This window comes from Candidatus Nitrospira nitrosa (assembly GCF_001458735.1).
Classification (GTDB): Bacteria; Nitrospirota; Nitrospiria; order Nitrospirales; family Nitrospiraceae; genus Nitrospira_D; species Nitrospira_D nitrosa.
On the sequence record NZ_CZQA01000009.1, the window covers coordinates 173,014 to 230,684 of the forward strand.

At 54.2% G+C, this 57,671-nt stretch carries 56 protein-coding genes (2 of these 56 only partly in view); 28 read left to right on the forward strand and 28 right to left on the reverse strand.

Features of this window, described 5'->3' with window-relative positions; all coding sequences use genetic code 11:
- The 9 genes from rplM to alr all read left to right on the forward strand — a co-directional run.
- On the forward strand, positions 1-115 hold the final stretch of the coding sequence (gene rplM, locus COMA1_RS12975; RefSeq protein ID WP_090749195.1) for a 50S ribosomal protein L13. The gene continues 317 nt to the left of window position 1, outside the view; only the last 115 of its 432 coding nucleotides appear in the window; the start codon falls outside the window, past its left edge; it ends in the stop codon at positions 113-115.
- Positions 116-151: 36 nt separating this feature from the next.
- On the forward strand, positions 152-544 hold the full coding sequence (gene rpsI / locus COMA1_RS12980) for a 30S ribosomal protein S9 (RefSeq protein WP_090749197.1): 393 nt from the start codon (positions 152-154) through the stop codon (positions 542-544).
- 115 nt (positions 545-659) lie between these two features.
- Positions 660-1,709 (forward strand): N-acetyl-gamma-glutamyl-phosphate reductase, encoded by a 1,050-nt coding sequence (argC, locus tag COMA1_RS12985; RefSeq protein ID WP_090749199.1) that lies wholly within the window; start codon positions 660-662, stop codon positions 1,707-1,709.
- Positions 1,710-1,766: 57 nt separating this feature from the next.
- Complete coding sequence (gene argJ, locus COMA1_RS12990) at positions 1,767-2,972, forward strand: bifunctional glutamate N-acetyltransferase/amino-acid acetyltransferase ArgJ (protein ID WP_090749201.1); 1,206 nt, start codon at positions 1,767-1,769, stop codon at positions 2,970-2,972.
- Between the two features lie 210 nt (positions 2,973-3,182).
- The gene (rpsB, locus tag COMA1_RS12995) at positions 3,183-3,959 is read left to right on the forward strand and encodes a 30S ribosomal protein S2 (RefSeq protein ID WP_090749203.1); all 777 of its coding nucleotides are present in this window, start codon (positions 3,183-3,185) and stop codon (positions 3,957-3,959) included.
- A 64-nt stretch (positions 3,960-4,023) separates the two neighbouring features.
- The gene (gene tsf / locus COMA1_RS13000) at positions 4,024-4,620 is read left to right on the forward strand and encodes a translation elongation factor Ts (protein ID WP_090749205.1); all 597 of its coding nucleotides are present in this window, start codon (positions 4,024-4,026) and stop codon (positions 4,618-4,620) included.
- Positions 4,617-5,342, forward strand: coding sequence for a UMP kinase (pyrH, locus tag COMA1_RS13005; RefSeq protein WP_090749207.1), 726 nt, complete (start codon positions 4,617-4,619; stop codon positions 5,340-5,342). Before tsf ends, pyrH begins: the two co-directional genes overlap by 4 nt.
- Before the next feature lie 19 nt (positions 5,343-5,361).
- Positions 5,362-5,925: a ribosome recycling factor gene (gene frr / locus COMA1_RS13010; protein ID WP_090749209.1), complete on the forward strand. Its 564-nt coding sequence runs from the start codon at positions 5,362-5,364 to the stop codon at positions 5,923-5,925.
- Positions 5,926-5,956: 31 nt separating this feature from the next.
- Complete coding sequence (gene alr, locus COMA1_RS13015; RefSeq protein ID WP_090749211.1) at positions 5,957-7,093, forward strand: alanine racemase; 1,137 nt, start codon at positions 5,957-5,959, stop codon at positions 7,091-7,093.
- Between the two features lie 76 nt (positions 7,094-7,169).
- On the opposite strand, the gene COMA1_RS13020 is transcribed toward alr, so the two are convergent.
- From COMA1_RS13020 to COMA1_RS13040, 5 genes are all read right to left on the reverse strand, one after another.
- Positions 7,170-8,534: an OmpP1/FadL family transporter gene (locus COMA1_RS13020; protein WP_090749213.1), complete on the reverse strand. Its 1,365-nt coding sequence runs from the start codon at positions 8,532-8,534 to the stop codon at positions 7,170-7,172.
- An 86-nt stretch (positions 8,535-8,620) separates the two neighbouring features.
- Complete coding sequence (locus COMA1_RS13025) at positions 8,621-11,482, reverse strand: hybrid sensor histidine kinase/response regulator (protein WP_090749215.1); 2,862 nt, start codon at positions 11,480-11,482, stop codon at positions 8,621-8,623.
- Between the two features lie 440 nt (positions 11,483-11,922).
- Positions 11,923-12,231, reverse strand: a complete 309-nt coding sequence (locus COMA1_RS13030) for an MTH1187 family thiamine-binding protein (RefSeq protein WP_090749217.1) — start codon at positions 12,229-12,231, stop codon at positions 11,923-11,925.
- 9 nt (positions 12,232-12,240) lie between these two features.
- The gene (locus COMA1_RS13035; RefSeq protein WP_090749219.1) at positions 12,241-12,909 is read right to left on the reverse strand and encodes a precorrin-2 dehydrogenase/sirohydrochlorin ferrochelatase family protein; all 669 of its coding nucleotides are present in this window, start codon (positions 12,907-12,909) and stop codon (positions 12,241-12,243) included.
- A 221-nt stretch (positions 12,910-13,130) separates the two neighbouring features.
- Positions 13,131-13,676: an HNH endonuclease gene (locus tag COMA1_RS13040; RefSeq protein ID WP_090749221.1), complete on the reverse strand. Its 546-nt coding sequence runs from the start codon at positions 13,674-13,676 to the stop codon at positions 13,131-13,133.
- Positions 13,677-13,834: 158 nt separating this feature from the next.
- Between COMA1_RS13040 and COMA1_RS13045 the strand changes: the two genes are divergently transcribed.
- Both COMA1_RS13045 and COMA1_RS13050 read left to right on the forward strand, forming a co-directional pair.
- A complete protein-coding gene (locus tag COMA1_RS13045; RefSeq protein ID WP_090749223.1) occupies positions 13,835-14,170 on the forward strand; it encodes a Rieske (2Fe-2S) protein in 336 nt (111 codons plus the stop codon).
- 409 nt (positions 14,171-14,579) lie between these two features.
- Positions 14,580-16,511, forward strand: a complete 1,932-nt coding sequence (locus tag COMA1_RS13050; RefSeq protein ID WP_090749225.1) for a cytochrome c/FTR1 family iron permease — start codon at positions 14,580-14,582, stop codon at positions 16,509-16,511.
- A gap of 199 nt (positions 16,512-16,710) precedes the next feature.
- On the opposite strand, the gene COMA1_RS13055 is transcribed toward COMA1_RS13050, so the two are convergent.
- Entirely contained in the window at positions 16,711-17,187 is a 477-nt protein-coding gene (locus COMA1_RS13055; protein WP_090749227.1) for a hypothetical protein, read from the reverse strand.
- 178 nt (positions 17,188-17,365) lie between these two features.
- Between COMA1_RS13055 and COMA1_RS13060 the strand changes: the two genes are divergently transcribed.
- From COMA1_RS13060 to COMA1_RS13070, 3 genes are read left to right on the forward strand one after another with little or no spacing between them, the layout of a single operon-like run.
- A complete protein-coding gene (locus COMA1_RS13060; protein WP_090749229.1) occupies positions 17,366-17,809 on the forward strand; it encodes a gamma-glutamylcyclotransferase family protein in 444 nt (147 codons plus the stop codon).
- Between the two features lie 58 nt (positions 17,810-17,867).
- Positions 17,868-18,194: a (2Fe-2S) ferredoxin domain-containing protein gene (locus COMA1_RS13065; protein ID WP_090749231.1), complete on the forward strand. Its 327-nt coding sequence runs from the start codon at positions 17,868-17,870 to the stop codon at positions 18,192-18,194.
- 60 nt (positions 18,195-18,254) lie between these two features.
- On the forward strand, positions 18,255-18,767 hold the full coding sequence (locus COMA1_RS13070) for a MogA/MoaB family molybdenum cofactor biosynthesis protein (protein WP_090749233.1): 513 nt from the start codon (positions 18,255-18,257) through the stop codon (positions 18,765-18,767).
- 72 nt (positions 18,768-18,839) lie between these two features.
- Here the strand turns inward: COMA1_RS13070 and COMA1_RS13075 are convergent, their stop codons facing one another.
- Together COMA1_RS13075 and COMA1_RS13080 are read right to left on the reverse strand one after the other, a co-directional pair.
- A complete protein-coding gene (locus tag COMA1_RS13075) occupies positions 18,840-19,274 on the reverse strand; it encodes a CBS domain-containing protein (RefSeq protein WP_090749235.1) in 435 nt (144 codons plus the stop codon).
- A 253-nt stretch (positions 19,275-19,527) separates the two neighbouring features.
- Entirely contained in the window at positions 19,528-20,457 is a 930-nt protein-coding gene (locus tag COMA1_RS13080; protein WP_090749237.1) for a PhzF family phenazine biosynthesis protein, read from the reverse strand.
- A gap of 65 nt (positions 20,458-20,522) precedes the next feature.
- Here COMA1_RS13080 and COMA1_RS13085 point away from each other — a divergent pair, with 65 nt between their 5' ends.
- Positions 20,523-20,819: a hypothetical protein gene (locus tag COMA1_RS13085; protein ID WP_245631077.1), complete on the forward strand. Its 297-nt coding sequence runs from the start codon at positions 20,523-20,525 to the stop codon at positions 20,817-20,819.
- 61 nt (positions 20,820-20,880) lie between these two features.
- Here the strand turns inward: COMA1_RS13085 and COMA1_RS13090 are convergent, their stop codons facing one another.
- The 4 genes from COMA1_RS13090 to COMA1_RS13105 form a co-directional block, all read right to left on the reverse strand.
- The gene (locus tag COMA1_RS13090; protein ID WP_090749240.1) at positions 20,881-22,833 is read right to left on the reverse strand and encodes a B12-binding domain-containing radical SAM protein; all 1,953 of its coding nucleotides are present in this window, start codon (positions 22,831-22,833) and stop codon (positions 20,881-20,883) included.
- A gap of 35 nt (positions 22,834-22,868) precedes the next feature.
- The gene (locus COMA1_RS13095) at positions 22,869-24,767 is read right to left on the reverse strand and encodes a B12-binding domain-containing radical SAM protein (RefSeq protein WP_090749242.1); all 1,899 of its coding nucleotides are present in this window, start codon (positions 24,765-24,767) and stop codon (positions 22,869-22,871) included.
- A 132-nt stretch (positions 24,768-24,899) separates the two neighbouring features.
- Complete coding sequence (locus tag COMA1_RS22030) at positions 24,900-25,079, reverse strand: type II toxin-antitoxin system HicA family toxin (RefSeq protein WP_090749244.1); 180 nt, start codon at positions 25,077-25,079, stop codon at positions 24,900-24,902.
- On the reverse strand, positions 25,076-25,267 hold the full coding sequence (locus COMA1_RS13105) for a hypothetical protein (RefSeq protein ID WP_090749247.1): 192 nt from the start codon (positions 25,265-25,267) through the stop codon (positions 25,076-25,078). The genes COMA1_RS22030 and COMA1_RS13105 overlap by 4 nt, the downstream gene beginning before the upstream one ends.
- A 138-nt stretch (positions 25,268-25,405) precedes the next feature.
- Here COMA1_RS13105 and COMA1_RS13110 point away from each other — a divergent pair, with 138 nt between their 5' ends.
- Positions 25,406-25,642 (forward strand): HigA family addiction module antitoxin, encoded by a 237-nt coding sequence (locus tag COMA1_RS13110; protein WP_090749249.1) that lies wholly within the window; start codon positions 25,406-25,408, stop codon positions 25,640-25,642.
- A gap of 558 nt (positions 25,643-26,200) precedes the next feature.
- Here the strand turns inward: COMA1_RS13110 and COMA1_RS13115 are convergent.
- From COMA1_RS13115 to COMA1_RS13125, 3 genes are all read right to left on the reverse strand, one after another.
- Positions 26,201-26,809 (reverse strand): GIY-YIG nuclease family protein, encoded by a 609-nt coding sequence (locus tag COMA1_RS13115; RefSeq protein WP_090749251.1) that lies wholly within the window; start codon positions 26,807-26,809, stop codon positions 26,201-26,203.
- 498 nt (positions 26,810-27,307) lie between these two features.
- A complete protein-coding gene (locus COMA1_RS13120; RefSeq protein WP_090749772.1) occupies positions 27,308-27,784 on the reverse strand; it encodes a glutathione peroxidase in 477 nt (158 codons plus the stop codon).
- Between the two features lie 27 nt (positions 27,785-27,811).
- Positions 27,812-28,810: a methyltransferase domain-containing protein gene (locus tag COMA1_RS13125; protein ID WP_090749253.1), complete on the reverse strand. Its 999-nt coding sequence runs from the start codon at positions 28,808-28,810 to the stop codon at positions 27,812-27,814.
- Positions 28,811-29,080: 270 nt separating this feature from the next.
- Between COMA1_RS13125 and COMA1_RS13130 the strand changes: the two genes are divergently transcribed.
- The 10 genes from COMA1_RS13130 to COMA1_RS22210 all read left to right on the forward strand — a co-directional run bounded on the left by COMA1_RS13130 (position 29,081) and on the right by COMA1_RS22210 (position 36,242).
- On the forward strand, positions 29,081-30,073 hold the full coding sequence (locus tag COMA1_RS13130; protein WP_090749254.1) for a PilZ domain-containing protein: 993 nt from the start codon (positions 29,081-29,083) through the stop codon (positions 30,071-30,073).
- 336 nt (positions 30,074-30,409) lie between these two features.
- The gene (locus tag COMA1_RS13135; protein WP_090749256.1) at positions 30,410-30,622 is read left to right on the forward strand and encodes a hypothetical protein; all 213 of its coding nucleotides are present in this window, start codon (positions 30,410-30,412) and stop codon (positions 30,620-30,622) included.
- A gap of 92 nt (positions 30,623-30,714) precedes the next feature.
- Entirely contained in the window at positions 30,715-31,215 is a 501-nt protein-coding gene (locus COMA1_RS13140) for a surface-adhesin E family protein (protein ID WP_141654340.1), read from the forward strand.
- A gap of 488 nt (positions 31,216-31,703) precedes the next feature.
- Positions 31,704-31,949: a hypothetical protein gene (locus COMA1_RS13145; protein ID WP_090749260.1), complete on the forward strand. Its 246-nt coding sequence runs from the start codon at positions 31,704-31,706 to the stop codon at positions 31,947-31,949.
- A 289-nt stretch (positions 31,950-32,238) separates the two neighbouring features.
- Positions 32,239-32,700, forward strand: a complete 462-nt coding sequence (locus COMA1_RS13150) for a tetratricopeptide repeat protein (protein ID WP_218055381.1) — start codon at positions 32,239-32,241, stop codon at positions 32,698-32,700.
- 171 nt (positions 32,701-32,871) lie between these two features.
- Positions 32,872-33,339 (forward strand): CreA family protein, encoded by a 468-nt coding sequence (locus COMA1_RS13155; RefSeq protein ID WP_141654341.1) that lies wholly within the window; start codon positions 32,872-32,874, stop codon positions 33,337-33,339.
- A 497-nt stretch (positions 33,340-33,836) separates the two neighbouring features.
- Entirely contained in the window at positions 33,837-34,250 is a 414-nt protein-coding gene (locus tag COMA1_RS13160) for a hypothetical protein (RefSeq protein WP_090749264.1), read from the forward strand.
- Positions 34,251-34,325: 75 nt separating this feature from the next.
- On the forward strand, positions 34,326-34,934 hold the full coding sequence (locus COMA1_RS13165) for a hypothetical protein (protein WP_090749266.1): 609 nt from the start codon (positions 34,326-34,328) through the stop codon (positions 34,932-34,934).
- A gap of 190 nt (positions 34,935-35,124) precedes the next feature.
- On the forward strand, positions 35,125-35,649 hold the full coding sequence (locus COMA1_RS13170; RefSeq protein ID WP_090749268.1) for a hypothetical protein: 525 nt from the start codon (positions 35,125-35,127) through the stop codon (positions 35,647-35,649).
- Between the two features lie 194 nt (positions 35,650-35,843).
- Complete coding sequence (locus tag COMA1_RS22210) at positions 35,844-36,242, forward strand: PilZ domain-containing protein (RefSeq protein ID WP_090749269.1); 399 nt, start codon at positions 35,844-35,846, stop codon at positions 36,240-36,242.
- 1,109 nt (positions 36,243-37,351) lie between these two features.
- Here COMA1_RS22210 and COMA1_RS13185 read toward each other — a convergent pair.
- Complete coding sequence (locus COMA1_RS13185; protein ID WP_141654342.1) at positions 37,352-38,416, reverse strand: sigma-54 interaction domain-containing protein; 1,065 nt, start codon at positions 38,414-38,416, stop codon at positions 37,352-37,354.
- A gap of 942 nt (positions 38,417-39,358) precedes the next feature.
- On the opposite strand from COMA1_RS13185, the gene COMA1_RS13190 reads away from it, so the two are divergent.
- The gene (locus tag COMA1_RS13190) at positions 39,359-40,132 is read left to right on the forward strand and encodes a TerC family protein (protein WP_090749275.1); all 774 of its coding nucleotides are present in this window, start codon (positions 39,359-39,361) and stop codon (positions 40,130-40,132) included.
- Between the two features lie 24 nt (positions 40,133-40,156).
- Here the strand turns inward: COMA1_RS13190 and COMA1_RS13195 are convergent, their stop codons facing one another.
- From COMA1_RS13195 to COMA1_RS13205, 3 genes are read right to left on the reverse strand one after another with little or no spacing between them, the layout of a single operon-like run.
- On the reverse strand, positions 40,157-41,602 hold the full coding sequence (locus COMA1_RS13195; protein ID WP_090749277.1) for an MFS transporter: 1,446 nt from the start codon (positions 41,600-41,602) through the stop codon (positions 40,157-40,159).
- Between the two features lie 46 nt (positions 41,603-41,648).
- A complete protein-coding gene (gene zwf, locus COMA1_RS13200) occupies positions 41,649-43,115 on the reverse strand; it encodes a glucose-6-phosphate dehydrogenase (RefSeq protein ID WP_090749279.1) in 1,467 nt (488 codons plus the stop codon).
- Positions 43,116-43,153: 38 nt separating this feature from the next.
- The gene (locus tag COMA1_RS13205; protein ID WP_090749281.1) at positions 43,154-43,351 is read right to left on the reverse strand and encodes a hypothetical protein; all 198 of its coding nucleotides are present in this window, start codon (positions 43,349-43,351) and stop codon (positions 43,154-43,156) included.
- 93 nt (positions 43,352-43,444) lie between these two features.
- Here COMA1_RS13205 and hrpB point away from each other — a divergent pair, with 93 nt between their 5' ends.
- Positions 43,445-45,973 (forward strand): ATP-dependent helicase HrpB, encoded by a 2,529-nt coding sequence (gene hrpB, locus COMA1_RS13210; protein WP_090749283.1) that lies wholly within the window; start codon positions 43,445-43,447, stop codon positions 45,971-45,973.
- Here hrpB and COMA1_RS13215 read toward each other — a convergent pair.
- The 9 genes from COMA1_RS13215 to COMA1_RS13255 form a co-directional block, all read right to left on the reverse strand.
- Positions 45,970-46,275, reverse strand: coding sequence for a YkvA family protein (locus tag COMA1_RS13215; protein ID WP_090749285.1), 306 nt, complete (start codon positions 46,273-46,275; stop codon positions 45,970-45,972). The genes hrpB and COMA1_RS13215 overlap by 4 nt on opposite strands.
- A gap of 410 nt (positions 46,276-46,685) precedes the next feature.
- Positions 46,686-48,677, reverse strand: coding sequence for an OPT family oligopeptide transporter (locus tag COMA1_RS13220; RefSeq protein ID WP_090749287.1), 1,992 nt, complete (start codon positions 48,675-48,677; stop codon positions 46,686-46,688).
- Between the two features lie 214 nt (positions 48,678-48,891).
- The gene (locus COMA1_RS13225) at positions 48,892-50,637 is read right to left on the reverse strand and encodes a DEAD/DEAH box helicase (protein WP_090749777.1); all 1,746 of its coding nucleotides are present in this window, start codon (positions 50,635-50,637) and stop codon (positions 48,892-48,894) included.
- Between the two features lie 378 nt (positions 50,638-51,015).
- A complete protein-coding gene (locus COMA1_RS13230; RefSeq protein ID WP_090749289.1) occupies positions 51,016-51,336 on the reverse strand; it encodes a hypothetical protein in 321 nt (106 codons plus the stop codon).
- A gap of 209 nt (positions 51,337-51,545) precedes the next feature.
- Entirely contained in the window at positions 51,546-51,878 is a 333-nt protein-coding gene (locus COMA1_RS13235; RefSeq protein WP_090749291.1) for a hypothetical protein, read from the reverse strand.
- Positions 51,879-52,032: 154 nt separating this feature from the next.
- Complete coding sequence (locus tag COMA1_RS13240) at positions 52,033-52,419, reverse strand: STAS domain-containing protein (RefSeq protein ID WP_090749292.1); 387 nt, start codon at positions 52,417-52,419, stop codon at positions 52,033-52,035.
- Between the two features lie 136 nt (positions 52,420-52,555).
- The gene (locus tag COMA1_RS13245; protein WP_090749294.1) at positions 52,556-55,336 is read right to left on the reverse strand and encodes an anti-sigma factor antagonist; all 2,781 of its coding nucleotides are present in this window, start codon (positions 55,334-55,336) and stop codon (positions 52,556-52,558) included.
- Positions 55,337-55,408: 72 nt separating this feature from the next.
- On the reverse strand, positions 55,409-56,428 hold the full coding sequence (gene lepB / locus COMA1_RS13250) for a signal peptidase I (protein WP_176698043.1): 1,020 nt from the start codon (positions 56,426-56,428) through the stop codon (positions 55,409-55,411).
- Between the two features lie 106 nt (positions 56,429-56,534).
- Positions 56,535-57,671, reverse strand: the 3' portion of a protein-coding gene (locus tag COMA1_RS13255) for a geranylgeranyl reductase family protein (protein ID WP_090749297.1). It continues 27 nt past the right edge of the window; the window shows 1,137 of its 1,164 coding nt (coding positions 28-1,164); the start codon falls outside the window, past its right edge — the gene reads right to left on this strand; the stop codon is at positions 56,535-56,537.

Here is a 57,671-nt window from a genome sequence, read left to right on the forward strand (position 1 = left end):
TGAAGGGATGCTCCCGAAGACACCGCTCGGCAACGGTATGGCCAAGAAACTTCGTGTTTACGCGGGGCCGAACCACCCTCATCAGGCGCAACAACCGCAACCGATTTCGCTCTAACGAGCGCATGACCCCAACGAGAAGGAGATCAGTCGCATGGCAGCAGTGACACAGTACGCAACGGGACGAAGAAAGTGTGCGGTGGCGCGAGCCTGGGTCACAGGGACCGCAGGTGAGATTACCGTGAACGAGAAGCCGTTGGAACAAGCGTTTCCGCGGTTAACCCTTCGGCAGATCATTCAGCTCCCGCTCGAAATGGCAGGGCTGATGGGAAAATATTCGATCAGCGCAACCGTCTACGGCGGTGGCCCAACGGGACAAGCAGGCGCGCTGCGCCATGCGATCGCACGGGCACTCGTAGCTATGACACCGTCAACCCGTACTCCCTTGAAAAAGGAAGGGCTGCTCACCCGTGACTCACGAGTGAAGGAACGAAAGAAGTACGGACAAAAGGGCGCACGCAAGCGATTCCAGTACTCCAAGCGCTAAACGCAGGAGGCACCGATACACGAAAGGGAAGGCCTCGGCCTTCCCTTTTTTATGTCGTTGAGCTGGGTTCTCCATCCGAGGAATCAAGGCTGATGATCAGCGTAGAGGTTGGATGATGGGAAAGAATGTACGAGTCGCTATTGCGGGAGCAAGTGGGTATGCCGGTGCGGAATTGGTGCGTCTGGCTTCGGCTCACCCCTATTTCACGATTACCGCGGTGACCTCTGAAAAGTCTGCGGGGCAATCGGTGGCGTCCGTGTTCCCCAGTCTCAAAGGGATCGTGGAGCATCGGTTCGAAGCGCTGGCACCGGAAGCGTTGGCGGACCGCGCAGATGCGATTTTTCTCGCTCTTCCGCATACCAAGTCACAGGATCCGGTCGCCATTTGCATCAAGGCCGGCAAGTTGGTCGTGGACCTCAGTGCTGATTATCGTCTGAAGGATGTGGGCGCGTATGAACGATGGTATCAGACCACGCATGCCTACCCACAGCTCCTCAAGGACGCGGTCTACGGGCTACCTGAACTCCACAGGCGCGACATTGCACAAGCAAAACTCGTCGCATCACCGGGATGTTATCCTACTGCTGCGATTCTTCAACTGGCGCCGCTTTTCGCCAAGGGATTGGTGCAGCCGGAGACGATCGTCATCGACGCCAAGTCCGGGGTGTCGGGAGCAGGACGAAGTCCGGCCCTCCCCTATCATTTCCCTGAGGCGCACGAATCGCTCGAACCCTATAAGATTGGGCAACATCGTCATACACCTGAAATCGAGCAGGAACTCTCGGGTTTGCAGCAAGTCGGCCCGGTGACCGTGACATTCACCCCACACCTTGTCCCGATGAATCGGGGGATTTTGAGCACGGCCTATTGCAGACTGACTCACGCGATGCCCCTAGCGGAGCTCCGAGACTTGTACCGAGAGTTCTACAAAGGTGAACGATTCGTTCGATTGTACGAGGATATCGTGCCGAACCCACGCTACATCAAGGGAACAAACTACTGTGATATCGCGGTGCACGCGGATGCACGGGCGGGATGGGTCGTGACTGTGGCAGCCGTCGACAATCTTGTCAAAGGAGCCGCGGGGCAAGCCATTCAAGCGATGAATCTCATGCTGGGTCTTCCGGAAGAGACCGGCCTGACTGCCCCCGGTAGCTATCCGTAAGCCTCTCATTGCTGACAATCCCAGTCTCGACTGGTCACCCTCACGGAGCCTCGCTCTATGAAAGCAAAACAGACCGGCATTACCGCCCCGCAAGGATTTCAAGCCGCGGGTATTCATTGTGGGATTAAGAAACCCGGACTCCTCGATCTGGCGCTGTGCGTTTCTGATGTGAGCGGACCGATCGCCGGAGTCTTCACGAAGAATCGTGTGGCTGCCGCTCCAGTGCTGCTCGATCGTCGCCATCTGCGTCAGCATTGCGGGCGCGCGATCGTCGTGAACAGCGGGAACGCCAACGCCTGCACGGGAGCCCAAGGATTGGTCTCAGCCACATCGATGGCGAGGACGGTTGCTCAACAGCTCTCGATCCCTCTTCATCAAGTCTTTGTCGGATCGACCGGCGTGATCGGACGCACACTCCCTATTGACCGTATCACGACAGCGATCCCCACATTGTGTTCGCGTCTCAGTGTAACGGGTGGTGGTCAAGCCGCTCGGGCCATCATGACGACCGACTTACGGCCCAAGACCGTCTCGGTTCAAGCAAGGATCGGTGGTCGCGTGATCACGATCGGCGGGATGGCCAAAGGGTCAGGCATGATCCATCCCGATATGGCCACGATGCTCGCATATTTCACGACCGATGCAGATATCACCCCCCCTGCGCTGCAACAGGCCTTGAAGGCCGCAGTCGACCAGTCATTCAACTGCATCACCGTGGATGGGGACACCAGTACGAACGATACCGTCCTGTGTTTGGCAAACGGCCTTGCAAGGAATCGGGTCATCGAACCACAGAGCCGTGCCTCTCGCGATTTTGAGCGCCTCCTGACCGAGGCGGCACAGACCTTGGCCTTACTCATCTGCCGTGATGGAGAAGGGGTGACCAAGATCGTCAAGGTACTGGTTGAAGGGGCCAAGACGCGCGCTGCCGCGAAACGCGTTGCGGCAACCGTGGCCACGTCCAATCTGGTGAAAACCGCTCTCTTTGGAGAGGATGCCAATTGGGGAAGAGTCATGGCGGCCATCGGACGATCAGGCGTTCCGATCAATCCGGCTAAAGTGACCGTCAGGTTCGACGACATACGGATGGTCACACAGGGTATCGGAATGGGGCTCGAGGCCGAGCGCAAGATCGCACAGGTCTTCAAGCGGAAAGAGTTTACCATTGCGGTCCATCTTGGCCTCGGTACGGCATGTGCCCATATGTGGACCACGGATCTGTCGTACGATTATGTCCGCATCAATGCGAGCTATCGATCTTAGCCTGTGAAGACCGTTTGTCGCTTGAAACCTCGCTGTGACTATGGTAGCGTCGCCGATCGATATCTGACAGGGGTCGCGTTCACAGAAAGAGAACCGGCCGATTATTCAACTCAATAACAGCGCGTTGTTCGCTGTATGGCTTGAGAATAAGGGAAGCGATTCCCTCGCCCGTTTAGCGGGCGCTCTGCAAGCCTGGAGGAAGGTGAAGGCATGGGGGTAGTGGCAATCAAGGAATTGTTGGAAGCCGGTGTGCACTTCGGACATCAAACCAATCGCTGGAATCCCAAGATGAAGAAATTTCTCTTTGGTGAACGCAGCGGTATTTATATCATCGACTTACAGCAGACCCTCACGCGAATGGAACAAGCCTATGCCTTCGTTCGAGATCTCGTTGCAGGCGGCGATTCCATCCTCTTCGTCGGGACCAAACGGCAAGCTGCAGAAATCCTTGAAGAAGAAGCAAAACGAGCCAACATGTATTTCGTCAACCAACGGTGGTTGGGGGGGATGTTGACCAATTTCCAGACCATTCGCCGTAGTATCGATAAAATGAAGAAAATGGAAACGACCTTGCTCAACCCAAGCGAGCATGGCCTGAAAAAGAAAGAAATCCTTCTTATGCAGAAGGATATCGCCAAACTCCAAAAGTATTTGTCCGGCATTAAGAACATGCGCAGCCTTCCGGGAGCCGTCTTCGTCCTCGATACGAGGATCGAAAAGATCGCGGTTCAAGAAGCGACGCGTCTTGATATTCCGGTCATTGCGATTTTGGACAGTAACTGCGACCCGGATCACATCACCTATCCCATCCCTGGAAATGACGATGCGATCCGTTCCATCAAGCTGATCACGTCAAAAATTGCCGATGCCTGCATCGAAGGCGCCCATGTGAAAGCACAACGCGAAGAGGCTGAGTTCCAAGCAACGCCAGCCTCTTCCGGAGAGAAGAAACCGGTTGTGCGTTCTGAAGGCGTCGCAATATCCTAAGCCTCGTGCAGAGCAGTTCATCAATGCGTTTATTTCAAACTTTCGTGTGAAGGAAGAATGAATCATGGCAGGATCCAGTCAGTTAGTGAAAGAACTTCGTGAAAAAACAGGGGCCGGCATTCTTGATTGTCAGAAAGCTCTTACCGAAAACGATAATGATGTTGAGAAAGCCATTGACTATTTGCGGCAGAAAGGCTTGGCCGCCGCCGCGAAGAAAGCAGGGCGAGAGACGAATCAAGGTCTCATTCATTCGTATATCCATATGGGGGGAAAGATCGGCGTCTTGATCGAAGTGAACTGCGAAACGGATTTTGTGGCTCGCAATGAAGAGTTCAAGGCCTTTGTCAATGATCTGGCCCTGCAGATTGCCGCGGCAAAACCCACCTTTGTGAAGCGCGAGGATGTTCCCGCCGACATGGCTGAGAAAGAAAAAGTGATCTACGAAGGCCAGGCAAAGGAAATGGGCAAGCCACCGGCCGCGTGGCCCAAGATTGTTGAAGGAAAATTGGAAAAGTTCTATCAGGAGAATTGCCTGATGGAGCAGTCCTTCATCAAGGATCCGGCTGTGACCGTCAAGGATTTACTTGCCCAAAAGATTTCGAAGATCGGTGAAAACATGAACATACGCCGATTCACCCGTTATCAGTTGGGCGAGGTATGAGCTCTGCCAAATACCGCCGCCTCCTTCTGAAAGTCAGTGGGGAGATGTTGGCCGGTGAGCAGGGTTACGGCATCCAACCCTCCATTCTGGAAACTCTTGCCGCAGAGATCGCCTCGGTCGTGGCCCTTGATGTTCAGGTGGCCCTTGTCATAGGAGGCGGCAATATCTTTCGAGGGATCGCCGCGAGTGCAACGGGTATGGAACGGGCGTCAGCTGATTATATGGGGATGCTGGCGACCGTACTCAACGCCTTGGCGCTTCAAAATGCATTGGAACGCATCGGAGTTATTACCCGAGTTCAATCTGCTATCGAAATGCGCCAACTAGCGGAAGGTTACATACGGCGGCGGGCCATTCGCCACCTCGAAAAAAACCGGGTGGTTATTTTTGCCGGTGGTACCGGAAATCCTTACTTCTCAACGGATACGGCGGCTGTTCTCCGAGCCATGGAAATCAGTGCGCAGGTCATTATGAAGGGCACAAAGGTCGACGGGATTTATGATGCAGATCCGGTCAGCCACCCCACGGCAAAGAAGTATGACGAGATTTCCTTTCTCTCTATTTTGAATCAGAGTCTCAAAGTGATGGACTCGACGGCCATCAGTTTGTGTATGGATAATAAGCTGCCGCTCGTTGTCTTCAATCTCAAGGTTCCCGGTAACTTCAAACGAGTGGCTTTGGGTGAGCCGATCGGGACCTCTGTCACGATCGGTACTCGCTGATCCCATTACGAGGTGTGTCATGTCCAACGCTGCCCCGGTTCGTCAGGCCTTCGTCTCACATATGGATCAATCACTCGAGCATTTACGGAAGGATCTCTCCGGTCTGCGAACTGGGCGAGCGTCCGTCGCGCTGCTCGATGGGATTCGTGTCGATTACTATGGCACCATGACCCCGCTCAAACAGATTGCCAGTGTCTCGACCCCGGAAGCTCGATTGATTACCATCCAGCCTTGGGAGCCCCAACTGATCAAAGAGATTGAGAAAGGCATCGCGAATGCCGGCCTAGGTGTGACGCCATCCAATGACGGCAAGATCATTCGAGTTCCGCTTCCTCCGTTGACCGAAGAGCGGCGCAAAGAATTGACGAAGATCTGCAAGAAACATGGTGAAGACGCGAAAGTGCAGCTCCGTGGATTCCGAAGAGAAGCGAACGAAGAGTTGAAGAAACTCCAGAAAGATGCGAAGCTCACCGAGGATGAATTACGAAAGGCTGAACAAGAGACCCAGAAACTCATCGAACAGTATGGACAAAAAGTCGATGATATCATCAAGAAAAAGGAACAGGAAATCATGGAAGTGTAGGGTGGCTTCCTCCTGACCCTCCTTTCCTTCCATGTCGAGCACCTCGAATTTTCACCCAACCTTCGCGACGGTTGACCTAGCAGCCCTCAGCCATAATCTCTCACAGATACGAAAGTGTCTTCCTCCTGGCTGTACCGTCATGCCTGTGATTAAGGCCAATGCCTATGGGCATGGCGCCATCGAGACCGCACAGGCGCTTATTCGGCAGAACCTGGATCATCTTGCTGTCTTTTCAATCGATGAGGCGATTGCACTGCGTCAGGCTGGAATCGCGGTGTCGATCGTTGTGCTTGGACCATTCGTCCCTCAGCAGATTGAGGACATCATTGTCCATCGGCTTACTCCGGTTGTGAGCGATCGGTCTCTACTTGAGGCGATGGCCGACGTGACTCATGCGCGACCAACTCCCTACCCGATTCATCTGAAAGTCGAGACCGGTATGAATCGGCTCGGTCTGACGCAGGATGATCTTGAGACTTTATTCAAAAAGCACATGTTTCCTCCTTCGTTGCATCTCGAAGGACTCATGTCACACCTGGCCGATAGTGACGGTGATGCGCAAGATATCACTGAGGCACAAATCGCCCGATTCAACCAGGCCCTGAACGTTGCCCGTGGCGAAGGATATGAGGTTCCTCTGGTTCACTTGTCGAATAGCGCGAGTATCATCCGATTTCCCTCGGCTCACTATACGATGGTCCGTCCCGGTATCATGCTGTACGGCTACCACACGCTTCCACGTACGATACTGGTGCCTGATTTGTGGCCTGTGCTCTCGCTCACGACCTGTATCGCGCAACTCCGTCTTATTCGGCCCGGTGACCGTGTGAGTTATAACGGAACCTTCATTGCACAAAAATCCACACGCATTGCCGTGCTTCCGATCGGGTATGCTGATGGGTTAAGCCGGCGTCTCTCGAATCGAGGGGTTGTCCTCATTCGAGGACAGCGCGTTCCGATCGTTGGACTGGTATGTATGGATATGGTGATGGTAGACATCACCAACGTTCCTGATGCGGCGGTTGGTGATGAGGTCGTTGTTATCGGGCAGCAAGGAGGAGAGACGATTACAGCCAAGGATATTGCCGAGTGGACGGAAACGATCCCGTACGAAGTCCTCTGCGCGATCCATCCAAGAGTTCCAAGACGCTATCGGCACTCTTCATGAGCAGGGACCGCTCTCAAGAGAGCGATGGTTCGTTGTCAGAAGAAACGGATCATCGGATCCAACCATGCCCCGATGTTTAAAAACTCACCCGGATAGACAGACCTCCAGCGTGCAGAATGGTATCGTAGCGCCCATTGACCGGCGCACGAACTCCTGAAACCCCTGAAATGGTCCGTGGCTCGTAGAGAAAGGCTTGATAGAACAGATCCAATCCGACAAGTTTTGGCTTGACCGGTCCTACTCCAAGGCCTCCGCATGGTATGAGGCCTAGAAATGAGCCGTTCTCCCGACAGATCAATCCAATCCCGCTTGAAATGACATGCAGGTCGGCAGATGGGACCCCAGGATTGAAGGTGAGATCCGGCACTTGCGTTTGCTGATTGGTATACCCACCTCGCACTGAAACTTCCCATCCTGGCAGCCGCTCAAGTTGGAGCCATCTGTACTCCGTTCCAACCAAAATGGTGTATGTGCTTTTCCAATTTTGCGGCTGTGGAATCGTGAATCCATTTGCGAGATGGATATCGAGACTTCTGACGGATTTCCAGCCGACATAGTCCACGTTCAACTCCACTTTCCACTCGCGTTCTGGATTCCGGATCGGCCATAGCGCAATACCACCCGTGATGACCTGGGGTAACACCAAGGTGGTCGTTGCGTCTTGGATCTTGGCGCCATTGGCTGAAAAAGCCCCATCCAAGTGGAGGGTGGCCTGGCTTCTGTAGACCACGGCAAGATTTGCGATGGGCTGTCCTGCGCCGTTCCGAATCGCGGTATACAGTCCCCCGACATTGAATCCGGGTGCTGTGCCCTTGCCGTTGAACTCAAGCTTGCCTCCGGCCGGCACCAACCCACCGGGAGAAATCGACTGCAGTTCAGCATGTCCCTCTCCGAAAAAACCAGCGAAGGTATAGATGTCGGCTCCCGCGCCGATTGAGAAATCCTGAGTGACCTGATAGGCAATCGTGGGCTTGATATCAAACAACGGCAGCGCCGTAAATGTGGTGATCGTTCGAAGAGGGCTGTTGTCCGGCCATCGCATCACCGACCCAAATGGTGTGGTGATTCCGATCCCGACTGTCACGTTCCCAAGCGAGGAAAGCCCCAGGTCTTGGAGATTTGCAGTAAGGTAGCCATGACCAGGACCAGGCCATGCAACGGTGCCATCATGGTCGCCGGTAGTGGTGACTCCGGTCGGACTACGAAAGTCGGTGGCCCCTCCCACCAGACTCAGCCCGCCCATCAATTGAATTCCCCGTAATTGTGTCATCCCGGCTGGGTTGTAATGAAGCGCTGAAGGATTGTCGGCTTGCGCGGCAAATGCGTTACCCATCCCGGAAGCAGCAGCCCCCTGCCCATAGACGCGGGGAACCTGGGCCGAGACCGGTGCCGTGATGCCGACGAGGATCGTGAGCGCGAGGAGCATCAGCCCCCATTTCATACTGCTCTGACCATCATACACAGTCGGTAGCCCTCCTTCCTCTAATCAATACGGTCCGATACTGCTTCGGCTTGTCCACCGTTGCCTCAGGCATGACCGAACCACCGATCCATCGTTTCTTGGAGTTGATGAGTATCGAATGGTTTGAGCACATAGGCTTGCGCCCCTAACCCAATAGCCTTCATAGCGAGTTCTTGAGACCCTGACGCCGTAATCATGAGAATCGGAAGGCGTTGGTTCGTCATACGCACCCGCCTTAAGACTTCCAGGCCATCGATTTGACCGATCCCGATATCGAGAATCATCCCATCGAACTCTTGTGAGTGGAGTAAGGACAAGGCCTGTCGGCCATCGAGGGCAGAGGAAGGAAGGTACCCGCCGGCTTTCAATCGATCATGCAGCAATTGCTGAATATCTGGATCATCATCGACCACAAGGATATGTCGATCGGTCGTTTGCGGATCAGGGCGATGCGGTGTGGTCGCTGAATGGATCGGAATGGTAAAGGACAATTCCGCTCCACCCTCCGGACGGTTGCGTGCCGACACCTCCCCTCCTTGAAGTTCAACCAATGTCTTGACGATAGATAATCCCAGGCCTAACCCTTTTGGACCAGTGCGATGACCTTGTTGAATTCGGAAGAACGGATCAAAAATCTTATCGAGGCATTCCGGAGGAATGCCCGGCCCGGTATCGCGAACCAGCACGGTGGCCGTTCGGTGGTTCGGCATTGCGCAGATCACGGTGATCGTTCCACCCGAAGGCGTGAATTTGATGGCATTTTGGACCAGATTCACGACAGTCTGAATCAGCCGATCTCGATCCGCCCACACGACGACCTTGGTGTCGGCGCTGTAGAACTCCAGGGCCTGTTGCTTCGCGTGTGCCAAGGGCCTGAGTTGTTCCAGCACATCAGCGAGGCAGGGTTCAAGTTCCACATCGGCGGGATGCACCTCTAACCGTCCGGTCTCGATCCTCGTACGATCAAGAAGATCTTCGATCATGCGGACGAGGCGGTCTGAGTTCTCCGACATCCGTACAAGATAGCGCTGTTGTTTTTCATTCAGGGGCCCAGTCAGTCCATCCAATAAATTTTGAATGAATCCCTTGATCGAGGTCAGCGGAGTTCTCAGTTCATGGGACACGTGTGAGAGGAATTGAGCCCGCAACCGATCGGCTTGCTCAAGCGCCTCTGTACGTTCCTTAACTTTGACCTCTAATCCTTCATTCCACTCTTCAATTTGTTGGTAAGCGGACGCGTTGTCGAGCGCGATGGACACCTGACCGGCGACCGTCGTCATCAATTCCAGATCGTCTTCCGTGACGGTTTGATTATGAGAGCGATCAACGGTCAACATTCCCCAGATGCGGTCCTTCGCCTTGATGGGAACGACGACCAGCGCTTTGGTCTTGCTCAACTCGGCCAAGCGTTGATTGAGAGGATGGAGCCGATGCCGAATCAGCTCGATGTCTTTCACGAGCAATGGTTGGCCTCGGAGAACCACGGTTCCTTCAGGACTATCCGGATCAGTAATTGGAATCCGGCAGGATTGGGCGAATGTTTCCACCTCCGCCGGCCCACCGATGAGTCGAATATGCTGGACAGTCTGATCACCCGGATCAAACATAGAAACCATGGCACTATTGTAATTGAGCTCATGTGTCAGAGCCTCTAAGACCTGATGGAGCAAGGTATCTCGCTCAAATGTCGAGCCGAAAGACAGTCCTGCTCGATGAAGTGCCGTCAGCTGAGCCACTTTTCGGCGCAGCTCCACCCGCATCTGTTCTTGCTCCAAATAGGCTTCGCGCAATTCTTCATGACGCGACTCGACAAACGCAATTTGCTCCTGAATCAGTGCTTCGCGCCGTTCGCTCTCTCGCAGCAGCCGTCGATTGACCAAGATGCCGATGACGAGGCTTGGACATAGTCCGACTAACAGGACTTCGCCAAGGCTGACCATCGGATTGACAATGCCCACCCCTGCCATGAGGACAAGCCCCACCAGGCCTCCCCAGAGAAACCATGTGAAATGTTGCTGAGCAGGCGTTCGGGGTTCAACTTGCAGGGAGGCTGTTGCTAAGAGGCCAGCTTGCGCGTTGTCTGTGTTGGAGAACGCCTTCTGGTTCGGCAGGAGCGGTCGCGCTTGTTCTAAGAGGGCTGTTGTACGCCAGAAGCGTTTGCCGTACCCACGTTCTTCCTGCCATCGAATGGTCCACTGGCACCAGGCATCGTCATTTCCGATACAGGAAGTTTCAATCGTCTCTGGTTGAGAGAGACCATGAATTCGACTGGCCATCGCGATCATGATGCCCTGCGCAGACTGGCACACAAGACACGCACAACGTCTCCGATACGGACCAAATTGACGAAGCGTTCGATCCGTAAACCGCATTGCCACCACGGCAGTGGTGCTTGTGACCTCTACCACTCGGAATTCGGCGGAACCAGAGGTGAATTTGTTCCCAAAGTAGGGAAACATGGTGAAGATCTGCGAGATCGAGAAGGGGCGAGTCAGCGCAAGCATGATGGGAGAGATCTTTTCCGCCCCGGCCTTGAAGGCGAAGCGCGGGTCGCCGGAGATGCGCTCGCAGAACTCGTAGAGATAGCTGGTAAATTCGTATGAATAACTATTCCAGGGATTTTTTAAGAACTCAGGCGTCACATGATAGACAGGGTCTTTGATACGATCATTCAATAGTTGGCATAACTCCTCCACGGCCTCTTTTCCCGCCAACTCTCCCCGCTGGGATGTGATCAATTTCTCCAAGAAGACCGTGACAGCCCTAATGCTGACTCCGCTGAGATCCCTGATCGTCTGCCCCTGCTCATCCAGACCGAATGGACGAAACACCATGGCGCTCTGTTCAAGAATGGTTCGATCTTTGGGAAACAGGTCAATTGTGGGCAGGGATTTGGATTCGACGTGGTCCAGCGTACTGCTTATCATGGTGTCATCCTCTCCAGGACAGAGACCCCACCCTGCAGCTTGGCGTTCGTTCCGGTTGGAAGCGCATGAACAGGAATCGCCTCGTCAAAAGTGGCACGCTAGTCACAAGACCAATTAATCAGCTGGTTACACCTGGGTAGTGTTCGGGTTTCTTCATCAACGATGTTGATGAACACACCGACGTCTTTTATCCACAATCTGCTACGACGAGCAGGTCACTGGCGTGACTGACAGGACAATTTTCCTACCGGAATAGCACGTATGACCTGGCGAGTATATCGACGCCCCCTACGCTTTGCAATACGAAGGGTACTCCCCTCGCGTCAGTAGGACAATACCGGTCAAAAGATGGGACACTCAGGGGGACAATTAGTTGAGTAAGGGACGGGGTCCTCGTGTACCCCCCCTCCGATCAGGCGAGCGATGGAGAGTAGGATCGTCTACTGTCTGATCGACCGCTTAAGTTTTTTTTCGACACTCGCGACTTTGCTCTTGAGACGGCCGGAATGCCCTTTTCGGTAATCGACCTTGATTGTGCAGGAAATACGGTTGCAATCCTTCTTCATCCGTTTATAGCATTGCTGTACCACCGAAAAGACTTGTTCCCAGTCCCCTTCTAAGACCGTCCCCATGGGGTTTAATCGATAGGCGACTCCGCTCTTATCGATGATGTCCAGGGATCGGGCGACATACTTCCCGACGCTTTCACCTTTACCTAACGGCGACATACTGAACTCCAGCAATACCATCGTCACTCCTTATTGTGATTTGGCGCTGGTGCCAGAGGGCACACTCGCCACGGTTTCTGCCCGTCGTTCGGTCCACACGGTCGGATACCGCACTTTCCCGAGAAAGCGAAACCCGTCCAGGGCTTCCCGAAGTAGTGCCCGTCGTTTTTCGGCATCCGGCTCATTCGCTTTGGCCTGTTCTCGTAGCTGTCCCAGCCACTCGACGAATTCCACAAATTCAGCATCAAGGATCCGTTCCAGATCCTCCTTCATGAATCCAGAAAGGGCCGGCGCAATACCGCTTGAGCTAATCGCCACCCGAACATGTCCTGCCGCCACTACCGCCGGCATCGTGACGCTACTGGCTTCCGGATAGTCGACCGACCAGAGCAACACCCTCTTTTCTCGGGCTTTTGCAACCAGCATCTGTGCGAAATCCCGGTCGCCTCGAATGGTGTTCAGGATAAGAATCACATGCTCCAAATCCGTCTCACGGAAATGACGTCCCCGATGGATGATCTTCCCGGAGGCCGCCAACTGGCGGAGCGGTTCATTCAGTGTCGGGCTGAGTACCGTAACCCGTGCACCGGATGCCAGCAGACGTTCGGACTTTTCCGAGGCCTCCTCATCACCACCAATAACCAGAACCGGCCAACCTTTGACATCCAAGACCAAGGGAAAACCAGGATTGGCAATCATTCTTCAAACTCCCCTCAGAATCAAAAATCCTAGTATCTGAGAAGAGACGGCTCTCATGCAAGTGGAATTCACAGCCCCTATTCTCCTCTTTTTGGGTGGAACGTGGCTATAATATCGGAAGGTCAGAGTGTGGCACGAATGAGGTGGGAATATTCCTAAAGCCGGCGATGATTGTTCGTGAGTGGACGGGACCGGGTAGTTCTTCTGCGATGAATGAGGCGTTACGTCCCGGCTGGATCTGCATCCAACTCCAGGTTCCAATAGAGATAGTCACGCCAACTTTCCGGTGTATTTCTGATGCCAATGGTGATGGTAATGACGGGATTCCAGCGAGGCTTCACCGGTTTCTTTTTCAACTTCATCCCAGCCTCCTCAGGCGTGCGCCCGCTTTTCCGGTTATTGCATCGCCAACAAGCCGTCACGATATTTTCCCAGGTCTTTTTCCCGCCTTTGGCAATGGGAACCACATGATCAAACGTCAGTTCTTCCGTTCGAAACTTATGGTAACAATACTGACAACAGTATCCGTCGCGCGTAAAAATATTGATGCGGGAGAACTTGACGGCCCGATGGCTGTCCTTCAATCGCACCAGTTTCAGTAGCCGCATGACTGAGGGAAGTTTGATCGACAAAGAAATTCCATGAATTTCACGATCGTAGACCTCCAGCACTTCGACTTTCCCTTGCCAGAGGAGTGCGATCGCTTTTTGCCAATGTACAACCCGTAGGGGTTCGAACGTGGAATTGAGCAGGAGGGTCATTTCCATGCAGCAACCTCATCTTCACTCGAGCTCCCGAATTTGGGAAAGGCTCGTCTGATGGGCCCAGCTACATCACAGGTGTTTCTATGCCATAAGGTTGCAATGAAATCAAGTAAGGACGCTCCTATTGCGGCGTCCCGTCGATGAAGGAGAAGTCATTTCCCATGAGTGAATACATAACCGTTGCGTCCGTCTCCGAGATTCCCGCCGGCACGGGACGGACTGTGGAAGTCGGGGGAGTCTGGGTCGCCGTGTTTAATCTGAATGGGACATTCTATGCGATTGATAACGCCTGTCCACACGCTGGTGGTCCACTCGGTGAAGGCAAACTCTGCGACACGAACGTCGAGTGTCCTTGGCACGGGTGGAAATTTAACGTCGTGACCGGAGAGCGCGTCGGCAACCCGAACTTTCAGGTCGCTCGTTGTGATGTACGTGTCGTCGACGATCGGATCGAAATCAGACTTCCACCAGAGTTGCAGTTTCCTCCATCGAATTGATTCCGTTGATGGGTGCTCCAACTCTCAGTCCTGAGAAATACGGCCCCCTGGCCTTCGCCAGCTAGTCATGCGACTTCCGCTAATAGCCATAAACTCTACTAACATCAATATGTTAATAGGGTCCAGCCATGGAGAGAAATGAACGTGAAGAACCGGACGATCAGTCAAAAAGTGAGCGCGCACACGCTCTTGCAGATTCTGACAACTTTCCTTTAGTCTGTACGAGGCCATTCTGCTTGTACCTCTGGTTCAGCAGACTGTGGCACCAATAATACAGAACAGACCTAAACCGTAACCACGGCGACGCTCACACGGCTGATCAATAATAACGTTTATCATCTTCAGTAAGATCTTCGTGTAGAGAGACCGTGAATACTTACGGTTCGAGTCCATCAACAATGCGCTCGTGATGCAACCCTTTCGTTTCACTGCAGTTCTCTATTGCTTGGCTATCATGCTACTGGTAGCGCCTCCCCAAGGTATCGCACGGGCAGAAGTGAGTGACGGCGACAAGGCACAAGCCATCGTCCACGTGCTCGACTATGTCGGCGTCGACTACCCTGAGTCCGTGCAGAACGGTCAAGTGATCAAACAGGAAGAGTATGCAGAGCAACGCGACTTTGCGGCCCAAGCCCTCACACTCCTCGGCCAGTTATCTCCTGTGTCTGAGCAAGAGGTGTTAGTGCAGCAGGCACGTGAGCTGTTGGCCCACATCGAGGCGAAGGCGTCAGGAACCGTGATTTCTACTCTTGCGAATCAGCTGCTCGTTCGCGTCATCGAAGCATGGAAGCTGAGCGTGGCGCCGCGTCAAGCTCCAGACCTTCGACGTGGTGAGACCTTGTTTGTGCAACACTGCGCTGCCTGCCACGGTACGCAGGGGAAGGGCGATGGGCCATTAGCCAAGGGAATGGACCCAGCTCCCCGTAACTTTCACGATGAGAGTCGGATGCGTCAGCGTAGCCTCTATGGGTTGTACAATACGATCACACTTGGTGTACGTGGTACGCCGATGCGCGCATTCGGGGAACTGTCCGAAGCAGACCGTTGGGCGTTGGCCTTCTTTGCCGCCACCCTGCGCGCCGATCCCGTTCTGGTGGCCAAGGGTGAGGGATTCTGGTTGCAAGGACAGGGGAAAGCAGATTTCCAGACCCTACGCACGTTCGTCATGACCACACCTGTCCAACAGGCTTCTGCCGGTCCATCGCTTGATGCCGTGCGTGCCTATCTTACACAGCAGCCGCATGCGCTGGAGACTGGAGCGCACGAACCATTGGCCTTCTCGCGCCTGAAGCTTGAAGAGACGGTGTTCGCCTATGCCAATGGTAACCAGGAAGGTGCTCGGCGCCTCGCCATCGCCGCCTATCTTGAAGGGGTTGAACTGGTCGAGTCGGCGCTGAACAATATTGATGCACCGCTGCGTGTGGAAATAGAGCGTGAAATGATGGCCCTTCGTACGGCTATTGCAGAGGGCTCAAGCGTCGAGTCCGTGACCGCGCGGACAACGAAGATCAAGATATTACTCGACCGTGCGTCGGAGAGACTTTCTGGCAGCAATTTATCTCCGAATACGGCATTCGTGAGTTCACTGTTGATCTTACTGCGCGAAGGGTTGGAATCGATTTTAATTATTTCGACCATCATCGCCTTCGTCGTCAGGACTGGCCGACGCGACGCACTCCCCTACATCCACGTCGGCTGGATCGGAGCCGTGGCGCTTGGCGTTGTGACCTGGAGCTTCGCCCGCTATCTGCTCGGCATTTCTGGTGCGAATCGTGAGGTAACGGAAGGCCTCACAGCATTGTTGGCCGCGGCCATGCTGCTCTACGTGGGATGGTGGTTACACAGCCGCTCGAACGCGCAGGCATGGAACCGCTATGTCCGAGAACAACTGAACAGTGCGTTGGCCACACGGACGCTCTGGACGATGGCCGGGCTTTCCTTCCTCGTCGTGTACCGAGAGTTGTTTGAGATGATTCTGTTCTATGAAACGTTATGGTCACAGGCCGGGGCAGTCGGGCACAGTGCGGTGGTCTGGGGCATCGCCATAGCAGCGGTGCTGTTGGTGCTGATCGGTGGTATGATTCTTCGCTATAGCGTACGTCTACCGATCGGACCGTTCTTCACCGTCGCTTCAACTCTCCTGGCGGTAATGGCCATCATCTTTGTTGGGAACGGCATCGCGGCGCTCCAGGCGGCAGGTGTTTTGGACGTGACGAATGTTCGTTTCTTCTCCCTCCCGCTATTGGGTATTCACCCGACCATACAAAGCCTTGTGCCGCAAGCACTGATACTCGCCCTAATCGCTGGTGGGATTTGGTCTAACCGAGAAAAAGCTGATTAGGTCACACAATCGCGGGATGAATGCTCCTCGGAAGCGCCTGCCTTAAAGAAAAAAGTGCTGTTCCTGATGAATTCCCCCCCCCACTCTCTCTCCTTGCCTAGAGAGAGTGGCTGTACGTCCAAATCCCAATTGAATTCTTTAACTCTATCAGGTCCAGCTCGTGGGGCTCCTTAACACTGCATACGGGCTCGAATGTGGGCTAGGACGGAGGAGGAAACGGTGGAGCCGACTGTGGGTCGGAGTCTGGTGCTTTGGGAGTGACCCCATCGGCCGGTAAGGAGGCAGCATTCACCTTCTTGAGGTCGAGGTGGGCGTGCCAAATAAATTCCCGTTCAAACCATTGGCCGCGCACGCTCTGATCACGGAGCTGAACCCGAATCTCATAGATATGCCCTTCGACTTGTTTGACGCGCCATTCGCCAAGTCGAACGCCCTGCCCACGCCCTTTCATACTTCGTACGTGCTCGTTCATGGCATCGAAAATCGAGGGAAACCCGATGGCCGGATGGTTCTGTACAAGGGCCAAGGCTTCAGCCTCTTGCGTCGTTCTCAATGGGGACGTCGACGGCAACGACATCCATGCATAGTAGAGTCCGCTGAGCAACAAGACGGCCACAACGGCATAACGGATGACGTGGGGGCCCAACGATCGTAAAGAAGTTACGCTGTGACTCATGTGTGTGAAGATCGGTGCTGGAAAATCCTTCGCTGCCTTGCATCTTAGGAAGATCCGGAATGTCCTGTCAATCCGACCAGAGTGCGGATGGCCGGGCAATCTGCTTGTCTGATGAAAAGCCGATGTGTTACAAGTACCTTTGCGTTCCAGCAGAGTGCAGATAGGATGACTAGCGGGTATGAAGTTCTTTTTGTACGGTGATCTCCTCAATCCATCACAGCTCCAACGGCGAGCTCCGGAACATCAATTTCTGTACCGTGCGACGCTATCGGATCATACCGTCAGGTTTTGTCGATGGTCCTCGCAATGGCGCTGCGGACTCGCCAGCATCGTCCCTTCACAGGGTGAACAAGCATGGGGCGGCGTGTTCGAGTTAACCGATGAAGATGTGAACAGCATGGATCAGTTTGAGCAGGATGTCCCTCAAGGCGCCTACCGTCATCTCCAGGTGACAGTGTTGACCGAAGCAGGAGAAAAGGAACTGGTCACGACCTATGCCGCCAACCCAATCGGGAAATTCAAGCCAAAGGATCACTACCTTGATTGGGTGCTCAAAGGACTCAAACAGTGGAAATTCCCAGAGAGTGTCATTCAGCAATGGGAGTCATATAGGCCACGGTAACATGTGAGTCGACGGCTGAATACAAACCGCCGGTGGCTCAGCTTACATAGAGGAGATTATGCCAAAACCCAAATATCACATTCTTGTCTGCACGAATTCTCGTCCCCCTGGTCACCCTAAGCCCTCATGCGGATCAGCCGGAGCTGCACAACTGCTCATGGCCTTCAATATGGGCTTGATGCAGCGCGCGGTACCTCCAGGACAGGTCTTGGTGAGTGCGACTGGTTGCCTTGGTCCTTGTGAACAGGGTCCGACTGTGGTCGTCTACCCAGACAATACCTGGTACTCCAAAGTCACGGAAGCAGACGTCGCGACGATTCTCGATGAACACGTGACGAAGGGCACACCGGCGGCTCAACTCAACCCCGATGCGGTGTGGAAATAGCAGTCATCAGAAGCAACCACGTGCCTTGTAGCAAGTCGGCAATAATATAACCAACCCGCTATGACGATACCTACGGTTCATGAACACAAAGCCCATGCACCCCGATCAGTCGGATGCATGATTATTACCTGCAGCGACACGCGTATGGCCGATACGGACAGCAGCGGCCAGCTCATTCAAAAGCTACTCAAAAACCAGGGGCATACGGTTGTTGAATATCATCTCGTCAAAGACGATCCCGCGCAGATCCAACTATGGATCGCGCGGGCAATGACGAACGAGGCCGTCCACGCCTTGATCATCAATGGAGGGACTGGGGTTTCACGGAGAGACAGCACATTCGAAGCCGTTGATGCGATGCTGGAGAAACGGCTCCCCGGATTCGGTGAAATCTTTCGGCTCTTGACCTACCAAGAAATGGGATCGGCTGCCATTATGAGCCGAGCCACCGCCGGCATTATCAAAGGCCGGTGCGTCTTTTCCATACCCGGTTCTGAGCATGCTGTCAAAATGGCGATGGACAAACTCATCCTTCCAGAACTTGGCCACCTGGTGCAGCAACTCTCGAAGTAACGGTGAGAGGGGTTGTTGGGGGGAGCACTAGAAAACTTGGTACACGCCCCTACCCTTCCCCCCTCAGTCTTTCTAGTCCTGCGTAATCTTCGGTTCGTCATAGGATATCTCTGTAGAGATCTTTGACTGCGCGTAGCGTTTATAAAACGACAACACGTCACGTACAGAGATCACGCCGGTAATCTCGCCGTTCTTACTGACGCCAAGATGGCGTACGCCTAATTCAGCCATCATCGATTGGGCGTCATCAATGGATGCACTTCCCTCGATCGTGCACACCGGCGCCGTCATAATTTTCTCGACTGTCATTTTTCCTAATGGTTTTCCCGATGCAACAGCCCGTCGTACAATATCGGTATCCGTGACGATCCCCACGAGCTGCTTTCCTTTTTTGATGAACAACGATCCGACTCGTCTCTGACGCATCGCCTTGGCGGCACTTGCGATGGATACCTTGGGCCCGATCGTTTTAGGCCCTTTTGTCATGATTTGTGCGACGGTAGACATGGCTTCCTCCCTGATGAATGGATGCAGTTTCGACGGATGAACGCCGGCCACGCTCAAGTTGCCTTGGGTAAGAGTAGCACAGAATACGTGGCGAGCTCAAAACAGGTAGCAAGAAGAACCGAACGCTGGAATCGCTGTGCGCAAGTCCTCGACGAACCGATGTTGAACAACAAGAACCTCAAAGTTTCGAGAGCCTGGATGGCATGGATCGAAGCAGAAGCGCCAATAGAGGGTTACCGACTCACCACGCTATTTAAAATCGGAGCGTACCCTCCACTACCATCACGCAATGCCCGCCGACTTTGACCCCTTGAATGACATCATTGTCCGACTCCACCTGGACAAGAATCCTCGAAGGTCGGTCAATCTCATAGCCTTGCTCGACGAGAATCTCCGTAGTGGGACCCACCTCAACGATCCCATGGTGAACCAAGTAGGCCCCCAACGCACCGGCAGCACTCCCTGTCGCAGGATCTTCCAAGATACCGATTTTGGGCGCAAACATCCGCGCATGGACCGAGGTGAACGATTCGACCGTCACTGTCGTGAACACCATGATCCCATTGGCGCCAAATCGTTCGCAGACAGGGGTAATCGCAGATGCGTCAGGAATGATCGATCGTACAGCCGTGAGAGTCCGTACCGGAACGATCAAAACCGGCAAGCCAGTAGAGACGACCTGAAGTTCCCAGTTGGTTTCGACCACTCCGGGTTTCGGCAAGCCGAGCGCTCGACCAACCGAATACACCTCGTCAACCGCCTTAATTGGCTCGAGAAACTCCGGCTTTGGCTGAGACATCACGACCCGCACAACTCGCCCCTGCTCACTGTGCACTTCAATAGGAAATACGCCGATGTTACATTCCTGCATGAGGCAGGTGACACCTTCTTTCAGTGCAATCCGTTTAAGATGGGCCAGTACATAGAAGGTGCCCAGCACCGGATGGCCGGCAAACGGGATCTCCTGTGTTGGGGTAAAGATCCGTAATCGTGCAGCTGCGACAGGATCAATCGGTGGAAAAACAAATACCGTTTCCGAAAGATTCATTTCACGGGCGATCTGCTGTAGTTCGTCGTCCTTCAGTCCATCCGCCTCTGGGAACACCGCCACTGGATTGCCCCCGAACGGTTGAGTCGTAAACACGTCTGCCTGATAGAAGTTCAGTGTCCGTTGTTCGCCCATCACCCCTCCTGAAATTATCTCAATCACCGCGAAATGCTAGTTTTTAAAACGCAAGATACCCCACCATGATTGACAGAACCCGTCCGCTTTGGCACACTCCGCCGGTGGATTCGATCACTGAGCAGGACATCGCCCATGCCTTAGACGTCTTGGGGCTCACGCACCCCTTCACGGTCGAAGACCTCGAACGGGCGAAGCGCGTGCAGCTCTATACCTGGACCCCCTCGCGCTATGCGGGCCTGACCAATAATCCTAGTCAATATACACAAGAGTTTCGAAAAGCAGAAGAGATGACCAGAACAGTTGAGGCTGCCTACGCTCTGATTTCCACTGTATTCATCCCTGACGATTCCGACCAATAGACTGACGGAATTTGCTGAACGTCTCTCGTCTCAGCCGTCCTACATCCACACAGGTGCCTAGTTAACTAGCCTCGTGGCTGGTGACTCGCGACATTCCTTCATCACCGGACGATTGTGCCACCGGCCAGGTAATCAAGCCGGAGACCCCGTCGGCTGATCCAACAGGCTGCGTCTGCTGCGCATAGATCTGCGGCAACTGGTTGGTCCCGTATTTTGAAATGTACAGAAATACATGCTCGCGTGAGTTCACCCGCACGGCCCATGGGTGAAAATCGCGTTTATAGAATTCTTCGCACAGCTGCATCGCATCGAGGCACGATAAGGTACTCGGATCGTTCAAGGTGTAGTAGTAATCGAGCGGGAGATCGTACTCCTCTTGCTTGTGGATCGTAATCCCGAATTGCTCAGGATGCCGCACCATCGGCGTATGACGATAGGCCACGAAATAGAACAGTTCCAGCGAATGAATGACCGGCTGATTCTCCAGCACGAACTGTCGGGTCTCCATCGCCTCCTCGAACGTTTCACCGGGGAAGCCGTAGAAGGCCATCACATGGTTCCAAATCCCCGACTTGGCCGCCATCTCCAGATTGCGCTGGATCACGCTCTTCTTGGCATGCTTATCCATGAGATTCAACACACGCTCATTGGCCGACTCCATTCCATAGTAAAGCGTGCAACAGCCGGCCTTGGCGGCGAGATCCCACATGGCCTGCTCTTGCAGTGACTCTTCAAATCGAATGAGCGTCGTCCATTTGATCCCTACATCCTGATCAACCAACAGCTGGGACACTTTCTTAAACAAAGCCGGTGGGTAGGATTCGTCGCTGAATAAAAAGTGTCGGCACTGGTACTTATCTCGTAGCGTCTTGATCTGGTCGACCACCAGTTGAGCCGGCATTCCACGATACTGATCGAAGTAACCCTGCCCATGGTCACAGAACGTGCACCGTCCCCAGTAACAGCCACGCGTCGCCAAGTAGGGAATAATCAGTTCAGGAACGAAGTAGCGATCCAGCGGCATGCCATCAAAATCTGGTAGTGGCAGCGATTGCGTCTTTTCAGTATAGACCTCTGAATTCCGGTGAAGGCCCGATGTATCTCGATAGATCAAGTTGGGTACGGACGTGATAGGTCGCTGTCCATTCAATGCCTCAAGTAGCCACAGCAGCGCATGCTCCCCTTCATAGAGAATCGCGGAGTCAAACACGTCTGTAAAGAATCGCTCATGATGCACCAGGTCTTCTTGAAGACGTGTGATGATGTTGCCGCCCACCAATACATGGATGCCCGGGAATGATTCCTTGATCAATTTCGCAAAGGTGAGTCCAGCCAGTAACTGCATCTGCGTGCCGATGGAGATGCCGATGACATCAGGCTGTTCTTTGGCCACTTCAGGGAGGACCAATTGGTTGCAGAGATCTCGATAGACGTTCACCTGCTCATCCTCCAAACAGGCAAACACTTCTTTCGAGACACCGGGGCGATAGCCGAGGTTGCTTTCCATCGGATAGAACACGAGCGAGGCAGGATAGTAGGCGGCAGAGATATAGGCCATCGTTTCTCGGAAAGTATTGAGCGCCCCTTCTAATATCTCAGCCTGGTAGAATCGCTCGCCACGAACAATCTGCTTGGCGTCTTCAGCTCGATCCGCGAGATCGAACACATCACGCTCATAGGTCTGCTCCACCACGGCGAGTTGATTCATCTCTTGTTCAGTCAGTGCACCGGCCTTCTCTTTCGCTTGCAATCCTTTCAGCTGCATGCCTAACCGAGCTTTCACCCAGATCAAAAACTCCATGCTGAAGAAGTGGTCCCACATTCCGATATTAATATCGCGTTGGATAACCGTGTGGCCCGCTTCACGCAGCACAGCGGTCAGTGAAGGCAACGCAAGGTACGGCGCCGTCGGCACCCACTCAGGCGGAAACAGCAACATGACCTTGGACTTCTTCCGATCCTCTTTTTTGATCGGAACCAAGCCGTCGATTTGTACAAGTCCGTTACTGCTCATGGTGTTTTCCGAATTCTCACCACTCAGAACTGAGCTTACATTTTCCCTGCGAGAGTTATTGTGACACCAACAGTTTTCACTGATGTATACTGGAGTTTTGATAGCTTATCTAAACCAAATCTTGAGATATAGAGAAAGATGTATTCGCGCGTATAGAGCCGTAGATCCCATCCGGGATTGTGGTTCCGTTCGAATTGTTCGAACACGCGCTCCGCTTCTTCAATACTCATCCCGTTCTTTACGGTGTAGTAGTAATCCAGCGCCAAGTCCCACTCCGGATTCTTGTAGGCCGTTACGCCCCATTTCTCCGGATGCTTCGCGACTGGGTTGTGCCGTCCGAGATCGAACGTCCCGAACCCGAGCGAATGCACATGATCCTTATTCTGTTCAAGAAACTGCACCGACTGCCAGGCTTCTTCCTTCGTCTCTCCAGGAAATCCGAAAAAGCCCATGCAGTGATTCCAGATCCCCGCCTCCGCTGTCAGCTTGAGGTGCTTGGTCATCACCTCAGCGGTCGTGGCCTTATCCATTAGCTGTAAGACGCGCTCGACGCCGGACTCATAACCAAAGTGGAGGTACTTGCAGCCCGATTCCTTTGCATCCTGCCAGACCGCTTCATCCAACAGGCTTTTCTCGAACCGCATATGAGTCGTCCAGACGATGCCCATCTGGCTATCAATCAATCCACGCGTGAGCTTGCGGAACAGCGCCGGTGGATAGGACTCGTCGGTGAAATGGAAATGCGTCGTGCCGTATTTGTCGCGGAGATACTTGATGTCCACGAGGGCATCCTGGATTTTCTTGGACCGATAACCGGCCGTGTACCCTTCGCCATGGTCACAGAACTCGCAGCGACCCCAATAGCAGCCTCGCGTCGCCAAATAGGGCAAAATCCTCGTCGGCACGAAATACTTTTCAAGCGGGAGACCATCGAAGTCCGGAGGCGGCAACGTTGCCAGATCTTCCGCATAGCTCGTGGCCGAGGTGTGGATACCGGTCTCGTCCTTGTAGATGGTATTCGGGACCTCGGCGAGACTCCGCTTGGCCCCTACCGCCGAGACCAGCTGCACGAAGGCGGTCTCCCCTTCATAGACCACGGCACTATCGAAGTACTGGAACAGCGGCGACTGGGGTAGCACATCGCGCAGCCGGGTCACTGTATTGCCACCGATCGTGATGTGGATGTGAGGGAAGTGCTGCTTGATGAGGGCACAGAACGTCATGGTCGAGAACATCTGCTGCTGCAAGACGATCGAGATACCGATCACATCCGGCTGCTCTCGCTCGATCGCCGGCTTCACCAGATGATCAAACACATCGCGGTAGATATTCACCTGCGTATCGTTCACCGCGTCGATGACTTCCGACGAAACAAAGACCTTATAGGACAGGTTCGTTTCCATCGGCGGCATGCAAATCCGCGCCGGGAAATAGACGAGCGAGGCGACAGACATTACTTCACGAAATACTTGAAGTGACCACTCTAACTTATCAACATCATAGAACTCTTCACTTCTTATAATTTGCTTCGCCTCTTCAGCTTCCTTGATCAGTTTTTCCATCCGTGGACGGCTGATATCGCAGAGCGCGAGCTGCACGCCTATCTCGGCTTCGCTCAACTCCCGCTTCTTTGAAAGCTTCCTCAAGCGGTCGAGTTGCTGCGGTACGCGGCGAAGAACTTTCTTGAGAAAGTCCTCACTGAAGTACCAGTCCCACATCTCGCAGTTGATGTCTTTCTGAATCACCGTATGGCCGGCCTGGCGGAGCACGGCGGTAAGGGATGGTAAGGACAGGTATGGCTCTGAGGGAAACCAGTCAGGCGGGAAGATCAGCATCACTTTCATCTTCCGGCCGCTGGTCGATTCAAACTGTTGGCGATTGAGGAGAATCAGCTCTTTGGAAGCGCGGTTGCCCTTGGAATACTCGACTTTCACGTGGGATCTCGTCCTTCTTCTGTCCGGCCACGAAGCGACAGAAATAGTCAGAAAGCCAATGGGTTATAGCAGAAACGTATTCTACGGGGGAGCAAGATTGAGATGCAAGGGCGGAGAGTGAACGGAAGAATATCAGGAATTGCTCATGATCTTGAGAATACGCTTTGCAAGATGCTCATTAATCTCCGAGTGGCGGGGAACAGGCTGGGAAACTTTGGTGGTGGGATTGTGATACCAATCGTGATTCCCACCATGGCGAACAAGCACGCAACCACTTGCTTCGAGCTGTCGAATGAGATCTTTACGTTTCACCGGAGAGTCAGCTCAGCGAGCTTCCGAACTCCAGGAATTTCGCCGCTCGTAAGGTCGCGGTACAGATCGCCAAGCTGGGCTTGCAGGTCTTCCAGTGACTCCCCTTGGGTCCAGTAATCGGGGTACTCTTGCAAATAGCCGAGCCAGTGGTTCTGGTCCTGCCAATAGATATATTTGATCGATTCCATAGGCGGTATTATAGCTGGACCCGGAAGGCTTGAAAAGCGGACAGAGAAATCCTCGAGGGGGATTCTAGACCTAAAAATGAGAAACCCTTACAATACGGTTGTCATTCGGCTAGTTGACTCCGTCATCCGAGCTACCCAATGCGCATGAAAAACCCACCCCACCCTGGTCTGTCCGTCCGACATGATTGTTTGGAACCACTCGACTTCTCCATTACCGAAGGGGCCAAGGTACTCGGTGTTACGCGGCAGGCCTTGAATAATCTGGTCAGTAGCAAGGCAGCCATTTCAGCTGAAATGGCGATTCGGCTGGAAAAGGCCTTTGGCGGTGGGGCCAAAACCTTGCTCCGGATGCAAGCCGCCTACGTTCTGGCGTAGGCAGAAGAACGGGCTGGGGAGATCAAGGTCAGGCGTGTCACTGACGTGTCAGCACCAGCATAATACCTGTAGATCTGATGGATTTTGAAATTGCAGGTGACTACTGGAAAGGTTGGCAAAAAGAACTCCCCGCATGTGAACTGCATGACCATACAAGAAACAAGATCTGACCCCATACATTACACACGAGCGTGACCAGCCGAGCGTGGGCATCGCCACAGATCCCTTGCAGGCGGCTGCGGGCACGGAATCCGGGGAAGGAGAACAAGGCGGCGAGTATCCGAGTCTGTTTCATGCGTCCTCCAGAACAACGGCCGCCAGGAGTCTGCCACAGATCTCGGACAGGATTCGAGGTCGCACCAACTAGGCCAACTCTCAAGCTGGATACGAGGTTGGAGCGGCACACCCGCGCTCATTTGCCCACTTCAATCTGCGGAGAGCCAAAATATATTTTGATTCATAACGGCCGACATCTTGCCGCAGCGAAAAGAGAGGTTAGAAGACAGCGAAGGAGGCTTGACGTCCTGAGAGGACAAGGAAATCGTTCAATCTGAATTCCTAGGAAGTTTGCGGTTCCGATGTCTTAGGTAGAAGCAAGTTGAGTTTTTGCTCCCTATTGATCGGACGTAGCGAAAATGTACTAAGTATTTCAGTTGTGGCTTCAACGGCAATTGTGGGCTTCATGCCAACACCGCATAAAAACAACAGTATCTCTGGACTTAATCGAAACCATTCCCCATGAAGACGATCTCCGGCATATTTCTCATGAAAACGTTTTTCATCCTCGCGTGTTCCCGCTAGAGCTCCAAGGAACCGCACGCTGCCACCATTCAGCTTGTGAATGGCTTTGAGACGAGTTGCAAGCTGCTTTGTGTAGCCAATCTTCACCGGTCCGCCTGTCCCAGACTGGATAAAATATAAACATTCTCCGAATTCTATCGGTGGCATCGTTTGAAAGATGAGCGTTGGTTTTTCACTGGGAATTGGCATACCAAGGCTATTTAGCGTCTTCATTTTGGTGTAGATCTCTGTGGCAAGCTCTTTGGATCCCAATGGGCCAAATCTCCTGTATTTCCCGCCGATCATACATCGGACGTACCACATTGTTACCCCGTTGCTCCAGGTACGCGAATAGAGACCTCGGTCTTTTTTTGATTTTCCGCTCATCAGTTGCTCATAAGGGGCATAGTGAGGCCGAACGGGATTCTATCATACGAGATAGTAACTAATGGCTCGAAGTTCATTATGGAAGCAATTTTGATAAAAAGTTGGTTGATAGTATCTACATCTTTATTTTCGATCCAATCATGCATTGCAAATCGCTGCTTTACAATGCCAAATTCTAAAATCAGCCTTCTAAGCTGAGGGTCACATGCAGAATAAAATTAGGGTCAGATCTTGTATCGTGCATGACACAGAACCAGGCATAGCTGTCCTGACTCGCCCAACCCACTATACATTTCTTGCCCCGCCCACTCACCCTGTCGTTCGAATCAAGACATCGCCTCATTCCCTACGCCGACTTTGTGATGGCTCGGCTCGCCATCACGCTATTCGGAACCAAAAGTTCGTTGTTCTATTGCACGTTAAACACGAAGGAATATAACTGGGACATTCTGAATGTCCAGGCAAATAAAGACTTCGCTTATCGACGACCCCAGCCGTCTAGAGCTTCGTGGCCAGATCGGCTTGAATCGTCTCCGGCTTATCACTCGGCGCATAGCGTTTCAGGACCGTGCCGTCGGGACCGACGAGGAATTTGGTGAAGTTCCATTTGATCGCCTCGGTTCCGAGAATCCCTGGCTTCTCTGATTTCAGATATTGGTAGAGCGGGTGTGCGTTCGCACCGTTGACGTCGATCTTGGCGAACATCGGAAAGGTGACACTGAAGTTCTTGGAGCAGAATTGCTCTATCTCTGCCTCGCCGCTCGGCTCCTGCTGTCCAAACTGGTTACAGGGGAACCCGAGCACCACGAAACCCCGCTCTTTGAATGTTTCGTAGAGCGCCTGGAGTCCCTCATACTGCGGCGTGAAGCCGCACTGGCTCGCGACATTCACGATGAGCAAGGTCTTGCCGCGGTAGACCTCCATCTTTTGCGGCGTGCCGTCAATCGTGACGAGGTCGATATCGTAGAGACTCATAGATCCCATCTCACGGCGTCTCCATGTTCATGACCGTACAAGCCTGTCATCCGTCTGCGCGGACAACCGCTCACGCGTCGAGACCGTGGCATGCACGGCCCGAAACATGCCAAAGCGACACAGCCCGGCCCCAAATGCCAGACGCATCAAGAGAATCGTAGGCACTTCTCGTAAGGACTTGATCAACCCGGTCATGCCGAACCGAACAATCCCTGCTGGACGGATGACGCCCTGCCAGATTGAATCGAGCCATGAAGGTAAGGTTTCAGCCGTCCAATCCGCGGTGGTGACTGTACCCGCCACCAGTCCCGTTGCCTCCAGTAATTCTGAAAACTCTTCAATGCTCGAAAAGGCCGGATGAGACCACTGATCCAGCAGTTGCCGCATCACCGGCTTTTCCCACCAATTGAGCGGAACCTGGCGATCGTCCCGCTGATTCCAATCGGCCACAACCAGAATGCCACCCGGTTTCAGCACGCGCATGAGCTCTCGAGCAAATTGTGCTTTATCCGGCATGTGCGGTCCTGCCTCGACCGACCAGACCACATCAAAACTGGCATCGGGGAACGACAGTGCCAGCGCATCATCGACCTGAAAGTGCGCAGTCACGTCCGGGGAGGTCAGTTCCTGAGCCCGTCTGACTTGCTGAGGGCTGATGGTGACTCCGGTCACCGCAAAGCCATACTCCCGCGCCAGCATGCGACTGCTGCCGCCGATGCCGCAACCCACATCTAACACCGTTGTACCGGACGGAAGCTTGTCTAACCCACCCCACCGCACCATTTCATGCACAAAGTCTGACTTGGCTTGGAGAAAATCTTTTTTCCGGGGTGGAGAGCCGTAGTGTCCCAAATGGATATGTTCGCCCCAGTAGAACTCGAGAATGCCGTCATTCGTCCAGTCGTCATAGGAAGTGGCGACAGAATCGGCCGACTGATATTTGCGAGGCACTCGCACATACAGCACGACGCCGATCAGCAGGACGAGCAGAAGTAGGAGAATCGTCACGAGAAATATGTTCATCATATCGAAGATCTCATGACCGTGATGTCGTTATCATCTGATGACCGATATCAAGAAGCGTGGCGCAGGGTAGACTCGAAAAAGTTCCCAAGTCAAGTTACCGAAGACTCCGCCTGCCACAGAACCTCCCGCTCCTTCATTCCGCCCCAAGGGCTGTTGCCGAGCGACAGACCTGCGAGAGATAATGTGCCCCTGAACAAAGACTACACATGGGATCAATCAGGCTAAAAGAACAAGCCCCCACTCCCCTATCTATCTCTGCGGGAGAAAGGGATGGGTCCCTTTAATGGAAAGGTGGAAAGTCGATCAGTCATGAATCTCAATAATGTAGAGGAACAGCGAACTGAACCCCGCGTTGCTGTGCAATTGCACGCCTTAGTATCGGGCTCGGTGGAGTCGGAAGGGATGGGCACTATTCTCGATCTCTCACGGAACGGGTGCCGACTGGAAAGCCCGCTCCTCATGTTGCCTGGCCTTTCGGTAGAACTGCGGATCGCGGTCCCCGGCTTCGAGTGGGCGCTGATGATTGATGGAGCCGATGTGCAGTGGGCAGACGAGGACCGCGCCGGGCTGGCGTTTGTTCGCATCAGAGAGACGGAACGACAGCGATTGAGCGAGCTCGTGACGGCTCGACTCGAGAAAGGCGCTGATACGGGCGACGACGCCCAGGGTGAGCTGATCCCACTTGAGTTCCAAGGGCTGGACGCGGTGCTGTCACAAGATCCGGACCTTGCCATCAGAAAGGGACTCACATGGTTCGCGCAAGACCGGACGGAATTTCGTTTTCGCGGGGGAAGTCTGCTCAGCAGAGCGTTTCCCACATGCACGCCCGAGTTTGCGACCGCACTCAGCCAGTTGGTGAAGACCGGCGGAGATCGGGAGGCAGATTTCTCTCTGGCGCTTCTCCAGAACTATCTCGGGTCGACATCCTCTGACGGCGTCTTAAAAGAGATGGTATCACGCTTTTCCCACGATGATCGCACAATGGAAGGCGTTCGGGCCATCATCAATAGCACTCGCCTGACCTCAAGCTCCGGTGAATTCGCATTGGCGGAAGCCTGGCGTGTCAAGAAAGAGTCACTGACGTACTGGCTAACGGATGAACGTCAAGCGATCACATCGTTCGCCGAACAGCACATTGCGGAGCTCGATCGAATGATTGCGGCAGAGCGGCATCGTGTGGAGGCTGAAAGGGAGCTGCGTGAGAGGAGCCGACATGAGGACGAGTCCGGTCATGATCATGGTTACAGACCGAAACCCTTTTAATGGGGGAAACCCATGTAGAGATAATTGACCTGCATACAGTCAGCTCTTCGAGTCAGACCGAGCGAGCTGTACAATGCGCAGATTGCACGCCGACAGGTTGTGCAGCTATCCTGTCCCCAATCAACTGACGCGCTGTGGCCTGCTTGACCCAACAGCCACTCCGCACGTAGCATGTCCGTAGACGTTTCAGCCACGTCGACCGTGTGATCGCTCGCGGTCCCTCTTCTCTCCTCACGCGACTGATATCACGGTTTTCGCCGCTCCAACGCCACAGATCATATTCAAGCCCATCTACTTGAATACTGACCAACCGACCCACCACAAGGGAGAACAGCCATGTCACTTCCGATGCCCATCACCGAGCAAATCCTAGAATCACTCCGCTCTACTCCGGAATGTGCTTTTGAGGACCTCGTGGCTCATCACCCTGAATTTAGTTGGAATGAGCTCTACATCGAAGTGAGTCGGTTGAGCCGTAATGGGCAGGTGGTCATCACCAGAGGGGTGGGGACCTTTACCATCAGGCAGGCAGCACTGTCGAAATCGTGATCGCCTATCTCACCCTCGAAATGAATGATGTCGATCAGAGGATCGCACGGCTCAGACACCTTTGTTAGAATATGTTGTCTGGCGAGGGATTTATGCCTAACCGTACCGCTATTGGCCCTTGCCTCTGTCTCTGCTTTCTCATCTTTTCGTCCTGTGGAGACCTTCAGTATCGGACCCACCAACCACAGGGATATGGCGAAATACCGCCTGGTGAAACCTGGGTCGCCATCGATCGCGCCTATCAATCAGTGTCGCGCGAAATAGTGTACTACGATCCTAAAACAATTTACCGACACGAAGAACGCGTCACACTGTGGCAGTTAATCGATTACAAGGTGATGCAAGGAAATGCGCCGTTTGGGACGTTCATGATGAGCCCACACCGGTTTTTCTCGACGAAAACGCATAAGGAATTGGATTGCACACACAAGACGGTTCGGCTATTGGCCTCTTCTGAATTCTCTCAGCATATGGGCACTGGACCTCACAATGCGGTATTGGTTAGCCAAGATCATGGACAACCCCTAGAACCAGGGAGTATCAATCAAGCGCTCTGGGAAGTGGCCTGTGGGGCGGCCACAACCCCCAAGTAAGCGTCCAGCACCGAAGTGCTATCTAGCACTGTGTTAACAAACCCAAGAACGAGCTTGGAAATGGAGCTCTGCCTGACGTCACGAACATCTGGAAAATACTGCACAGGCTGTTCAGAAAGGCCATCCAGCAAAGCGGCAGCGAGCGAAGAGGCGAATCGTACTCTCTGCCGCACGTTGAGCCTCTGAGCGAGACGAGAACGCCGATGGTGGCCTTTATCAACAGCCCGTTAGTAATTGTCGAATTGATTCTGCTGGCAGTGCTTCTCTTGGGACGCCACATCCAAGCCCAACCCATGTAAGCGACAACGTCTATGACGTGGTGCTGTCTACCCTGCTCTCGCACAACGTATCGCAATTTTAGTCGATCAAATCGCATCCGGTAAATTTCATCTATTTGATGCGCGCTTGCACCACGAATTGGACATGAGCCATATTCCAGGGCTATCTATGCGGGTGCTGAAGACTTCTTGTTAGATCGGCTGACCGGTATGGCCAAACATGTCCCGATAGCCGTCTCTTGTTCAGTGAGGTATCGTAGTGAGCGCATTGCCGAATACCTGCGCCGGCAAGATGATACGAGTGTGGTCAATGTCTTTGGTAGAATCTTTGAACGGGTGAATACCGAACATCCGGCCGTCACCGGCCATGTGACCGAAACAGACAAGATCCATGCGTATTCACCTGTAGGGCTTTGTGGCTCAACCGTGGAGAACGAGTCGATCAATAGTGATTAGCATGGCGTGGAGTCCTTACGCCTTGAGGTATTCCCGTTCTTATGGGAAGGTTCGTTGGTCGACCAGTTGAACTTGTCATGCCTGCGCCTCAATGTCTGACCTTGCCTCGCAATTCTCCCCTTTTCAAATCCATAGACCAGCTAAATCACACAACGTACAATAAGGAGTTGTCCAGTTTCCGCCGAAGGTAGAAATATTACCTCTTTGAGAAACCGGCTATGGCGAAAGGATGATGTTGATGTGGCGTTGTGTTTTGACAGTGCTATTAGTTCTAGCCTGCATGTCAGGTATGACACCGGGTTCCGCTGTAGGAGCACAGTCCATTGAGGAGGCGGAATTTGCATATGAGCGTGGCGACTATACCCAAGCCGCCAGAATCTTCAGTCCACTGGCAGAACAAGGGATGGCGTCAGCCCAGTTCTACCTTGGCCTGATGCATGAAATGGGACGAGGCGTCCGGCAGGACCACTCTGTGGCGCAGTTGTGGTTTCGCAAGGCCGCCACGCAGGGTTATGCCGGCCCGCAGAATTACCTGGGGTTGATCTATGAACGAGGCCGCGGTGTCAGAAAAGACGTCGTTCGTGCGTTGATGTGGTACACAATTGCCGCGACCATGCTGAGTGGGGATGAGCAAAAAACCGCGATGAGTCGTCGAGACCATCTCACCTCACAAATGAACGCCTCGCAGATCGAGCAGGCGCAGGAAATGGTGCGCCGTTGTCAGCAGACCCACTTCAAAGACTGCGAATAAAATCGTGGAAGGGTTGCATCACCTATCCTGAGTTCGCCGATGAAGGTGCACTCGAATGATTCGCGCTATGCGCGTCGAAGCGAGTCTCACACAGTCGCCCTTGTGTTCGTGCCTACCACGAGTTATATGTGACATGTACATCAGGCCTAACAATGACAGGAGAATCAGCAGATGAGAACAAACATATTCCTAAGCACATTGCTCGGTTGTGCCATGGTCGTGTCGATCAGCTATGCAGAGGAAGTCGGCAGCGTCGATACTAAATTCAAAATGTTCGGACCCGATCACAAAATCGTGATTGAGGCGTTTGACGACCCTAAGATTGAAGGGGTCACCTGTTACCTGAGCCGATCCAAAAAGGGTGGCCTGAAAGGCATGGTCGGCTTGGCGGAGGAAACCTCGGACGCCGCATTGTCCTGTCGTCAGGTTGGTCCCATTCACCAGACCGGTGAGTTGAAAGAAGGAGAACGAGTCTTTAGCGAGAGTCGATCGCTGATTTTCAAGAAACTGCAAGTTGTTCGGTTTTTCGACAAGAAACGGCAGACCTATATCTATCTCGCCTATAGTGACCGCGTCATCGAGGGTTCACCACAAAATGCTATCTCCACCGTACCGATCCAACCCTGGGCCAGTCAATAAGCCTAGGAATCCACCGTCATGACGCAGTGAGCGGCAGAAAGGTCGCCGGGCTACGTCTTGATTCATTGTGGGTACTTGGAAAGATTTGCCTACTATGGAGTCACTCTCATCACGACGACTGGTCATCCTGCAACTTTGGCTTCATCTACCAATCGGATGAGCACTGGTCTATGCAGATGCTTGTCCTGACAGCCTCCTTCTCATTACTCTCACGATTGACAGGGACGAAATCTGATAGTTGGCTACCAACAGCCCTTGGAGAGAGGTCGGCCACGGTGGAGTCTTCCACCTTTTGACCAAAGTTGCTCGAATATCCTGGCGAAATCTGGGACAAGTTCCAACGTCATCACCGACAATCCATTCTTGACTATCCTATCCCAGGCCCGTTCCCAGAAAAACTTCTCGTTCTCCGCTCAGGTGGTACACTTATCTCACTCGATACCGAGTAATAAATATTGAGACAGAGATACTCGCTGTTTCCATTGGGAGCAAGTGGTATGGCCGCGCATGGATTCTTCAGAGCGATTCTGATGGTGATACTGATGACCGCTCCTGTCAGTGCGGAGACCTTCCGCTCGGATTCGAAACGCTTGAAGAATACCACCATGGACATCGTGATAACCGAGACGGAGCGTTCTGAGCGAACGTCGGTCGTACACATTCAAATCAAAGCCATCGGTTCGTCGGTAGGCGCTTCATTCTTCCTCTTATGCAGCGTGCGTGACTTGGCTCAACAGCGCGGCCACTACCGCTACATAGCCAAGGCGGAAGGACAACCCCACCCAAACCACATGCTGATCGGCTTCCTTAAGAGTGCAACCGATGAGCCTGAAGGGCTTGACTCGCGACTCATGGGGCAACAGGTGATAGACCTCGAACAGTTTGCACCGATCTGTGACAAAATGCAGTGACGCACACTGGAAACGGTCTTCCCTCGATCTCTCTCTCACCGTACAGACTACGCGCGTTTGTTATACTTTGTGCTTATGGTGCCACGACAGTTCATCACCTGGACGCTTCCGCCAACCTGTCTTCTTGCCATCATCCTCTTCCTGGCAGGCTGCAGTTCGAAACGTCCACCCGTCGGCGTTCACTTCCCGATCACCAATGGTTTTCATATTCGCTTGCCCACTGAGCAGCAGCGCATCCTGATCCTGGGAGAGCGTCCCCTGACCAGCGTGGCCGAAGAATGGCTTCAGTCTCACCATTACTCAGACATCATAGGCATTCCACAGAATGTCGGATCTGTATGGGATCTTGAAGCAGCCCTCACACTGGCAATGGAGCGGCAGGCTCAATTTGTGCTCATTCTTGAACGGGAGGAACTGAAGACTGGAGCACTGCTCGAGTCGCACTGCGGCGACCGCTTCAATATTAGCGTGACAGTGCGTGGTCTTTGGCTATCGAGCCGTGAAAGGGCATTTCGTGGCAGCGCCTATTACCCACATTGTGTTGAACATACTCACGAGGTCATACAGAGCCTGACCTGCCAAGCTCTTGCTACGGCCTGGGGCTATCGTCCATCCGGTCAGCTGGAGATTCCCTCATCACTGGCTTGTACAGCTGGGCAAATCACTCCTGCCTCGACTCCCTAATTTCATTCAGGATAAATCCAAACACCCTCACCCTACCGAGCAACGCTCTAAGGCCCCCATACCAAAGCACTAGCGTAATTGAAAGTATTTCTATTGCTTTCATCAATGGGCTGCGTGTAAGAGAGGTTCACCGTGACTGGTAAGTTTGGAGCCTGGTTATCTCCATGGATTCCTGCAATAAGGAGGGCTCATGACAGGGGGAACCAATAGGAGCATAGTGACAATCACGCTGGGACTCGTTCTGCTATTGACAGGGGTGGCACGGGCAGAGGACGGCCCTGGCGAGCTCCATAGCGTTCTCAAAGGCATGTTCCGGTTTAGTGCGGTCAAAACCTGCACGGAAGCTGTACTTGGCTCTATGGTCCATTTCTACTTCAGCGGGGCCATCGTCTATGACGGAAATGGTTCCGCGAAGCTGACTCAACAGGGTACGGTGGTCCTTCCCGGCTCGACTGCTACATCGTTCGAAGAAAGCGCTCAATTGACCTATGTCCTCAAGCCAAATGGGAGTTTTGTTCAACAGGGAACATTTATCGCAGTAGATCATTCCTATACCGTCACCGGTGCACGGATGATCGGACAGATCGATGCACAAGGTTCTCTCCTCATGCTCAATGGTCCCATCCCTGCTGAGCAGGAAACAGTAACCACCTCTGGAGGCAGTGTATCTCAGTATCTCTGTGGCGCTTCGGGGACAGCCGTCCGGATACGCTGAATGCTAGACCTGCCGAACTGATAGTCATCCCGGCTCGGCATGAAGTCTATCTGATGACAAGCAAGAGAATCGGCCGCTAATTTTGAGCCGCGGTTGAGAGACACCCTCTCTCCGCTTCCGCTGGCTTCGACTCCAACCCCACCCAATGTGGAATACCGGACTTCTGACAGCGTCGGGTACAATCCGTCCACCACATGGCCAACTTTTCTCATACTCGGACGTACGTGCGGTTCCCCTTCGATTCGCCGCTCATTCTTGGAGGGGAGTCCTTCGTGTGTGAAGGAATACTTCAAAACCTCTCTTTGCACGGTTGTTCACTCCTATCCGACCGTGAACTGGCACTGGGCAGCATGGCACGTATCAGCCTCCTCTTGCCTGATCAGCCGCGCGCAGTACCGATTGAGGTGGCCCGAGTCATCTGGACTCAGGGTACTGAGTGCGGGTTGGAGTTTATAGAACTATCGCTGCAGTCGCGGTTACGTCTTGGTCGCACCCTACGAGTTGCGCTGATTGATTCCCTGAACGCTCGAACCCTGCGTAATTGTGTGCAATCTGCATATAGATCTCCCGCCGTTGCTTCCATCGACTTCTGATTTCACGTTCAGATGATAGGACCCCAAAGACAAAACGCTACGAAACGTTCTACGTTTGAATATCGTAACGACAGAAATTGACCCCACTCAGCACAAGGGTCACATATAGGACTGTGCTTTCTGAAAATGTGAACCGGGAGGACCAGTGAATAAGGGCTCAGTGGGAGTCAGATCGAATGGTGACCGATCATGGCTGCATGTTCTTACAGGCAATAAAGGCAGAGATGACTATGGTCTTCTCAATCGCAGTTAAGCCAGAGATGCGAGAGGTAATCAGTTGAAACTCCGACAAGGTCATATGCCGTTGCCGTCTGATCCAATGTACCAACGGCTTCCAGAGAGGATTAAAGTTCTGAAACCACCATCCAGGCGCCAACCCATCCATTGAATATCTGGCCGACATTCGTACGGTCTTGGCCTGAACGAGTGTAGCTGAAGCTTTTGATATTTCTTCATTCTCGTGGGGGTAGGACAACAATCTTGGATGAATCATATAAAAAAGACCGCAGATCTTTTATCGCCTCAAGTTATCCACTGATTCCACAAACCGGTCTATCACCATCCCTCATAAGCCGCCGATTTTCATAAAGCAAATCAAGTGCCATAATACTAATATTTACTTTTACTAATAATTTTGAACAATGTGATGTTATTGTCTGGTAGAGAGTGACTGATTTCACACACAGTGTATTATTTTCGGACACACGATTGATTCATAAACACACCCCAATACGCATCTTAACCTGAACCGCACTCCCATTTTACTCACGTTTCAGAATGTGTCAGGTGAACTGTTTTCTGTGTAGCCTCCAATCCCACTCACGAGAAGTGTTCTATCTTGGAACAGTATTTCATTCCATCTCATATGATTTCATTTGCATAGTGATGTGGAATAGTAGGTCTCATCCACAGTAGCTACAGATATTCTGCTTATGCCATCTACATATAGTGTACCGATCGAGCAAGGCGAGCGTCTCACCTATGAAACACTTGTTCAATCTTTATTGATGGATTGCTCAGCCTTGTGGAGACCGAAGGGGGTAGGCCAGATTGTTGAGCCGATGAGTTGAACCGCGTGCATGATTCAAGAAAACTATTTCCGAAGTTCACTAGGGAACTTGAGAGACTGGCTCAAGCGAGACTCCGATTGAAGATTCATTCATCACCACGGAACTATTCTCACCTGGACTTGAGTGCCCACGCGACTTGCGCCTCGTTTTTGCCGTCACCGTAGACGGTGTGAGCATAGGGGAAATTTTTTCAAGTCCATACTGTTTCAGTTTTCGATAGAGCGTCGAGCGGCTCACCTGGAGATCACGAGCAATCCGACTCATGTTTCCGCGATGGAGCGTGAGTGCCTTGACGAGTAATTCGGTCTCAATTCTCTGGTGGGCCGCTCGTAGTGAGTCCAATGAATCCGTGGCAGGCAGGTCTTCGCCGGCCAGATCAAGATCCTGACGAGTGATCTCCTGCCCTTCGCTCATGACAACGGCCCGTCGGACTCGATTACTTAATTCCCGCACATTCCCCGGCCAAGGATGCGTACGGAGTGCATCGATGGCCTGAGCTGAAAATCCACGGATCAGCTTGTGCGTCGTTGCGGCTGCCTGCTGGAGAAACACCATAGCCATCAGCAATGTATCTTCCCCTCGTTCTCGAAGCGGCGGAAGATGAATATGCAAGACTCCCAGCCGATAATACAGATCTTCCCGAAATCGATTGTGGCCTATCGCGGCTTTGAGATCGACATTTGTCGCTGCAATCACTCGCGTATCGACATGAAGGGTCTCCTGTCCCCCCACCCGCTCAAAGGTTCCCTCCTGGAGAAATCTCAGCAGTTTGACCTGTAAGGAAGGAAGAAGATCACCGACTTCATCTAGAAACAAGGTTCCGCCGTCTGCAGCTTCCAGCTTACCCTTTTTTTGATGTACCGCTCCGGTAAAGGCTCCTCGTTCGTGGCCGAACAGTTCGGACTCCAGCAAGGTTTCAGGAATAGCCGCACAATTAATCGGCACAAAGGGGCCTTGCTTCCGAACGCTTCGAGCATGAATGGCCTGTGCCGTGAGCTCCTTACCTGTGCCGGTTTCCCCGGTCAGCAGGACCGGCATCTCAGTCACCGCAACTTTTGAGATCTTATCGAATACTCCACAAATGGCCGGACTCGAACCAACCATATCGTCCACCGCTCACCCCTCTCTTCCCGAAGGTCTTGGGATACTATCGGATACGTCCGCTCTCACGCCTCATGCTCAGTTCTGTCACGATGTGTACTATAGATACATCGCTCCCATTCGACTCACCTGCGCACCTAACTCCGGCCGGACCATATCGAGTATCACACTCGCAGATGATGCCAAGAAACTTTCATCCTGGTGCTCATTCCAATCAGAAACTGACGCGAGTCATCTGATTCTGAGAACAGAGCCTCACAGGACAGACCACCGCTTCAACCAGAACACCTCTTCCTTATAAAAGCGTGGACTTCAAGTCGTCCTGTCCCTGGAATCGAAAGCAGTGTTTATCGACATAAGTGATAACCTCATGACGGGGCTATCTATTTGAAAACGTACCAGGCCCGAAAGGCCTCACTCGACATACGGACAATAATCCTCACTCAATCTTTGAATGTCGAATGAGCAACCGCCTCTGCTCAGTACAACTACGACATTCGGCTCTACCTTATAGCACAATTACGCATAACGGCTCCAGTCAGGAAATGTGTATGGCTTGCGCTTTCCTCAGCATCTGAAGCCGATTCACAATGACGATCGTACATTGCAACACAGAACATCAGGGTGTCTATCCGTCCTAGGGTACAGCGGTAGGACTTAATGGACCTACACCCATTTGAAGTCGTGTTTCATGTTGCTCTAGTTTCATACATGACCGCGAGTGGCTGAGAGACTCGTGGAAGGATTGAGATTGATGACCAGAACTGACTTCAGACTGTAGGTGGAGGGGTACCAAACCCCTTCACAATAGGTCTAGCCAACACGACAACGGCCACCCGATCAACTATGCTAATCTCACACGTTCTTGATCGGTCAATGCCCCTTGGCTAGTACGATCAGTGAGTATCCGTTTTCCCACAGATCCATCGCGTTTTGGAGGATGAGATGTTCGACTGGCTGACGAATCCTGAAATGTGGATTGCATTGGGAACCCTTGCGGCGCTTGAGATTGTGCTCGGCATCGACAACATCATTTTCATCTCGGTGCTCGTCGCTCGGCTCCCCAAACACCAGCGTGACCTCGCTCGCCGGCTGGGATTGGGGCTGGCGATGTTGGCACGGCTGGGACTTCTCTTCTCGATTTCGCTCGTGATGGGGCTGACGGCACCGTTGTTCACTGTCTTGAATCAAGCGATCTCCGGCCGTGACGTTATTCTGATCGTCGGCGGCCTTTTTCTCCTCGCCAAGGCCACACATGAGATCCACAATAGTCTGGAAGGAGAGACCGAACAAGCGGACACATCCGTTCCGGTCAGTCTGGGCATGATGCTTCTACAGATCGCCATCTTAGACCTTGTGTTCTCCTTGGATTCAGTCATCACCGCCGTTGGACTGGTGAACGAGATATCAGTCATGGCGACGGCCATCATCCTGTCCGTCCTTGTCATGATGTTTGCGGCTCGCCCCATCGGTGATTTTGTCGATACCCATCCGACGATCAAAATCTTGGCTCTGTCGTTCCTTATTTTGGTCGGAGTGACCTTGATGGTTGAGGGTTTTGATGTGCACGTTCCCAAAGGCTATATCTACTTTGCGATGGCATTTTCAGTCGCGGTGGAGATGATCAACCTACGGATCCGTGCGCGCCATAGACCACCGGTGAAGCTACACCATCGATATTCAGACAAGCAGCAACAGGCATTGAAAGAGGACGGCTGATACCGGAGTACGTCTCTTACACCTTCATACGGAACCGGGAGTCCTCACCGAGAGTGGCGGCGCGATCTGCTCGAGCGGTTGTCCCTCCGCCTTTACACCAAGCCACAACTCGATCACCGCCCCGAGCAGCATCATGGCCCCCCCGAGCAGATAACCGTAGAAGACGCTGGTTGCTGACGTTTCAATCATGATTCCATAGAGCCACGGCGCCGCAATGCCGGCTCCTTGCGCCACAATGAAGAAAAAGGCGATCGCCATCGCGCGGATTTCCATCGGAAACACTTCACTCACCGTCAAATAGGCGGCACTGGCGCCGGCCGAGGCAAAAAAGAAAATCGATGACCAGATCAGCATGTGTGTCGACAGGGACAAAGAGCCCAACCAGAATAGATAGCCCGTCAAGCCCAATAGGAGACCGGATGTCCCGTAGGTCAGGCTGATCATCGGCTTACGACCGACCGTATCAAAGTATCGTCCCAAGATGAGCGGCCCCAAGAAATTCCCGAGGGCGAACGGCAAGATATAGAAACCGATGCGGTTGTCGACAACACCGTAGTACTTGGTGAGTACCATGGGATAGGTAAATGAGACCGCGTTGTACATGAACGATTGCGTCACCATCAGTCCGATCCCGAGGGCGGTTCGTCGAGGATATGACCGGAAGAGTTCCCGAGCCACGGTCAACATTGTTGTGTGAGGGCGAGGATGGATAGTCAGATGGCCATCGGGTTCTGCGAGTGTCGTTCCGTGATATTGTGATATCTGCCGCTCAATCTCCGACACAACGGCTTCTGCATCGCGCACACGACCGTGAGTCATCAGCCACCGCGGGCTTTCAGGAATCACACGCCGGACGATGATGATCGCCACTCCCAGCACTGCACCGAATACAAAACACAGCCGCCAGCCAATGGTTTCCGGAAAGATTTCCGGATTGAGCAAGAGAATCGTCAGCAATCCACCCGCCGCCGAACCAAGCCACCAGGTGCCGTTGATGGTCAGATCCGTCTGGCCACGATAGCGTGCCGGAATCAGTTCATCGATCGCTGAGTTGATGGCGACATATTCCCCACCGATGCCGGCTCCGGTCAAGAATCTGAAAAACATGAAACTAAAAAGATTCCACGAAAAAGCCGTCAGCACCGTCGCAATCAAGTACAGCGCCAAGGTGATCATGAACCACTTTTTCCGTCCCTGCCGATCGGTGAGATATGAAAATAGCAGTGCCCCACAGACCGAGCCTGCCAAATAAGCAGATGCGGTGAGTCCGACTTGTGCGTGAGTCAGTTGAAGGGTTTCCGAATGGGTCAGGATCGGACCCAAAGCTGCCACGATGGATACTTCAAGTCCATCAAGCAGCCAGGTCACTCCGAGTGCCCCGACGATCAGCCAATGCCAACGCGACCAGGGCAACCGATCCAGCCGTTGCGGGATACTTGTCGTCAGCGGGTGACCAAGATCGGCAGGCATTCACCATCGTAGCATGACAGCACGGAGAATACTTACCAACGACGTGCTACCAACCCAATTGCCAGCTCTGACCATCTCGTTCCACGAGGACGTCGGCCTCTTTGGGTCCCCAAGAACCAGCCGTATAAGAATGCACCGTTCGAGGCCCCGACAAAATCGGGTCGTAGAGCCGCCACGCCGTTTCCGTAAAGTCCGCAGTGACGAATAGCGTCTGATCGCCGATCATGATGTCCCGCAACAACGTCTCATACGCCTCCGGCAGATCGCCGCCGAACGCCTGACCGTAGTCGAACCTCAGCGCCCGATCGCTGAACCTGAACGGCCGTCCGGGAGTTTTTACGGAGAAGCAGAGAGAAAATCCTTCGCTCGGTTGCAGCGTGATCAGCAACCGGTTGGGGTTCAGACTGCCCGGCTCCAATGAGCGAAAGACTTGAATAGGGGCCGAACGGAAGGTGACCGCTACTTGCGTAATCTTGCGGGGGAGCCGCTTGCCGGTTCTCAGAAAAAACGGCACACCTCTCCAACGCCAATTGTGAATGTCTAACTTTAAGGCTACGTACGTCTCGGTTCTCGAATCGGAAGGCACCCCTCGCTCTTCAAGATAGCCGGGAATCCTCTGGCCGGCGATATCCCAGCCCCTGTATTGTCCGAAGACCACGTCCTCAGGTCGGATCGGTGAAATCGAACGCAGAACTTTCAGTTTCTCAGCTTGAATCTCGGAAGCCTCGAACGACGTCGGCACTTCCATACCCACAACAGTCAGAAGTTGCATCAAATGATTCTGTACCATGTCGCGCAACGCGCCGGATTCTTGATAATACGCCCCGCGATGTTCGACACCGAGATCTTCGGCAACGGTGATTTCGATACTCTCCACCGTATCGCGATTCCACAGCGATTCAAAAATGGGGTTCGCAAAGCGAAACGCCAACAGATTTTGTACGGTCTCTTTGCCCAAGTAATGGTCGATACGATAGATCTGAGATTCCTCTAAATAGCGATGCAATAACGTATTGAGCGTGCGAGCCGAGTGAAACTCATGACCGAACGGCTTTTCAAAGACCACTCGCACCCACCCATGGCTCTTGAGTAAGCCGGCTTGATGCAGCAGCTCTAGGGTTGCAGGCACTATCGTCGGGGGAAGTGCTAGATAAAAGATTCTGTTCTGAGGCAGGTTCCTTGCCACTTCGAGGTGCGCGATAAACTTGGCCAAGGCTTCGTAGTCCGCAACTCCGCCTTCTCGTACGGTGTGATAGTGCACATGCTCGTCGCACCAGTGGCGAAGATCGGTCGCGTTGCGAGCCCCGGAGCTGGTCAGCCCCTCATAGGCCCATAACCGGAAGGCTTCTTCACTGAGCTCCGGTAATGCCGCACCGACGATGAGAGTGTTCTGTCGTTCCAGTTCGCCGTAGGTGCGCAAGTGAAAGAGTGCGGGTAGGAGTTTCCTCCTGGTGAGATCGCCTGTGGCTCCCAGAATAATGAATAGATGCGGCTCAACGGTTCGTTCCTTCATAGATCTCACACTTTGATGAGGGTCAGCGCACCCTCGCACTAATCCTCAGGGTCTTCGATCGGGCCAGCCCATTCACCCTTGGCCAGCGTGACCTCTTGAAATCCACCGTCCGGCCATTGAAACTCCCCTGCCTGATCGACAAGTACGATAAACGGGTCAGCTTCGTGAGCAAGCCCACGGAACCAGTACCATCCTGGCCTTGTCGGCGTCGTCTGGCTCCAGCGATAAGGTGACATTGAAATATCCTCAGGTTTTGAACGGGTTTGTCATTTCTCCCCGTCTTCATAGTCTGGTACAGTACCCACCTTGAGGCCTGACCCTATCACGTCATGTCGACACTTCCAATAGAAGATGTCGTGCCGTCCCTCCGGGACGCACTGGCAGCCGAACCGAACGCCGTCCTAACCGCTCCTCCTGGTTCAGGGAAGACCACGCGCGTCCCGCTTGCCCTCTTGGATGAGCCCTGGTTGTCGAACAAGAAGCTCTTAATCCTTGAACCTCGGCGGCTTGCTGCACGAGGCGCCGCTCACCATATGGCTGCGCTCCTCCACGAACAGGTTGGGAACACCGTCGGCTACCGGATGCGGTTTGAGACAAGAGTCGGACCAACGACGAGAATCGAAGTCGTCACTGAAGGAGTCCTTACACGGTTGCTTCAACGGGATCCCTCACTGAATGAGTACGGCATCGTGGTGTTCGACGAATTCCATGAGCGGAGCTTGCAAGCGGATGCGGGACTCACGCTCTGCCTAGAAACACAACGGATCTTTCGTCGAGACCTTCGCATGCTCGTGATGTCCGCCACCTTGGATTGTGGTCCGGTACGCGAACTGTTAGGTCGTGCGTCGGCAGTCACCTGCGAAGGCCGAATGTTCCCTGTCGAGACCCGATACCTTCATGAGCCAGTGGTAGGACGGCTTGACCTTGCCGTAGCGCAAGTCATTCGACAATCCCTCGCGAAAGATGCCGGCAGCCTCTTGGTTTTTCTTCCCGGTATGGCCGAGATCCGGCGGCTTGAGCGTATGCTCGTGGATGCGAAGCTGGGTTCTTCTGTAGTGATCGCCCCGCTGCACGGTGATCTTCCTCAGTCCATGCAAGATTTGGCCATTCGTCCTGCTGATCCCGGCAAGCGAAAGGTGGTATTGGCAACTTCTATTGCCGAGACCAGTCTGACGATCGATGGCGTGCATGTGGTCATCGATGCGGGTCGGCTTCGTATTCCGCGATTCGACCCACGCTCCGGCCTGACTCGACTGGAGACCGTTCGCGTGACACAAGACTCCGCTGATCAGCGGCGCGGCCGTGCCGGACGACTCGCGCCAGGCATCTGCTACCGATTGTGGACGCTAAAGGAGCAATCGACCTTCACCGCGCATCGCCAACCGGAAATTCTCGAAGCCGATCTGACCTCGCTCATGCTCGATCTCGCGCAATGGGGTACGTACGAGCCGACAGAACTGTCCTGGCTGACCTCCCCACCATCGGGGTCCATCGCGCAAGCCAAGGCATTGCTGATACAACTCGGTGCGTTTTCGTCCGACGGGCGTCTCACCAATCACGGACGTGACATGGCCGAACTGGCCCTGCATCCCCGCCTTGCACACATGTTGCTCAAAGCCAATCCGCTTCAGCTCATGGATCAGGCCTGCGCCGTGGCAGCGCTCTTGAGTGAACGTGACATTCTGGATGGGCCACCGGAATCGCATACCGCTGATCTCCGTGTCAGACTCGATATCATACGAGGGCCAACCGGTTCACTCGGGGTCTCCGTGAGGCGTGGAACGGTGGAACGAGTCGTGAGAACGGCAGATGTCTGGAGACGACAATTTGGCCGTGACAAAGACGGAAACGTACACTCGACGTCCGACCATTCACAAGCGGCAGGATTGCTGCTTGCATTAGCCTATCCCGATCGGATCGCACAACGCTTGCCGAGTGAAGAAGCACGGTACCGGCTCGTCAACGGTCAAGGAGCTCAATTCATAAAACCAGATCCGCTGGCCAAGGAGCCTTTCCTCGTTGTGGCCGATGTGGAGGGTGGAGGCCAATGGGCCAAAATCAACCTGGCCGCGCCTCTTACCGGACAGGAAATCGAATCCTTATACGGCGACCACGTCATGACTGAGGAGTCAGTCATCTGGGATGCTCGGGCCGGGGCGGTTCGAGCAGCGCGTCGCCGTCGGCTTGGAGCGGTTGTGCTTCTAGAAGAGGGGCTTTCAAATCCGGATCCTCAGCTCGTCACAACTGCCCTTCTGCAAGGGGTCTATGAGGCTGGACTGCAGGCGCTCCACTTTACGCCGGAACTCACACAATGGCGGACTCGTATTGCCTGGCTGAAACAGCTTGAAGGGTCCGATTCGAAATGGCCGGACCTCTCGGAAGAAACGCTTTTGCAGACATTGGAGACGTGGCTCGGTCCATTTGTGTCCGGCATGACCACCCTCAACGCCGTAAGCAGGCTGGACCTCGGTGCCCCATTGCATGCCCTGCTCACATACGAACAGCACACACGTCTCGATCAAATGGCTCCGACACATATTACGGTGCCGAGTGGTTCCCGGCTCCGCCTCGACTACAGCCCGTCCGATCCCCCAGTGCTCGCAGTCCGGCTACAAGAGATGTTCGGCTGTCAGCAGACACCCCGAGTGGCCGGTGGAAACGTACCGGTGATGCTGCATCTCCTCTCGCCGGCCAAGCGACCGATGCAAGTCACACAAGATTTGGGTGGTTTCTGGAAGCGCACGTACCAAGACGTGCGCAAGGATCTGCGTGGTCGGTATCCCAAACACCACTGGCCTGAGGATCCGCTGAGTGCCCTACCAACGGCCAAAGTGAAACGGCGAAGTGACGCTGGTTAGACTCCGTTGCGATTCTGCTCCCACACACGAAACGCCGATAGATCCTGTGCGAGACTATGGAGCAGCAGCGCCAGTATCGCGGCATCATCGATGAGTCCGATTCCTGGAATAAAATCCGGTATCGCATCCACAGGACTCAGGACATAGAGGATCGACACGGCAATTGATGCGATCGTACGCAAGGACAATCCCCTGTAGCTGCCTTGCTTCCACGCTTTGAGCAAGCGAACCAATAACGGAAGGTCGGCCCATAAATGGCCGATTGTGCGGAGCATTTCGAGAAACCGAGTGGAGATCTTCATCCTTCCCTCCCTACGAGTACATCAGCACCGACGCGATAGCCACATGGAGCATACCAAAGCCTCCTCTACTTTAGGAAGTGCTGTTCAACCAGACGAAGGACCCAATTCCCGCATCGTACGGTGAAATGCTCGCAATGCCGTCGGAATGCCGTCTGGATCATTCAGAATACGGCTTCCGACGACAAAGGCAACATCAGACACTAAGCCCCTTCGTAGTTCTGGCAGCTTTTCTGGTCCAATTCGCCCGCCGACAGCCGGCATTGCTGGGTTGAGCGATCCCCATGATTCCCGACAGCGCTGTGCGACTGAAAGACAGTCTCGTTGCGACAGAGAGTAGATGAACTATCGCCCATGACGGGATCTTCTCCGTTTCATTCCACTGACGAAGATACGTTGGTAACAGAAGTCCCTCAGTACCTCCCAGTAGCGACCGCACCTCGATACAGCAGCGTGCCGACCAGAACCATCATCGCCAAGCCGGGCCACCCGCCGAGTTGTGGAGTAGTGAAGAGCTCGAACGGATCAGCTCCAAGGCCAGGCCATATCGCACTCAGCGCAATCGGCAAGGCCAACAGAATTCCCATCAACGCCTCACCGGTAATTAACCCGGCTGCAAACAGCAATCCTCTCTGCGAAGGTTCATCTCTCTTCCCTGTCACCGCCCTCACCATTGCGGCAATCACCCCACCGACAAAGATCGCTGCTGAGAGTTTGAGTGGTAGATAAATCCCCAGCGCCACCGCGAGCACCGGGAATCGAAACTCACTGCCATGCCGTTCCTGCCGTCGATCCAACAGAATCACAAGTGTTCCGATGACCGCACCCAATCCGACGAGATGCCACGGCAGCCCTGCACCAAAGACGCTACGCGTGAGGCTGGCCATCAACGTCGCCTGCGGCGCATTCAATGGATGGGGATGGCTCGCCGTCGCTTCTCCAATCCCGTACTTTGCCTGAAGCAGCGAGAGAACCGGAACCAACACCAACGCACCGGTGACGACCCCGATCACCTGCATCACCTGTTGTTTCCACGGCGTCGCTCCGACCAGATGGCCCGTCTTCAAGTCTTGGAGATTGTCTCCGCCCATCGCTGCCGCACAGCAGACAACGGCGCCGATCACCAGTGCCGCGGCAGGCCCGGCTGGGTGCCCGACACCAAGGAAGAAGACGAGCAACAGGGTTGCCAGCATGATTGTGGCGATGGTGACTCCGGACACTGGATTGCTGGAACTTCCCACAAGCCCAGCCATATAAGCCGCCACCGAAGAAAAGAGAAACGCAGCAAGCGCCATGACCAGCGTCATGACACAACCGATCATAACATCGTTCACGACGGTCGTGTAAATCCAGGCCATCGGAATCAATGACATCCCCAAAGGCAACAGAATCCACATGAGCGGCGCATCCTGCTCCGTCCGCACCACGCGCCCCTTGGTTGTTGATGTTTTGCTTGCCCGATAGCTTTCCCGTAATGTTTGAATACTGCTCCAGACCGGCTCATGCAATTTCGTCAACGTCCACAATCCACCGGTCAGCATCGCGCCGATGCCGACGTACCGGATCTGTCCGCTCCAAATCGCGGTCGCGGCGTTCAGTCCTGACAGATCAGGCGGCAGCCCATTGAGGAATCCATAAGCTGGCAGCAAGATCACCCAACCAACCACACCGCCCAAGAACACAACGACCGATGTATGGAGACCGATGATAAAGCCCACTGCGAGTAGCGCGGGCGAAAGATTAAGTCCGGCATAAAGCACGGTACGCCCAACATGAGCCGCCCCTTCCAATGACTCTGTCCACAGACGCATACCGCTCTCGCCGAATTTCACAAGACCACCGAGGAACGCAGCCGCCAGTAGGGACCGAACATCTCCTGCTGCGCTACGCGTCCCTGTGGTACTCCGATCCGCAGCGGCTACCTTCAACACTTCTGCCGTCGCCACCCCCTCCGGGAAACGCAAGCGAGCGGTCACAATCAAGGCACGCCGTAGAGGAATCGTAAAGAGCACACCGAGGAGCCCGCCCACTCCCGCGATTAATGTCGTCTGCCAGTAGTCAAACTCCGACCAATAGCCGACCAATAGCAAGGCGGGGATCGTGAAGATCACACCGGCAGCCAACGCCTCGCCCGATGATGCCGCAGTCTGAACGATATTATTTTCGAGAATGTTCGAATGTCGGAACAGCCGCAGAATCGCCATGGAAACGACCGCAGCTGGGATCGAAGCAGAGACCGTCATTCCTGCAAAAAGTCCCAGGTAGGCATTGGCTGCAGCCAATACCGCAGCAAGGACGACCGACAGCACCACGGCTTTGACCGTAATCTCAGGAACCCTGACCGTGGCAGGGACGATGGGGGGAGGATCCTGTATGGCGGAATCAGCCGATGGTGCAGATGCCATGACGTTGTCGATCAGTTGAAGCCGAAGGGCTGCGAAGGTTCGCCGCCGATATCATGGCGACTTCAATCATCCCCCCCTTCAACACGTTCGGCACCTTCGTGACAACGAGATGATGAGCGGCAGCATGTCACACACATCTGACAGGACATGCGCCACGTCATCGCCCACTCTTGTTCGGCATCGACACCGGTGCCCCATTCACTCTGCCGCTGCGTCAGTCGCGAAAGATTCGTACTGACACTTTTCTCCCCTTGATCCGTGCGCGGCTGAGCTGTTGAATAATACGTGGAGCAAGGGCTTCCGGAACATCGACCAGAGAAAACCGCTCTTCGACTTCGATCGCGCCGATAACGCTCGAGTTGACTTTCACCTCGTTGGCGATGGCGCCGACAAGATCGCCGGGTCTGATACCCGCCTCGCGTCCAGCACCGATGTATACCCGTGCCATGCCGGTCTCCCGCCCGCCACCATGACGTGGCGGCCCTGTCGGCCGACGATCGGGTCGGGAAGGTAGACTCCTGGACCGATCGTCATAGCGACCGGCCTGCCGGACCGGTCTGCTGAATTCAGCCTGCCGGGAAGGCACCGCTGGAATCTCTTGTTCAGGACGCTCCCCACCCTGGGCTCGCACAAGCAGTTTGATCGCAGCCGCCGCAACATCGGAAGGTGAATGGGAGGCAGCCAGGCGATCGACCAGGGGAGTGAACCCATCCAGCTTACCATCGCCCAAGACCTCTGCCAGAGTAGCGTGGATCCGCTCCAATTGTTTGGCGCGAAGATCGGCAACGCTGGGTACCGCTAAAACACTGACCTGAGCCTTCGTGTGTTGCTCAATCGTTCGCAATAAACGCTGTTCTCGCGGGTCAAGGATCGTGATGGCCACGCCTTCCCGACCGGCTCGGCCGGTCCTGCCGATCCGATGCACGTACACTTCAGCTGAGGACGGGAGGTCGTAATTGATTACATGTGAGACCTGTGGAATATCCAGACCGCGCGCCGCGACATCCGTCGCGACCAACAATTCGGTTTGCCCAGCCTTGAACGCCTGCATCACGCGATCGCGCTGTCCCTGGTTCATGCCGCCATGGATTGCCTCGGCACGGTGACCACGCCCCGTGAGCATCGCCGTCACTTCATCTACTTCCAGCCTGGTTCGACAGAAGACTAATGCTGATTTTGCACCGGCTACCTCAATCACGCGGGCGAGTGCGGCGCCTCGATGCGGTCTGGTGACGATATAGGCCGCTTGCTGGACGCGCGGAGCTGTGCCGGATTTGATAGGTTCTTTTGCAATCGTAATCTCGACGGGGTTGTGGAGATGCCTGTGGGCGATTGAGCGAATCCGCGGGGGCATCGTCGCTGAGAACAAGGCGGTCTGTTTGGTCTTGGGCGTGCCTGTCAGAATCGCATCCAGGTCATCCGCGAACCCCATGTCGAGCATCTCATCTGCTTCGTCCAAGACGACGATCTTCACCTCTTGCAGCTTTAGCGTGCCACGGCGGATATGATCCAAGGCTCGTCCAGGTGTGGCCACAACCGCATCGACCCCCCGTTTGAGCGCGTGCAACTGCGGACCGATTGCCTGTCCACCATACACCGCCAACACACTCATCCGTAATTCCTTGCCGTACCGCTGCATCGCTTCGCCGACTTGGATCGCCAATTCGCGGGTCGGCACGAGCACAAGCGCCGAGGGACGAGCCTTTTCTGCATGCGCGATTCGCTGCAGCATCGGCAATGCGAAGGCCGCGGTCTTACCGGTCCCTGTAGCCGCCTGCCCTAAAAGGTCTCGACCTGCCAGCAGCGGTGGAATGGCCTCCCGTTGGATCGGGGTCGGTTCTTCATAGCCCAATGTTTCCAGTGTCGTAAGAAGCGGCGCTTCAAGCCCGAGTGAGGCGAACCCTGGTGAGAAGCCCGTGGCATTCGGGCCGGTGGACGTTGTCGATTGGTTCTGTTTCATACGGATGCTGAGACCTTTCATGCTGAAAATGGACCGAGAGTACTCGAGAAGTAACCGGAATCATGCTTTAGATGCCGATGGTACGTGGAAGAGGAGGGTCAGCGCAAGACACGTGGTCAGAAGATAAGGAATGGCCTCGAAACTGAATCTGCGCGAACAATCAACGCGGAGAACCCTCATCACACATGACGGGTAGCAGCTGCATCTCGAACCTTGAGCTATTCATCTTCAGGACACAACCGGAGAGGCATGAGAGTTATTATGCACCAAGCCCATCCCGATCGCTCGTACGATCGAGGACTGTTCGTCTGGGTGGAACAGTTGGGCTGTTCCACCCAGACGGTGCCGGCTTATTCGTCGATGCGAGATACGGCTTCTCTATCTTTGACGCACACCGACAGCATGCACCGGAACGAGATGTTCATCGGCCGGGATCAGGAATACCAGCTGAGCCAGCGCTCGGTACCTCGCTTCCAATAACCGACATCGACTCACAAATCGGCTGGAGGACAAGCGTGGGAAATAGTCGCGATGCTTCTCATAAAACAGCGCCCGGCGTCCCCAGCGCTCGGCTCTGAAGAGACACAAGCGGGTCACTAATTCCAACAGATGGTTCGGTGATAGCTGCCTCAACTCCTGCTGAAATGGAGTGGGTAGAGCAGATGGAGAGATGGTCAGTCCCTTCGTCACATCCTTCATCGCGTATCCTCCTTGTGCGACATGCCGACACCAACATCTCGAGCTCGTGACCCGAAGCGCTCCACGCGCCTGCAGGCTCGGCTCATCTTGTTGATCTCTTATAAACCCGGAAGATGAGGAGGGCATTAGGACAAGATGAAAACTTATTCATCAAACATAGAAACGACACTGCCGGGAGTCGAAAAGGAGGAATGGCAAGACGGATGAGATCACGAGTCGACACAGGCACAGCCCGGAAGCGACTCGGTCGCAATGTAGGTGAGATTGTTGGTGTAAGAGATAAACCCCTTTCGACGCCCATACAAGGTCAGGACACAGTGTGTTCCTTTACGGTCGATAAAAAACCGATAGTCCGTGCCTGAGGGGGCCGCGATGGCGAATGGCCGGGGCCCGAGATTGTAGGTGGTGAGCGTCAAGACAGTCTTATTTGCAAGTGCGTCAGAATTCGCTGAGGATTCACCTTGACTGGTCAACATGTTGGATAATTGTTGAGTAAACGAGATTCGACAGGATTCATCTGAAAGATTCGAGACGTGAGCCATAGTCGTACACCCTGCCATTGTCAGAACACCCAGACAGAGGAAGCTCCGGGACACAGGACTACGCGCTATCAGTCTATCTAGGACTATAGGAAGTCTCACGAGCAAGAGAGCCTCCTACTCTTGCGTGACCCAGGTTGATCCTGTATAGAGACCGCTAGGTCGTAAATCCCGCGGCAGCCTCTTCTTCCGTGTTACAGAGTTCAATGGTGCTTCCGTACACACGGTTGAGCAGATGAAATCCGCTGGCTTCGAGCGCCTCCTTGACCATCCCTTTTGCTGCCGCGATCTTCATCTGTCCTTGAACGGCACTCAGCTCTTTTGAGGTCAGGATCAGGACGCGGATTCCCCCACTGCTGATATAATCGACATCGGCCAAGTTCAGGACGAGTTTTTTCGCGCCTTGGTCCAAAATCTTCTTGATCTCCTTGTTCCCCTGTTCGGCAGTGGTGGCAGACAAGCTACCCTGCACCTTCACGAAGGTAATCCCCGCGCTTTCACGGGAAGTCAAGGTCAATGTGTGTCGGGTTCCTTGGTCCATCATCCCCTCCTTACATAGAAAACATTGGGCACACGGTCTGAACTGAATTCCGAGCCGCCTATGATAGCAGCGATACGTCTTTGGTTCCACCGGCACAATATCGGCTGACTAAAAGAGGCAAACCTCTCGCACCTCCTTCTTACCCTCCCTCTTGGACCTTGGAGTGGGCCTCTTCTAACGTGGAGACATAGAGGCTCATCAGCAACGCCCCGCTCAGTTGGAGTACGGTGCGAACATGCTCAGTTCCTCCTGCGAGGACGAGTCTTCCACCCCTTCCGGTCATGTCCATGGCGGCTTTCAGGATCACCCGCAACCCAATCGAGGAAATGTACGAAATATGGGAGAGATCCAACACAATCCGGCGTTCGCCTCTCTCGATGTAATCCGTCAGAATCTGTTCAACTTCCGGTGCACTATTCGTGTCGAAGCGATCCCGCGGTGCGACGATCACCACGGTCCCGCGTCGACTTGATTCAACATGAATCCCCACGCCCATCGGCTCGTGGGCCAGTGGTCGTGACTGTTTCTCGACATCGCTTGAGCTGATCCGAGCCGTATCAGCTCGGTGACCGAGAACAGAGGACTCGGATACCAGTTTCTTCTTCACCGTCAACACATTGCATCCCACGTTGCGGTGGTAGGTGACTTGGTCAAACATAGAGCGGACCAGATGAATGCCCAACCCACCGATTTCTCGTTCATGCAGCAATAAGGAAAGGTCAGGAGGAGCGGCGCTTAAGGGGTTGAAGGGAATGCCGTCATCCGTAATAGTCAAAATGACACACCCATCCTGCACATCCCCTTCCACATGGATGTGATGCTCTGTTGGGTCGTTGGGAAAGGCATACTGCACCACATTGTTCAGCAAGTCATCCAGAGCCATATTGAGCGTAGGGATCAACGGCTTGGCTCCGTCCCATTGTGCCACATACTCCTCAAAGGCGATCTGTAGAACTGGAATGGCCTCCAACTGGTTGCGCATCGTCTGTCGAAACACCCGCGTCGCAATATCAGAGGGAGTCATGCCGTGATAGCGCAATCCCAGCATCGTGATGTCATCCGCCTGTGGAGCGTCACCCGCAAACGTTCTCACCGCCTGCATCACGTCCCCCAAACGATCCACCACCGAACGAGCCTGTGATTTATCCAGCACCATTTTCAGCCGATCCTTGCCGAACAGTTCGCGCCTCCTATTGTCCGCTTCGGTGACTCCATCGGTGTAGAGAAAGAGTTCGTCCCCAGGCTCCAACTGAATGGTACTTTCTTTGAACGCAATGCCCGCCATAGGCCCGACCAGAGGCCCATCTTGAGCCGTCAGCCATTCGAACGCTCCATTCGCTCGCTTTAACAAGGGAGGATTATGGCCGGCATTGGTTGTCACAAGCGTGCCGTCTCGGAGATTCAAGATGCCGAGATAGAGCGTGACGAACATGCAGCTATCGTTCTCGGCACTGAGCGCATCATTCACATGAGTCACGATGCTGGCGGGAGACGGATCAGAGGCGGCTCTGGTCTTCACCATGATTTTCGTCATGGCCATAAACAACGCGGCAGGGACTCCGTTGCCCGACACATCACCGATCACAAAACAGAGCCGATGCTGACCGACGAGAAAAAAATCGTAGAGATCGCCGCCGATCTCCAAGGCTGGTTCCAGCACGGCATAAAGTTCCAATTCCTTGCGATCTGGGAAAGCGGGAAATACGCGCGGCAGCATACTCTGTTGAATATCGCGGCCGACATTCAACTCTTCTTGCATACGGGTTTTTGCGGCCTCGACCAAAGCCAACGAATCCGCCAACCGTGCCTTGGCATCCTCGGCCGCTTGTTCGGCATTTTTTAAAGCCGTAATGTCGGTGGCGATACAAACGATCCCGCCATCCTGGGTCTTCCGCTCATTGATTTGCAGCCACTCCCCACTGGTCCGATACTCAATGTACGGTGTCACCGGATTGCGATGCATCTCAAGACGCCAGCGCATCCAGGGTTCGACATTCCCCATCGCAGCTGGGATATCGCCGCGTTCGGCGGTCCGACGGACGATCGATTCGAAGAGGTCGCCGGATTGAACTTCAGCCCCAGCCCCGGACATGACTTCGCGATACTTGTGGTTGCAGATGATCAGACGATCGCCCGCGTCGAACAATGCGAACCATTGCGGAACGCTTTCAATCGCCTCGATCAACCGAGCATGACTCGCGCGAGCCTGACGAGAGGCCTTCGTCACTTGCCGATCGATAATGGCCAGGAGGGTGGACAGTGACACGGCGACGACCGCAAGCAGATCAACGTCGATGGCCGGTGGCTGAGTACGGTTCGTGACATCCCCCATCATTTCGTACATCGGAATCAGCCCGATCAGATGCGTCCCGGCAAGGGCGACCCCCATCGCGGTCGACTTTTCCGTCACCCGCCAACCACCGTAGGTGATATTCAATCCTCCGATCACGGTGACGATCACACTGAGAACAACGATGCCGATGACCGAATAGACAAATGGAAGAATGACGGCTTGGACATCCGTCGGTTGGTGCACAGCCATGGCGCTGGTCACGTGGGTGAGACTCATGCAGGCCCCCATCAACATACCCCCGGAGACGAGCCGCATCCACCTCTCGACGTGACTGCTGAGCACATAGACAGCGATGGCTCCGGTTGCCCCAGCGGAGAGTAGTGAGAGTATGGCAAGGCTAGCGTCTTCGGTTGCCGGAACGCTTGGACAAAAGGCGAGGTTCCCGATGAAATGCATGGCCCAGATCTCAAGGCCGGCTGCGAGGGCTCCAATGAGCAGCCATCGAATCGTGGCTTGACCTTGGTCGGGAGCACGCATCCGTTCGGCGATACTCAAAATGACGTAGGAAGCTGCGCCCCCAAATAACATCGAACAGACTGCGAGCAGCGGATCACAGATTCCCGACATCGCGAAGCTCCGATTGGACCAGTGGGGTCATAGGGGAATTGGACAGCTTGTTTCGTGCAATCGTGATCGCTGTCAGCGCACCAGCTGATTGAGCCGTTCCCATCGCGGGTCGTGGGTGTCAGGGTTGACCGACCAGTAGACAAAGAGCACCCGTCCCAGCAGATGTTCCTTGCTGATCGGACCCAAGAAACGGCTGTCTAAACTTTCCTCACGGTTATCACCCATCAGAAAATAGGTCTCCAGCGGAACGGTAATCGGTGGGAGATGATCGCGGACATGCCCGGCCATACTTGAGCGGTCGGAATGGCGCGTATAGGGCTCCGACAAAGCCTCCCCATTCACATACACGACCTGGTCGCGAATCGCAATCTGATCACCGGGGAGTCCGATCACGCGATGGAGAAACCGTTTCCCATTCTCGTCCGGATAGCGGTAGACGACGACGTCCCCAGGCTGAGGCTCCGCGGCCTGATAAGCCACCTGGTGCACAATCACATGGTCTCCCGGCAACAGCGTCGGTTCCATGGATTGGCTTGGGATCTGATAAATTTGAGACCGCGCACGAACGAGCGGCAAGAGCTCCGGGAGACGGTCTCTCACGAACGACTCGCGAAGATCCTGTAACGTGGACCACAGTAATAGGCTCTCGTCGTCATACCCTGTGACCAGCGCCTGCGCATCTGCGCCAGCCAGTCTGGTGCCGTAGTAGTCTGCAAGCTGATCTTCCCAGAAGTTCGTCGGCGCGAGATCGATGAGCATGACTTTGAGGGAGTGGACGAATGATTGTTCAATTCGATCAGCTTGCGTCAAGGTCAATGGCGTAGACAGGCCCGATTGAGCTTCGAGCAGGCGACTGTACCCCACCACATCCGACTGAGCAGCGATCATGTGGAACAAGCGATCCGAGGTGACTTCGAGGCGAGCAAGCTGCTGATAAACCGTGAACGGCTCCTGGTCAACATGAGACACCGTCAATGAGGTCTCGCTGCATCCAGTCAAGAGACCAAGCCCCACACCAACCAACCAGAGGACAATACTCCTGAAGCAGCCCCTGCCGGAATCAGAGACAGAACAGAACGACGTGCGAGTCATCTCCCCTCCCATATACTTTACGCCGCCGGAAGAATACCGCACTCTGTGCTGAGTGGAAAGACCTACCCGACACTTCTCTTGCCTGGCAGGCTCCGAATCACGCGGATCAGTCTCCCGCCTTCTTGCTCCATGCAGGAGTCAGCAGTCTGACTAGGGCCTGAGGTATGCCTGTCAGGTCGCAATAGGTCCGGGTCCCGGCCATCACATCCGTCACCGCTTCAGAGAGGCGCTGCCCTTGCCGTAAAAACGCCCATGACCGGAGACGAGGAAAGTCGTACAGCAATCGGGCCAACAGGCGCCCGGCTCGCAGTTCAGGCATGAGGGACTCTGTTACTGACCGAGTATACTTGCCTTGAACGGCTTCTTCTTCCAGATTCCCGTCAATCAAGGACTGGGCAGCCAATTGACCACTGCGAAGGGCACCTGAAATGCCTTCTCCGGTGACCGGATCGGCAAATCCAGCCGCGTCCCCCACCACCAGAATGCGGTTCTTCATAAATGGTCCTGTTCGTGGCCGAATGGGAATGACGAATCCGTGACGATCAATCCGAGTCAGATCACCACACCCAAGCAAGTCGAGGTACTGCGTGATTGCGCGCTTCAGCTCGCGTTCTCGCTGAACCATCGAGAGGATACCGATCGAGAGGTGTTGTTGTTTCGGAAACGCCCAGGCATAGCCATGGGGAAGGATGCCAAAATCAAATCGTGCCACGCCGCGCAAGCGATCCAACCGCTCCTGAGGGATCGTGACCTCGTACTCCAAAGCTGGAATCAGTACCCGTCCGTCCGCCATTCCGACTTTCCGTGCGACCTGGCTGAGCGCCCCGTCGGCAGCGACGAGAAACTGGGCCATCATGGCCCCCCTGTGGGTCATAACGGTCACCGAGTCACTCTTCGGAGAAACCTCTTCGACGGCGCAGCGTTGATACAGTACAGCACCTGCAGCCTGTGCAGCGGACAGCAGGGCATAATCAAACTGATCGCGCATCGTCATGGAGACAATTGGTACTGATCGATGAGTGGTGAAGGATAAGCCCTCGGAAACAACATGGAGTTGGGCCGTGTGACAGTCCTGTTCAATCACATGGCGCACATCGATAGGCAAGGCCTGTATGGTACGACCAATGATCCCACCACCACAGGTCTTGTACCGGGGCAGTGCAGCCTTCTCAATGACGGCAACCCGGACACCTGCCCTGGCCAATCGCCACGCCGTGATAGAACCGGCTGGACCGCTGCCGAC

Coding starts and splice junctions, on each gene's coding strand:
- rpsI (WP_090749197.1), top strand. CDS start 152: ATGGCAGCAGTGACACAGTACGCAACGGGACGAAGAAAGTGTGCGGTG.
- argC (WP_090749199.1), top strand. CDS start 660: ATGGGAAAGAATGTACGAGTCGCTATTGCGGGAGCAAGTGGGTATGCC.
- argJ (WP_090749201.1), top strand. CDS start 1,767: ATGAAAGCAAAACAGACCGGCATTACCGCCCCGCAAGGATTTCAAGCC.
- rpsB (WP_090749203.1), top strand. CDS start 3,183: ATGGGGGTAGTGGCAATCAAGGAATTGTTGGAAGCCGGTGTGCACTTC.
- tsf (WP_090749205.1), top strand. CDS start 4,024: ATGGCAGGATCCAGTCAGTTAGTGAAAGAACTTCGTGAAAAAACAGGG.
- pyrH (WP_090749207.1), top strand. CDS start 4,617: ATGAGCTCTGCCAAATACCGCCGCCTCCTTCTGAAAGTCAGTGGGGAG.
- frr (WP_090749209.1), top strand. CDS start 5,362: ATGTCCAACGCTGCCCCGGTTCGTCAGGCCTTCGTCTCACATATGGAT.
- alr (WP_090749211.1), top strand. CDS start 5,957: ATGTCGAGCACCTCGAATTTTCACCCAACCTTCGCGACGGTTGACCTA.
- COMA1_RS13020 (WP_090749213.1), bottom strand. CDS start 8,534: ATGAAATGGGGGCTGATGCTCCTCGCGCTCACGATCCTCGTCGGCATC.
- COMA1_RS13025 (WP_090749215.1), bottom strand. CDS start 11,482: ATGATAAGCAGTACGCTGGACCACGTCGAATCCAAATCCCTGCCCACA.
- COMA1_RS13030 (WP_090749217.1), bottom strand. CDS start 12,231: ATGGTATTGCTGGAGTTCAGTATGTCGCCGTTAGGTAAAGGTGAAAGC.
- COMA1_RS13035 (WP_090749219.1), bottom strand. CDS start 12,909: ATGATTGCCAATCCTGGTTTTCCCTTGGTCTTGGATGTCAAAGGTTGG.
- COMA1_RS13040 (WP_090749221.1), bottom strand. CDS start 13,676: ATGGAAATGACCCTCCTGCTCAATTCCACGTTCGAACCCCTACGGGTT.
- COMA1_RS13045 (WP_090749223.1), top strand. CDS start 13,835: ATGAGTGAATACATAACCGTTGCGTCCGTCTCCGAGATTCCCGCCGGC.
- COMA1_RS13050 (WP_090749225.1), top strand. CDS start 14,580: ATGCAACCCTTTCGTTTCACTGCAGTTCTCTATTGCTTGGCTATCATG.
- COMA1_RS13055 (WP_090749227.1), bottom strand. CDS start 17,187: ATGAGTCACAGCGTAACTTCTTTACGATCGTTGGGCCCCCACGTCATC.
- COMA1_RS13060 (WP_090749229.1), top strand. CDS start 17,366: ATGAAGTTCTTTTTGTACGGTGATCTCCTCAATCCATCACAGCTCCAA.
- COMA1_RS13065 (WP_090749231.1), top strand. CDS start 17,868: ATGCCAAAACCCAAATATCACATTCTTGTCTGCACGAATTCTCGTCCC.
- COMA1_RS13070 (WP_090749233.1), top strand. CDS start 18,255: ATGACGATACCTACGGTTCATGAACACAAAGCCCATGCACCCCGATCA.
- COMA1_RS13075 (WP_090749235.1), bottom strand. CDS start 19,274: ATGTCTACCGTCGCACAAATCATGACAAAAGGGCCTAAAACGATCGGG.
- COMA1_RS13080 (WP_090749237.1), bottom strand. CDS start 20,457: ATGGGCGAACAACGGACACTGAACTTCTATCAGGCAGACGTGTTTACG.
- COMA1_RS13085 (WP_245631077.1), top strand. CDS start 20,523: ATGATTGACAGAACCCGTCCGCTTTGGCACACTCCGCCGGTGGATTCG.
- COMA1_RS13090 (WP_090749240.1), bottom strand. CDS start 22,833: ATGAGCAGTAACGGACTTGTACAAATCGACGGCTTGGTTCCGATCAAA.
- COMA1_RS13105 (WP_090749247.1), bottom strand. CDS start 25,267: ATGGAATCGATCAAATATATCTATTGGCAGGACCAGAACCACTGGCTC.
- COMA1_RS13110 (WP_090749249.1), top strand. CDS start 25,406: ATGCGCATGAAAAACCCACCCCACCCTGGTCTGTCCGTCCGACATGAT.
- COMA1_RS13115 (WP_090749251.1), bottom strand. CDS start 26,809: ATGAGCGGAAAATCAAAAAAAGACCGAGGTCTCTATTCGCGTACCTGG.
- COMA1_RS13120 (WP_090749772.1), bottom strand. CDS start 27,784: ATGAGTCTCTACGATATCGACCTCGTCACGATTGACGGCACGCCGCAA.
- COMA1_RS13125 (WP_090749253.1), bottom strand. CDS start 28,810: ATGATGAACATATTTCTCGTGACGATTCTCCTACTTCTGCTCGTCCTG.
- COMA1_RS13130 (WP_090749254.1), top strand. CDS start 29,081: ATGGGTCCCTTTAATGGAAAGGTGGAAAGTCGATCAGTCATGAATCTC.
- COMA1_RS13135 (WP_090749256.1), top strand. CDS start 30,410: ATGTCACTTCCGATGCCCATCACCGAGCAAATCCTAGAATCACTCCGC.
- COMA1_RS13140 (WP_141654340.1), top strand. CDS start 30,715: ATGCCTAACCGTACCGCTATTGGCCCTTGCCTCTGTCTCTGCTTTCTC.
- COMA1_RS13145 (WP_090749260.1), top strand. CDS start 31,704: ATGGCCAAACATGTCCCGATAGCCGTCTCTTGTTCAGTGAGGTATCGT.
- COMA1_RS13150 (WP_218055381.1), top strand. CDS start 32,239: ATGACACCGGGTTCCGCTGTAGGAGCACAGTCCATTGAGGAGGCGGAA.
- COMA1_RS13155 (WP_141654341.1), top strand. CDS start 32,872: ATGAGAACAAACATATTCCTAAGCACATTGCTCGGTTGTGCCATGGTC.
- COMA1_RS13160 (WP_090749264.1), top strand. CDS start 33,837: ATGGCCGCGCATGGATTCTTCAGAGCGATTCTGATGGTGATACTGATG.
- COMA1_RS13165 (WP_090749266.1), top strand. CDS start 34,326: ATGGTGCCACGACAGTTCATCACCTGGACGCTTCCGCCAACCTGTCTT.
- COMA1_RS13170 (WP_090749268.1), top strand. CDS start 35,125: ATGACAGGGGGAACCAATAGGAGCATAGTGACAATCACGCTGGGACTC.
- COMA1_RS22210 (WP_090749269.1), top strand. CDS start 35,844: ATGGCCAACTTTTCTCATACTCGGACGTACGTGCGGTTCCCCTTCGAT.
- COMA1_RS13185 (WP_141654342.1), bottom strand. CDS start 38,416: ATGGTTGGTTCGAGTCCGGCCATTTGTGGAGTATTCGATAAGATCTCA.
- COMA1_RS13190 (WP_090749275.1), top strand. CDS start 39,359: ATGTTCGACTGGCTGACGAATCCTGAAATGTGGATTGCATTGGGAACC.
- COMA1_RS13195 (WP_090749277.1), bottom strand. CDS start 41,602: ATGCCTGCCGATCTTGGTCACCCGCTGACGACAAGTATCCCGCAACGG.
- zwf (WP_090749279.1), bottom strand. CDS start 43,115: ATGAAGGAACGAACCGTTGAGCCGCATCTATTCATTATTCTGGGAGCC.
- COMA1_RS13205 (WP_090749281.1), bottom strand. CDS start 43,351: ATGTCACCTTATCGCTGGAGCCAGACGACGCCGACAAGGCCAGGATGG.
- hrpB (WP_090749283.1), top strand. CDS start 43,445: ATGTCGACACTTCCAATAGAAGATGTCGTGCCGTCCCTCCGGGACGCA.
- COMA1_RS13215 (WP_090749285.1), bottom strand. CDS start 46,275: ATGAAGATCTCCACTCGGTTTCTCGAAATGCTCCGCACAATCGGCCAT.
- COMA1_RS13220 (WP_090749287.1), bottom strand. CDS start 48,677: ATGGCATCTGCACCATCGGCTGATTCCGCCATACAGGATCCTCCCCCC.
- COMA1_RS13225 (WP_090749777.1), bottom strand. CDS start 50,637: ATGAAACAGAACCAATCGACAACGTCCACCGGCCCGAATGCCACGGGC.
- COMA1_RS13230 (WP_090749289.1), bottom strand. CDS start 51,336: ATGAAGGATGTGACGAAGGGACTGACCATCTCTCCATCTGCTCTACCC.
- COMA1_RS13235 (WP_090749291.1), bottom strand. CDS start 51,878: ATGGCTCACGTCTCGAATCTTTCAGATGAATCCTGTCGAATCTCGTTT.
- COMA1_RS13240 (WP_090749292.1), bottom strand. CDS start 52,419: ATGATGGACCAAGGAACCCGACACACATTGACCTTGACTTCCCGTGAA.
- COMA1_RS13245 (WP_090749294.1), bottom strand. CDS start 55,336: ATGTCGGGAATCTGTGATCCGCTGCTCGCAGTCTGTTCGATGTTATTT.
- lepB (WP_176698043.1), bottom strand. CDS start 56,428: ATGACTCGCACGTCGTTCTGTTCTGTCTCTGATTCCGGCAGGGGCTGC.